Origin of the sequence: Larkinella arboricola (genome assembly GCF_003259745.1) — a bacterium.
GTDB lineage: Bacteria > Bacteroidota > Bacteroidia > Cytophagales > Spirosomataceae > Larkinella > Larkinella arboricola.
The window spans coordinates 1,614,801-1,672,471 of sequence record NZ_QLMC01000001.1 but is presented as its reverse complement, the minus strand read 5'-3'; the positions used below and the strand labels follow the sequence as shown (position 1 = coordinate 1,672,471).

The following is a 57,671-nucleotide window of genomic DNA, read 5'->3' as shown; positions in this document are numbered from 1 at the left end:
TTTCCAGCCTGCCGATCCACCGCCGTGACGGTAAACGTGGGCCAGATGCGGTGAATATCCTGATCGATGTAGGAGCCGTCCGTTGAAGCAAAGTATTTTTGTTCGTTGATAAAGAACAGGTTGGAGGTCACAAAACCGGCCCCGTTTTTCATGGCGGCATCGTTTACCTTCATCAGCAGATCGATCTTCTCCTGCACCGGCACCTCAAACGCATTTTTCTTCAGGGGCGTTTTCCAGCTTACTTCCCCAACGCCTTTCTGCGGGGCCAGATCAACGGGTTCTTTCTGAATTTTGGCGTTGGCTTTGGCGATGGCCACGGCGGTTTCGGCGCAGCGGGCGATGGCGTCGGGCCGAACATCGCTGGTGGCGGCAAAACCCCAGGTGCCATCGACAATCACCCGAATGCCCACCCCGTACGATTCGGCATTGGTGATGTTCTGCACTTTCATTTCCCGCGTAAACAGGAACTGCTGTAAATACCGCCCAATCCGCACATCGGCGTAGGTGGCTCCCTTACTTTTGGCGGCATTCAGGGCAACATCAGCCAGCTTCTTTTTCTGGGCCGCATCGGCACGGGGTTCCAGGAGTCGCCCCACCGGAACGGCTTCACCCAGTACGGGAACTGATGCGCCCATGAGTGCCCCCAAGCCCAGGCCAGAGAGCTGGATAAAATCCCTTCGTCTCATTTTGTTGATGGATTAGTAAAGTCGAAAGTTAGGAAAGCCTGTGAATTTGAAGGCTATTTTCTGCAAAAAACCAAAATCAGTTGCCCAAATAGCCTATTATAAACTTACTAAATTGCCTAAAAGTAGGCAGAAAGCCAAACAATCGTTGGTTTTCTGCCTACTAAAACTATCACCGTGAAACGTCTCTCTCCTCGTCCACTCAGCCTTTCCGGCCTGGGGAACGAGAACAAGGCGAGTTGGGGGTTACTTTGCAAGTTGGCCGATAATCAGAAGCTGGCTGGCATAGACGGCATTTTCGGTGTACCGTCGCGGATCGGTGATGGTCTTATTACGTTTCTGGAGAATGGCGGCTTTGTCCAGCGGTTCGGGCGAGACCGTCAGCGTAATGGTATGCAGCTGATTGGGTAACGTAGGCAGAAAGAAATAGTGCGAACGGTAATACGTCGCGTAACTGTCAAAGCGCGGGTAAAGCGCAGCGGGGGCGTCGTCGACGGTAACCGCATATTGTCCGCAACCGGGCCCGATGACATCGTAAAGCCCCGCAACGGTTCCTTTGAACTTCACCTGAATAGCGGCCCCCGGCTGGCTAGATTTCACCAGGTACGGAAAGCGGTTTTTCAACTGACGGGCCACGGTATCATCATCCGGGTTGAGTTCCAGCCAGTTGCCCTGTTTGGTCAGTGACTGAACGGAAATCATCTGCGCATCTTCCCAGTTGTCGGCCACAAACGGTTTGGGAACGGTATGCGCACCGGGCCGCCCAACGGTAGCGATCTGTTGCATGGCTTTGCTCAGCGCTTCGGTATACAGCCGGTGGCCGGTATCGGAATACGGGTGCGTTCGATCCGGCGCAAAAACCGTCTTGTCGGGATAGTCTTCTTTTTTACCCCCCCACACCAGTTTTCCCTGCCGGTCGAGCCGAATCACTTCCAGGCCCATGTGTACCGACGGAATGCCGTAATGGTTGGCAATCTGCTCCATCGCCCGCACGGAATTGGGCATCCGACGAGCCAGCAAAACCGGCGCCATCGGTGCGTTCAGGGTGTACACGAAACAAATGTCGGTTTTGCGGTTTTGTCGCCAGATTTGCCGCACGATTCCTTCCATTGCCTTGTGAATCTTTTCGGGCTGCTGACCACTGTCGTTTACCGCAAATTCGACAAACACCAGATCCGGTTTATGGACCAGTACGTGCTGCTGAAGCCGAAAAACGCCCAGATCAGAGCCGGTCCCGCCAATGGCCGCGTTGATGTGCGTCAGGGTTGCTTTGGGATATTGCTGCTGCAACCATCCTAGCGACTGCTCGCGCCAACCGTTTTTAGCCTCGGTAATGCTGCCGCCAAAGTACGCAATGGAAACCGGGCCGCCTTTTCGAAGTTTCTGAAAGAAATTGGGCAAACCGTCCCGAATCAGAAACTCCCGGCTTTCTGACAACGTATCGGTTTGGGCCTGAACAAACCCGGTCAGGCTACATAAAAAAAGCGAAAAAAAGACGATGAAATTGACGCGCATAAACAGGGTATATTGAAAAAAAGGTTATACCACCGGTTTTTTACTCCGTGGAATAACCTTTTCATAATTAATAACTTTAAAACGAATACAATGGATTAATAACCCGGATTCTGTTTCATGCCGGGGTTGGTGTTGGTTTCAAACTCGAGCGGAGGAATCGGCATGGCGTAATGTTCGTCGCGCCAGACAATCTTCCGGCCAGCCGCTACGGTTTTGAAAAACGCGGCTTCTTTTGGGCCCAGTTTCAACCGGCGGACATCTTCCCACCATTTGGCTTCACCAAAAAACTCGGCCCAGCGTTCGTACAAAATCGGATCGTTGGCCAGGTGATCATCGGCGGGGGCTTTCGTGCGGGCGCTCAGGCTGGGGTAGTCCACGGGCGAAGCCGCATTCGGATTATACCCATAAGCCCGTCTTTTCACTTTATTGACGTACTCGAGCGCCAGCGCCGGATCAGTCGCCTTCATCACTTCGGCATACATCAGATAAATATCAGCCAGCCGGATGAAGTAAAAATTAGCACCGGCTACGTTCTTGGTTTCTTCCAGTTTGCCATCGAGGTACTGGTTTTTCCGCAGCGGCCATCCGTAAAAATCATTGGCAGACAAGCCCGTTGCTGGATCAAGTGTGTACCATTTTCCGAATTCGGCCTGTGCCACCTTGTAAAACTTACCATACACCTTTACCGAGTCGATAAAGGGCTGCAAAGCCGCCACGTACAGCCGGGGGTCCGGGCCGTCGGCCTGTTTTCCGGCCTGTGCGCGCCGTTGCCGTTGTTGCGTCAGGTAATCGTCTTTCAGCTTCCAGGTGCCGTTTACGGACTCCATCGCCCGAAATGGCGGCACATCGGTGTACCCAAACCGCACCAGGTTCCGGTCGTGCATGAACTGGTTGCTATACCCCATCGCTTTGCGCTCATTATCAACGTTATCGATATAAAAAGGCGTATACAGCAATGAAACCGTTGAACCCGTATTCTGCGAGCGGGAACCGTTATTATGGGTCAATTCGGGAGACGCCCGGTTGCCCACTTCGTAGAACGATTCACTATTGTATTCAAATTTGGTGTCGCCGTTGAACATGTTTCTGTAATGATCGAACGTCACCAGCGACTTACCGCTGTTTTTGATGCAGTCTTCCAGGTAAATTTTGGCACTATCCGGTTTTTCGGCGAACAGATACGTCTTTGCCAAAGCCGCTTTGGCCGACCACTTGGTGGCACGGCGGTTGCTGTTCTGACCCTCCAGCAACTTCTCAGCCTTCTTAAAATCCTCAATCATAGCCTGATACGAGTCCCGCGTCGTCGCCCGCGGAACGGACATGGCTTTGAGTTCTTTCGGAACGGATCGAATGATGGGTACGCCCATGCCGTCCAGATTCGGCTGGCCGTACAGGGTCTGCAAATGCCAGAGGTAAAAACCGCGCAGGAACAGCGCCTGGCCTTCAATGTTGTCAATGGCCTGTTTTTCGGAAACCGGGGCGATGGCGCGGTATTGCTGAATGGCTTCGAGCGTGCTGTTGGCGAAGTAAATTCCTTTCTGAATATCCCGCCACTGCTGTTGCACTTTGTTTTCACCCAGCCTCGCCGTACCGATGCATATACCAATCCAGGATTCGTCACCCCGCCATTGCAGATCAACCGTATGGTCGAGGCAGAAAACGGAATAACCATGCCAGTAATGGCCCAGAAAACCCCACTCGTGCTGAACGCCGTAGACCGAAACAAGCATCAGATCGAGGTGAGATAGCGAGGTCGGAAAGTCGGCGGGAGAAATCGAGCCGGTGTCCTTTAAGTCCAGATAAGTTTCTTTGCAGCCGCTCAGGCAAAAAGTCGAGAGCGCTACGGTTATTGCTGCGAGTATTTTTTTCATCATCTTGAAGAATTAAGAATAAGGGCGATTAAAAACCAAGCTCCAGACCCGCCGAAAACAGCTTGGTTTGCGGGTACATAGTAATTCCGTATAGCCCGTGATTTTTTACATCATTCGAAAATTCCGGATCAAGACCGGTGAATTTTGTAAACGTAATCAGGTTCTGGCCGGTCACGTAAACCCGGATGCGGTTCATTTTAATCCGGTTGGCCAGGCTGGCCGGAACCGTATAACCAATTGCCAGATTTTTGATTTTCACGTATGACCCATCCTCAACATAATAAGAAGAATACCACGAATAATTTCGGCTGGGATCGAGAATAAACTTTTTCGGATTGGCAGGATCGGTCAAGCCTAACCGTGGTTGGTCCGTCAGGCCATTGCCGAGAAAATAAGACGCATTAAAAATGTCATACGTCGACTGATAATCCTGTTGAAAAGACCGCTCAAAAATCGACGAACCGTTAATCACATCGCGACCGGCAACACCGATAATCTGTGCCATCACATCAAAGCCTTTCCAGCCCAGTTGCAGGTTAAAACCGTATTGAAACTTCGGCCAGGGATTGCCAATGAATGTGCGGTCGTTGTCGTTAATCTTCCCATCGCCGTTCAAGTCTTTGTATTTAAAATCACCCGCTCCGGTATATTGATGGTTGTAATACGCTACCTGTCCGGGTTTGATATCACCGGCTGCCAGCGCCTTCTGTGTGGCTGTTCCGTTTAAGGCATCCATCTCGGACTGGCTTTGAATCAGTCCCTCGGTAATCAACCCATAAATCTGACCAATTGGCTGACCATTAACCGTTTTAAAGGGCGAGTTTCCGCTCATAAAATCCAGGCTACCGCTGTAGATATAAGCAGTTGGCAAACCCAGATCGACTACGTTATTCCGGTTGTGCGACACATTGCCGGATACATTATACGTAAAACCGCCTTTGGTATCCCGGAAAGTTGCGCTCAATTCCCACCCCTTATTCGAGATTTTCCCGATGTTTACCGGCATCGTACTGGTAGCAGAATTAAAGTTGGCAATACCGGACGAAAGCGGGGTTGGCAAGTTGTATAACATATTGCGCGTATCGCGGCTATAATAATCGGCCGAGAACGAAAGTTTATCCCGGAATAAGTTGACATCTAACCCCACATTAATGGTATGTATTTCTTCCCACTTGATTTTTTCATTCACTACTTTAGTGGAATTAAAACCGCCAATAATGTTGGTTTCATCAAAGCTGTGTTGCTGAACTAACTGGTACGAAGGCAGGTAGGCAAAGTTGCCAATGGCCGCATCATTACCCAGAATCCCCCAGCTCACACGCGGTTTCAGAAGCGTGATCACATTCCCGTTCAGGTTCTGAAAAAAAGCTTCTTCGTTGATTTTCCAACCAGCCGAAACCGACGGAAAAACACCCCAGCGGTTAGCCGGAGCAAACTTGGGTGAACCATCGCGACGCACGTTGGCCGTAAACAGGTATTTGTCGTTAAAAACGTAGTTAATCCGTCCGAACTGCGAGAGCAAACCGCCATACCCAAGCGAACCACCCGCCGTTTTATTCGGGTTGGTCGATAAGCCAAACGACTCGGCGACCTTCACCGGGAAACCCGATGCCGTTGCGTTCAGACCGGAGCTAAAGGAGTTCCGGATTTCGTACCCGGCCATCACCTTGACATCGTGTTTTCCGCCAAAAACCCGTCCATACGTCAACTGGCTGGACAACACGTAACTTTCGCTGTAGCTGGATGATTTCGAATAACTTTCGACCGTTGCGGTTCGTTTCAAGTCATTTCGTTCGGTAAAACTATCTTCGAAGCTAGCGCCTAAACCGGCTCCGGCGGTGGTCCGAAAGGTGAGTCCGTTGATGATTTCCCAATCAAAATAAAGGTTGGCATCCAGGCCGATACCACCGTTTTTCCGGTGCATATACGCCAGCGCGGCTACATCGTTATCGCCCGAAAACTCCACCTCGGATGGCACTCTGGCAAAGGTGCCATCCTCATTCCGAATGGCCATATACGGCAGTGTACGCCAGGGAATGTTCCGGGTAGCGGGGTTCTCCCGCACCTTGGATAAATACAACTGATGACCGAACGTAAACCGCTTGCTCAACTTGTAATCGGCATTGATTCGCAACGAATACCGTTCCCAGTAATTCTGTTTCTGAATCCCGTCTTCGCGTTCATACCCGCCAGACAGGTAATACTTGGCCTTGCTGGTTCCCCCACTCACCGACAGCATGTACGTTTGCTCCATGCCGTTCTGAAACAATTCATCGAACCAGTTGGTATTCGGCAAGTTCTGATTATTCCAAAGCCCGTAGTCCTGCCCGATGCCGCGCCGGGCGCGGATGTAATCCGGTGTCTGGAGCATTTCATACGTCCGCGCAATCTGCCGAACACCGGTATTCGAACTAAAATTGATGTTCGTTTTCTGATCGTATGAACCGCGCTTGGTTGTAATCAACACAACGCCACCCGCAGCTTGGGCCCCGTAAATGGCAGCCGCACTGGCATCTTTGATAATTTCAATTGACTCGACATCGCGCGGGTTGAACGACGTGGAGTTTCCGCGGGGTACACCGTCGATCACGAACAGCGGATTCAGACCGTTGATCGAGCCGACACCCCGAATAATGATCTGGGAGCCAGAACCGGGTCGGCCACTATCTTTATTGACCATAACCCCGGCAGCCCGGCCCTGCAAGGCTTCCACCACGGAGCGAACCGGCAAATTCTTGATTTCGTCCGCTTTAACAGATGAAATGGAACCGGTCAGATCCGATTTTTTCTGCGTACCGTAGCCCACCACCACGACCTCTGAGAGCGATTTAACGTCGGGCACCAAGCTCACACTGATCGTTGAATTCGACCCTACGGTTTTCTCCTGGGAAACATATCCTAAAAAACTGAATACCAGAACACTACCAGCCCCAACTACAGAAAGTTTGTAGTTTCCGTCCGCATCGGTGGTGGTACCATTGGCCGTTCCTTTTTCGGTTACATTGACCCCTGGCAGCCCCTGATCATTTTCATCTTTGATCTGTCCGCTAACCTGTATCCGAACGGCCTGAATACTCACCGGGCTGCTAATGCTCATTGGCGCGAGCGAAGCAAATGAGTTTTGCCTGGCCACTTGACCGGGTAAAGCCGGTAAGGAGACTTCGGTGCGATCGGCTTCTTTGCCGGGCAGAATGAGGTAAGTGTCCTTCTTCGTTTTCTCAAGCCGTAAACCGCTGTTTTTCAACAGTATATTTAATTTCTGAGAGAGGCCCGTATTACGGTTCATGAGCTGTTTATCAACCGTAATACCTTCCAGCGCTTTTTCATCGAAGACGATGTTGACGCGGTATTGGTTCTGTAATTCCAGCAACACATCCCGCAGCCGGACCTGCGACGGACGACTGGGTACTTCCTGCCGCGGAACCGTGTGGTAAGCTAGCGTCTGGCTGTGCGATACCGTGGGGTAAAGCGCCAGCAACGCCAGGCCAACGGTCCACGAAGCCATAAAATGTAGGGGTTGGTTCATACTAATTAAGGTTTAGGAAACTATTACAGGACAATTGAAAAGCAAACCGGTCTACTGATCCCGTGAAAGAACCAGCGTATCGTTCTGATGCTGAAGTCGTAAGTTGAGCAATCGGGTCATCATCTCGAGCAGGTCGTTGGCATTCTGCGCCGGGTAATTCCCCGACAACTGATGAGCGGCCAGCTCGGCATCCGGAATCAATACCGTAACCCCAAACTGTTCGTGAATCTGACGGACAATGTCGGCCAGCGGTGTTCGGTTAAAAACAAACCGGTGTTCTTTCCAGGCCGTATGTTCGGCAACGGCTTGTTGACGCTGTAAATTGAACGTGCCTTGTTTAGTAACGATCACTACGTCGCCGGGGCGGATTGCCAACGGTTTCTGCCGCTTGTCTTTCAGAGACCGTAGCTTTACTTTTCCCCGGTTCAGAACAACTTTGGAACCCCGGTTTCGGCTGTAAACAATGAATTCGGTTCCTAGCACTTCCACTTCCAGTTGATCGGGCGTGTGCACCAGAAAGCGTCGATTATCATGCGTATGAACCACCGAGAACTCCGCTTCACCCGCCAGCTTCACTTCCCGTGTATCCTTGAAAACCGCAAAGCGCGGAACCTTCAGCGTCGAGTTGGCATTGAGCGTCACCCGGCTGCTGTCCGGCAAATAGATGGTTTGAATCTGGCCATACGCTGTTGAATAAGTTCGGTATAAAAGCCGTTCCCGTTGCCACCAGCTGAGTAATACCACCAATCCGACGGAAGCAGCCGCCAGCCAGTAACTCAGAAACGGACGCCGGACAACAGGTGTCTCAAGAGTCTCGCCAGCGGTTTCTTCGGGGTTTCTACCTTGCTCCATCTGGGCCCTTAATCGTTGAAAATCGCTCATCACGTCCGGCAAAAACTGGGCATTTTCCTTCTCCCACTCGTGCAGGGCGCGGTAGAACGTTTCACGGTTGGCCTCCTCCCGCAGAAACTCAGCAACAAGCTGTTTCTGGAGGGGAGTAGCCCGCCCGGCAAAATACGCCCGCAATATGCTTTTGGAAATTTTAGACTCCATTGGGTCATTGTCTTCTGATGGGAAGACCCAAAATAAATCCTTTACCCTAATACCGTTTGCTTTATTTTTTTAGAAAACCGGGTAGTAACGTCTTTGGGAACCAGTGTTATTTTTTGAAGATTTTTTTTCAGAAAAATCTGATTTGCCATTAGGGTAGATTCCGGAATTTGGGTCTTAGTAGGTAGAAAGGGTAAAGCAAAACTCCCGCGTGAACACAGACCTTCTCCATACGGTTTCCTTTTCCGGCCCCCAGTTGGTGAAACCGTCCGATACGGATTTGCCGGACGAGCCCGTAGCGATGTCCAATGAGGAGCTTTTCATTCGAAAAGCATTCGAGCAGGACCCCAGCAAGGGGTGCGAATTGCTGTTTCGGGAGTATTACGGGCCGTTGTGCAGCCATGCCATCCGCTTCGTCTATTCACGGGAAGTAGCGCGTGACCTGGTCAGTGATGTTTTTTATACCTTCTGGCAAAAGGAGCTTCACCGGCACATCACGACCTCATACCGGGCCTACCTTTATACCACCGTCCGGCACCGCAGCCTGAACTATTTACAACGCGAGTTTTGCCATGAAGCCAATCTAACCAATCTGGAATCGGCGGAGTTGGATCAGGGAGCTTTTTCAACGGCTTCGCAAACCCCGGAAGACATCATGAATTACGATGAACTGCTCCATAAAGTGGAGGAAGTCATTTGCCGGATGTCGCCCCAGAACCAGAAAGTGTTTATGATGAACCGCTTCGAAGGAAAAAAATACCAGTTGATTGCCGAGGAACTTCAGATTACGCTCAAAACCGTGGAAGCCCACATGAGCAAGGCGCTGGCATCGTTGCGGAAGGCACTCCGACAGGACACCATTTGGGGAATGTTGCTAAGCTACTGGTTTTTATAACAGTCCCCTCGCCTTATTTTTTCTCGTGCCGGGCCACCATTTCATCAAATTCCTGGGCGACCGCCGAATCCATCACCGCCTTGTTTTTCCAGGCAATGGAGCCATAAACGCCCGCCTTGCTGTAATCAAACGGTTTGAAACCAATCTTTTGAACCACCTCGGTATTGGTTAACCGGAAATCATGGGCCGCCGGATTGGCAAAACCCGGATCGGCCACAATCGAGCGCTGATCCTTACCGGCCTGCTGCCACTCCTGCACGGTCAGTTTGCCAAATGCCGGCTCTTTCGTCCGGGCATCCCAGTAACAGTTCAGGTCCGATGTCAGGTTAAATTTATGCCAGTTACTACTCAGCAGTGTACCTTTATCGAAATACACAATGTTATTGGTAAACGAAAACGACCGGTGCGGTTCGACGCGCGTGCCCTGAAGCTGCGCCTTGATATTGTCGGCAAAAATGTTGTTGCGAATGATGTTTTCCCGGCCGTAGTGCTGGTGAAAACCCGAACTTTTGCAGGCATACACCAGATTATTTTCCATCACAATTCCCGTCGAACCTTCATCGGTATACAGCCCCCAGCCGCCGTAATCGAACGCGTAAATGTGGTGAATGACGTTGTTGGACACTACCGTACCCTCCGACATGCCGAGCGTATAGACCCCGCCCATATCGCTCAGAACACCCCAGCCCAGGTGGTGGATGTGGTTGTATTCGACCCGGTTGCGTTTGGACGGGCTAAATGCATAGCCCCACACCCATCCGACCGATACGCCGGAATACCGGAAATCGGCCACTTCGTTGTGCGTCAGAGCATTATCCCGACCGTTAAAAATGATCAGCGCCACGGCGCAGGGAAACACGTGCCCACCTGAATGCAGAATGTTGTTATCGACGGTAATGTGGTGCGTCAGTTCCGACGAATCGGGCCGGATGACGGTTTCGCCAATCTTGACCCCACTCGCCCCCAGATCGTGCAGGTAACACCGTTCGACCCGCCCGTTGGCGCAGGCCCGCCGGAACCAGATGGCACTGCCGCCGGTATGGGCAATTTCGCAGTTGATGAAGCTAATCTGGTCAGCAAAATCCAGTTGCACCGTGGCTTCGATGGAGGCAGCCGCCTGCTCGGGTTCCACGCCAGAAACCGGCATCCGGTACCCGGCCACCTGAAACGACAGGTTTTCAAACCGAACATTTCTGACCCGTTTTCCTTCTTTTTCGTCGCCCTTGACAATCACGAATTTCTCGTTAACTGGCGCAAAACACGTTGTTTTGGCGATGGTTTCGCCGGGTCGTGGGCGGTAATACAGCGTACCGGTGGGTTCGAGAAACCACTCGCCGGGCGCATCCAGCGCAGCTTTCAGGTTCTCGATTTCAAACAGCGAATGGCGGGTTATGGGGTTCCAGGGCTTCATCCCCCCGCCGGTCATGTAGATCGCCGTATCGGCCTGACTAACCGAAAGAATCGGTTTGCGGGTGTTGTCCCAATGGTGATAGAACGTCACAACGGCGCGGTTCAGCTCGGCTTCCGACAGGCTGGTCAGCCAGGGCAGTACTTCGAGCGGAACGGTAACTTTCTGAGCGGCCAGTTCGGGAGCTCGGCCCTTTCCTTTATGCAAGATCGTTTCGGTGACGGCTTTCGGCTGAAAAAAACCGTCGTTGGGCGTTTTAGCCCGCACAGCCCGCTGACCGTTGACGTACAATTGTTCAAATACCCAGCCAAACCGCCGAACTTCCGGCACCTCGGTTTTCCAGAGACTATCCGACACTTTCTCGAAGCCTTTCAGCCGAATGCCGCCGTAAAAAATCGGCATACTCCCCGCTTCACCTTTAAACACCAGCGGAGCCTTTTCCGAACCCGAATCCTCAGCCGTCAGCATCAGCGGTTCATCCAGCAGATACTCTCCTTTCCGCACCACAATTTCCACCGGTTTAACGGGCGGTTTCTGCCGTCGCAACAGCCGGGCGCGGTTGCGGGCAGCGGTCAGGGTGGCCAGCGGCTTCTGAAGCGTGCCGGGGTTCCGGTCGTTACCCGACGGAGCTACGTAAATCGTTTGGGCGAACGAGTCAATCAGCCACAGGCTGGCCAATAAAAAAAGAGGGACGGTTTTACGCATGGTTCAGGAGTAGACTAGGTTCAAAAGCGCCTTGAAGTGCTTTCTTACTATTCGTACACCATAAACTCACTATACGGCCTCGATATATTTCCATTTCGTCCCGGCTTGTTGTTCCTCCGAATCACCAGCGGCTCCAGCCGGATAACACTCAAGGTATTTCGCCAGTAAAACCAATGTCTGCTGAAACCGACAACCTGAGTAAACATCAGGTTGTCGGCTAGCTGAATTGATGGCGTTATTTCAGGAATTTTTCAGTTCGTAATGAAGCACAACAATGCCGCAGTCAAAAGCCGTCGATTTTACCAGTGTCAGCGGTTGTTTGCCGTTCAGTTCCCGGAAAATGGGCATTCCGGAACCAATCGCCGTCGGATTAATGAATAGATGATATTCGTCAATCAGACCCTGTTTGATGAGTGCCGATACGAACGTCGCCCCGCCATACACGATGATATCCTGACCGTCCTGCTTTTTCAGCGTGGTAATTTCGTCCGCAAGGTCGCCTTTTGCCAGAACGGTATGGTCCCATTCCGACTGGTCAAGCCCTTTGGTAAAAACGACTTTCTCTGTGCTGTTGAATTTATCGGCGCCCTCCAGTTCGGGGTGAGACGCCCAATGGGGGATGAAACCCTGAGCCAGTTTTCGCCCCAGTACGATGCAGTCAACCGGTTCGGTTAGTTGGGTTACATACTTTTTCAGTTCCTCATCCCAATCGTAAATCAGCCAGTCCATTTCGCCATTGGGTCCGGCTATGTATCCATCAACGGTCATCTGTACTTGAAGTTTTAGCTTTCTCATGGTCGCATTGTTTTTGACAAAAATAGCCGGTGTGCGTCTTCGGAATGGGTTATTTTTATGCCTTTGATGGGGGGTAATTGCGACAGTTCAGGGTATGATTTCAGCCTCCCGACGCACCTGTTCCCTTCAGACGGTTTTCAAAACCGGATGCGTTGATTTGCGAATGACCAGCGTGGTATCCAGCGTCTGGGTTTCGGGCACAAAAGCCGCGCCTTCTTCAATTTGCCGCAGCAGCAACCGGGCGGCCACCCGGCCAATTTCGTTTGTTGGCTGCACCACCGCCGTCATCGGGGGCGTCACAAAAGCACTGTGGGGCGCGTTGGAAAACCCCACCAGCGAAATATCATCCGGAATCGACAAACCATTTTCCTGAATGCAAACCAGGGCCCCAATGGCCGTGGGGTCATTGACGGCAAACAACGCATCGGGTCGATTGGGCCCATCCAGCAACTGCTGCGTACAGGCGCGGGCGCGGCCCTCAATAAAATCGCAGGGCATAATAATCGACTCATCGACCGGAAACTGGTGCGCTTTCAGCGCATCGATGTACCCATTCAGCCGGTTGCGGCTCATCGTCAGGTTTTCGGGGCCGGCCAGGTGGGCAATCCGCCGACAGCCCGTCTGGATCAGGTGTTCCACCGCCCGAAACGCCCCCCGGTAATCATCGACCAGCACTTTCGAACCGGGCAGTTCATCGACAATCCGGTTGAAAAATACCACCGGCAAGCCTTTCCGCTGGGCGGCCAGAATGTGCTCATACTCATTCGTTTCCCGCGTAATGGCCATAATTACGCCATCCACCCGGCTCGACAGCATGGCCTGTAAATTATGTTTCTCAATTTCCAGCGACTCGTTCGACTGCCCAATCATGACCTTGTATCCGGCGGCATTGGCCACCTCCTGCACCCCCAAAATGACGCTCGGGAAATAAGCGTGCACAAACTCCGGTACCAGTACGCCGATGATGTCGGTTTTATTTTTCCGCAGACTGGTGGCAATGGTGTTGGGTTGATAATCCAGTTCGTGCGCCAGATCCAGCACGGCTTTTTTTGTATCCGGATTGATATCCGGCGCATTCCGTAACGCCCGCGAAACGGTCGAGATAGAAACGTTCAGTTTGATGGCAATATCCCAGATGGTTGGTTGTTTACTTCGCATACGGTTTCGGGCTTCTTCACTTTCTTAAAGATAAACCTCCCGGAAGCTACTCACGCCGGTTTCACCGGTTTTTCTCCTGCCTACCGTTTCTTCTTTACTCTGGTCACTTCTGAATAGCGCACTGGACGCCAACGAATTTATAACTTTTCCTATTTTCTCCTGGGGCAGTCGGGTTTCAGCCATTCCAAACGGTGTTTCGAAGCAAAGGCTCTATTTTTCTTTTCCGGCAACGTTTCCGGAAACGTTTTTTCCAAAGCAAGACCACTCCCCATTTCCACCTCTCGAATTTATTCATATAAATTCAGAAATAATTCAACAAAAGACGGATTAGCAAGGCGGTTTTATTGAAATCAACTGTTCAGCCCTGACTCTAATGACCAGGCAGATAATTGAACTATCCTAACTCTTTACCATTATGAAAATAAATCTAAATAAGGTACGATGGCTACCCCTGCTGCTGCTCGCGTTTAGCCCCATCAGCCATCCACTGCTGGCCCGTAATCCGACGTTGCGGTTCAGCAAGCCGTCGGTCAAACCAATCGCCATTTCCATCAAAGGAACCGTGACTGCCGAAAATGGCGAAACATTGCCGGGTGTCACAGTGGCCGTCAAAGGAACCACGCTCGGCACCACAACCAGCGAATCCGGTCAGTTCAGCATCAGCGTTCCCGACGGCAATGCCGTTCTGGTATTCAGTTCGGTTGGTTACGAGAAGCAGGAAATGCCGGTCGGCAATCGCACCACCATTAATGTGTCGCTAAAAGCGGATACCAAAGCGCTCGGCGAGGTGGTGGTCGTTGGCTACGGTACCCAGCAGCGCCGGGAACTGACGGGATCCGTCGCTTCCGTGAAAGGCAAAGAGCTTGAAAATCTGCCCGTTCCCGGACCGATTGAAGCGTTGCAGGGCCGGGTCGCTGGGGTCGAAATTGTGCAGAATAGCGGATCACCAGGCGGTAGCCCAACCGTCAAAATCCGGGGCATTACGTCGCTCAACGCGGGCAACAGCCCACTTTATATTGTTGACGGTGTTCCGATTACGGGCAACATCAACGTCGTGAACCCCAACGACATCCAGTCGATGGAGGTGCTGAAAGACGCGTCGGCGTCGGCCATATACGGAGCGCGGGGTGCCAACGGCGTTATTATCATTACGACCAAACGCGGCAAAGCGGGCAAAACTTCCGTCAACTTCAGCGCCTACACCGGTTTTGCGGAAGTCCGCAAGCAGATTCCGATGCTCAATGCCGTGCAGGAGCGGGATTACATCCTGAATGCCGTGCAAAACGCGGGTGTGCCCGAAGTACGGCTGGGCCTGGATACCCTGTTCAACGGCGACACCCCGGTTTACGACACCAACTGGCAGAATGAACTGTTCCGGACCGCCCCGGTTTCCAATTACGAACTGTCGCTACGGGGTGGTAACGACAAAACGACCTACGCGGCTAGCCTGGGGCTGTACGACCAGAAAGGCGTCGTGATCAGCTCGGGTTACCGAACCTACCGCGGGCGGTTCAGCATCGACCATCAGGCGTCTTCCCGCTTCAAAACCGGGGCAAATATCCTGCTGTCTACGGCCAAGCGCGACCGTGTTCCGGAAGGCGACGACAACAATGCCGTGCTGACCAACGCGCTCCGGATGCTGCCGTTTTCACCGGTTTATAACCCCGATGGCTCCTACACTTTTGTCGATCAGATTCAACGCCCGAATCCGGTGGCGCTGGCGACGCAGAGCGTTTCGTTTGCAGTCGTGAACCGGCTGCTGGGCAATGTTTACGCCGACTATGAAATCCTGAAAAACCTGACATTCCGCTCGACGCTAAACATCGACTACTCGGGCACCCGCGACGAAAATTTCATTCCCAGCACCATCCAGGGCGGAGGAGCCCGGCCCGCAACGGCTTCCTATGCCGACGTGTCAAGCTGGATCAGCGAAAACACGCTCAACTATAACCGGTCGTTCGGTTCGCACAACCTGTCGGGCCTGTTGGGGTATAGTGTGCAGGAAACGCGCCTGTTCAACCTGTCGGCAGCTGCCAATCAGGGGGCAACCGACAACATTCCGACCCTGAACGCAGCGGCTACGGCAACGGGGGCATCGAGCAGCAAATCAGCCTGGGGGCTGGCTTCGTACTTTGCCCGTGTCAATTACAGTTACAACGACAAGTACCTGCTGGCTGCTACCCTGCGCCGGGACGGTTCTTCGCGGTTCGGGGCCGACAACAAGTGGGGCTGGTTTCCGGCGGTATCAGCAGGCTGGCGGCTTTCGCAGGAACCGTTCATGCAGGGCCTTCCGTTTATTAACGACCTGAAACTGAGGGCCAGCGTCGGCGTCGTCGGCAATCAGTCCATCAGTGATTACGGCGCGCAGGGCCTGTACAGTACCGGACGCAACTACATCGGCAAATCCGGTATTGCGCTCTCGGCAGTGCCCAACCCGTCGTTGAGTTGGGAATCGACCACGCAGTCGGATATCGGGCTTGACATTTCGTTTTTGAACGACCGCATTGCTTTCACCGCCGACGCGTATCTGAAAAAGACGAACGACCTGCTCCTGTCCGTCAATTTACCCACCACGTCGGGTTTCAGTTCTGCCTTGCAAAATGTGGGCAACACCCAAAACAAAGGACTTGAATTCAGCATTTTCAGCCAGAATCTTACCGGCTCGGGCGCGACGGGTGGTTTTAAATGGAGCACCAGCTTTAATCTTTCGTTCAACCGGAACAAGATCATTAAACTTTCCAATAACAACGCCGACATCATCCAGAGCAGCGCCGATGCCGTGTATTTCAGCGAACGGCCCGTTGGTATCGGTCGGGTGGGCGAACCCATCGGGGTTTTCTACGGCCTGCTCTACACCGGGCGGGTGTATGCGACCTCGGAAGAAGCGAAAGCCGCCAATCTGCGGGATGGCAGCAAAACCGGTCCGCTCTACGAAGCGGGTGACATGATTTACGTGGACCTGAACGGCGATGGCGTCATCAATGCTGACGACCGGACGCTCATTGGCAATGCCAACCCCAAGTTTACGGGCGGTTTGACCAATAACTTCTCGTTCAAAGGGTTCGATCTGTCGGTTTTCATGCAGTGGTCCTACGGCAACGACATTTACAACCAGACCCGGCAGTCATCAAACCGGAGTTTTGTCTATAATGCGGCTACGACCGAAGTGCTCCGGAGCTGGCGCAAACAGGGCGACATCACCGACGTACCGCGCGGCACCCCCAGCACCATCGCCCGCAACGGGGTTCCGTCTACCCGCTGGATTGAAGACGGTTCGTACCTGCGTATAAAAACCGCTACGCTCGGCTATACCGTTCCGCCGACCATCCTGAAACGCATCAAAGCGGAAAGCCTGCGGGTGTATGTTTCCGGCCAGAACCTGTTCACGTTCACGAAATACCTCGGTCTTGATCCCGAAGTCAATTTCCGGAGCAGTCTTCCGCTCCTGCAAGGCATCGACCTCGGTACTTACCCGCAGGTTCGCACCTTCACCTTTGGCTTAAACCTCGGCTTCTAACCTGACCTTGACCATGAAAAATTTTCTTAATACCCTATTGACCGTCATCCTGCTGAGTCTGGCCAGCGGGTGTACCGACGTACTCGACCAGGTACCGCCAAGCGCCCTGACGCAGGGGTCATTTTTTCAGAATGCCGCCGATGCCGAAGCAGCCATTATTGCCGCCTACGATGCCTTGCAGGGCGACGATACGCGCCGGGTGGTCTGGGGCGACGCCCGCGCCGATAACCTCAAAGTGCCCGTCGAAACGATTGGTGTGACGGACCCCGGTGTGCTTGATTTTCAAAACGACAACATCAGCAACAGCAGCGGTTTTGCCACTTGGGGCAGCTTTTATTCGGGCATCAACCGGGTGAACAACGTGCTGGCGCAGGTTCCCAACATCAAGAGTCCCACCATTGCCAGCATTCGCGACCGGATTATGGGAGAAGCCTATTTTTTGCGGGCGTTCAATTATTTCTTTCTGGTCCGGCTCTGGGGCGCCGTGCCGCTCGTGCTGGAACCGACCACGTCGCTGGACAAAGACTTGCATTTGCCAAGAACCCCCGCCGACAAGATTCAGGAGCAGATTCTGGCCGACCTGAAAGAAGCCGAAAAGCTCCTGCCGGTTACGTACGCATCGACCATCGAAACCCGGGGCCGGGCCACGAAGGGAGCCGCTCAGGCATTACTGAGCAAAGTCTACCTCTGGCGGAGTTCGTATAATCAGACCAATGAATGGCAATTAGCCGCCGATTATGCCGCCAACGTCATTGCCAACCCCACTTATTCGCTGGTATCCGGCGCGAATTACGGCACCCTTTTTACGGCCAAAAATACCACTGAATCCATCTTTGAACTCCAGTACAACAATGCCAATCAGGAAACCAACGGTCTTTCGGCCTACTTCATGCCCCGCAGCAGTAAAGTACAAACCGGTGGAAATCAGACGCTGATCCCGTCGCCGAAACTGGTAGAAGCCTTTGAACCGGGCGATTTGCGCAAGGCGGCTACCTTTTACCTGAGTAATCCGCAGACCGATCAGTTTCCGAACCTGCCCACGGTTGCCAAATACCAGGGAACCGTAATCGGCAACGCTCGTTTTAGCGACAGCAATTACATCTTCCTGCGGCTGGCGGACGTCATTCTGATGCAGGCTGAGGCCCTGGCGCAGTTGGGCAAAACCACCGAAGCCGCCCGGCTGGTGAACCAGATTCGCAACCGGGCCGGACTTGCCAATACAAGCGCAACCACCAAAGAAGCCCTCCTGCTGGCCATCGAACAGGAACGCTTTGTGGAACTGTGTTTTGAAGGCCACCGCTGGTATGACCTGCTCCGGACGGGTCGGGCCAAAGCCGTACTGGGGGTTGACAAAAAACCGTTGCTGCCGGTGCCGATCACCGAAATCATGCTCAACCCGAATCTTTTACCCCAAAATCCGGGCTATTGATTTTAAGCCAGCCGTTCATCGGTAGTCCGGCGGAGCGGCTGGCTTTTACCCTTAAACCGTCGAAACAATGCACGTAAAGCTAAAAAGGACCCTCCTCTATCTCGCGTTAATTCTGGCTGCTGCCACCCCGCTGCTGGCCCAGCAGGACTGGCGGGATATTAAAACCGGAACGGTTATTCCCGACGAAACCTACAGCGATCAGCCCTACATTGTTAAAACCAACGACGGAGCCTGGCTGTGTGTACTGACCACCGGCACCGGCCACGAAGGCGCTTCGGGCCAGCACATCATTACCCAGCGGAGTCTCGATCAGGGCAAAACCTGGATCGACAAACGCGACGTGGAACCCGGCGATGGTCCGGAAGCGTCGTATGCCGTGCTGCTCAAAGCGCCGTCGGGCCGGATTTTTGTTTTCTATAACCACAATACCGACAACATTCGGGCGGTGAAAGGCGACGATCCGCCGTATAAAGACGGTCTGGTAAAACGTGTTGATAGCCAGGGCTATTTTGTCTTTAAATATTCCGATGATCACGGTAAAACCTGGTCGGCCAACCGGATTACGATTCCGATCCGGAATTTCCAGATTGATAAGAAAAACCCGTATCAGGGCAAAATTCAATACTTCTGGAACGTGGGACGGGCGTTCGCGTATAAGCAATCCGCGTATGTGCCCGTTCACAAAGTGGGCGGTTTTGGCGACGGTTTTTTCACCTCCAGCGAAGGCGCTTTGCTGCAAAGTCCCGATTTGCTGACCGCAAAAGATCCCGCGAAAGCAAAATGGAATACCCTGCCCGATGGCGAAATCGGGCTGCGAACGCCCACCAAAGACGGTGGCCCCATTGCCGAAGAACAAAGTTTTACCATCCTGAGCGACGGTTCGTTTTATTGTGTCTACCGGACCATCGACGGGCATCCGGCGTATACCTATAGCCGCGACGCCGGGCATACCTGGGAGCCACCCCAATATCTGCGCTACGCCAACGGCCAGTTGGTCAAGCACCCCCGGGCGGCTAATTTTGTCTGGAAATGTGAAAACGGAAAATACCTTTACTGGTTTCATAACCACGGCGGACGGTTTATCCGGGAACACGCCCGACGCCGGAGCATCGCCTATGAGGACCGCAATCCGGCCTGGGTGATGGGCGGAGTGGAAGTTGATTCGCCCAAAGGGAAAATCATCAAATGGACCCAGCCCGAAGTTCTGCTGTACGACGAAGACCCGCTGATTCGGATGAGCTACCCCGATCTGGTGGAAGATAAAGGTGCCTATTACATTACGGAAACCCAGAAGGATATTGCCCGCGTCCATAAAATCGACGAAAAACTGCTGACGAATTTGTGGAATCAGTTTGACAACCGGAAGAAAACGGAAGATGGTCTGGTCACCAACTGGACGTACCAATCGGGAAATTTCCCGCAAACCGTCGCGGCTCCAACGCTGCCCGAATTTTACAAACGCGACACCAAAAAGCTGGAGCAACCGGGCGTGAACGTCCCCAACGGTTTTACGGTCGATCTGGCTTTCAACCTCGCCAATCTGTCCGAAAACCAGATTCTGCTCGACGCCCGCGACTCCACCGGTAAAGGCTGGTTTGTGCGAACGACGGACAAAAAAACCGTTGAACTCGCCATGAACGACGGGCGGACGCAGGCAACCTGGGCCTGTGATGAAGGATTACTCAAACCCAATCAGAACCACCATGTCAGCCTGATTGTCGATGGTGGACCGCACATCATCGCGTTTGTGGTTGATGGCGTTCTGAACGACGGGGGTGACACCCGGCAATTTGGCTGGGGCCGGTTCAATGCGTATTTGAAATCGGTGGCCGGGGCTTCGCAAATCCGCATTGGCGCATCGATTAGCGGACAGGTCAGCCAGTTGTCGATCTACAACCGTGCCCTGACGGTATCGGAAGCCGTCGGGAACTTCAACGCCCGGAAGAAAACGCCGTAAAGCGGCTCCCCATTTATTCTCTCCTGCGCACTCCCGAACTGGGAGTCAGGCATCGCTTTTTCAAAAATCAAACGAACGAAACTATTCTCATGAAATTAACACGCTCCATCGTGAACGCCAGCATTGCTACGGCCCAGGAAGTCATCGCCCATTTTGGTATGCAACTCCCTCCTTTCGCCCACTGGACAGTTGACCACTGGCGTCGGGCCGGTCCCGAATACAACGAAATCCGCGATTGTATGCTGGGTTGGGATGTCACCGATTTTGGCAGCAAAGATTTCCACAACATTGGCCGAACCCTGTTTACAGTTCGCAACGGGCGGACCAACCACCCGGATTACCCGAAACAATACGCCGAAAAGTGGCTGATCGACCCGGAAAACCAGCGCGCTCCGGCCCACTTCCACCTGTCGAAACGCGAAGACATTATCTGCCGGGCGGGCGGCAACGTGCTGGTGCAACTCACCAAAGCCGACGCAGCAGGAAACCCGTCGAACGAGACGTTTCTGACGCAGGTGGATGGCTGTACCCGGCGGCTGGGACCGGGCGAGATTGTGCGCTTACGACCGGGCGAAAGCCTGACCATTCATCCGCGCACCATTCACCAGTTCTGGGGCGAAGAAGGCACGGGCTGGCAGATCGACGGCGTTGGCTACACACTCAGCGCCGAGATTTCCAGCGTCTGCGATGATCTGAACGACAACGTTTTTCTAGTCGATTACGGCGTACGGTTTCCGGAAATCGAGGAGGACGAACCCCGAAAGTATTTCCTCTGCCATGAGTATCCAGCGGCTACCGCCGAACTTCTTACTGCATAAATTCCTATCGGTTGCTCAAACCGCGCTCCGGTAAACCCTTAAACTGAACCCATCATGCCCCGTCGTTTATCTGTTCTCCTGCTGGCGTTGTCAGGCCTGGCTTTTTCTGGTTCGGCGATTTCGCATTATTCCGATAACCAAACCGCAACGGGCCCGGTCCTGATGCTCGCGCTGGTGCTGCTGGCGCTGGGTTTTCACGGATTTGCCCAGCTCAAAGGATTTTCCTACACGGTCTGGATTCTGGCGGCTGTGACGGTGGCGATGTTTTACCCCGGTTATTTCTTCACCGTTGGCAATTTCGAACTGAAACGGCTGATTGTCCCTTTTGTGCAACTGACCATGTTCGGCATGGGATCGCACATGAGTTTCGATGATTTCAGGGGCGTCGTTAAAATGCCCAAAGGCGTACTCATCGGCATTTGCTGTCATTTCATGGTTATGCCGCTGGTGGGTTTCGGCCTGTCACACCTATTTGATTTTGAGCCCGAAATTGCCGGGGGCGTCATCCTGATCGGCTGCGTTTCCAGTGCGATGGCGTCCAATGTCATGTCGTATCTGTCGGGTGCCAACCTGGCGCTGGCCGTCACCATCGGTGCGTGTTCTACCCTGCTGTCGCCGTTTATTACGCCATTTCTGATGAAGTGGCTGGGCGGTCAGTACGTCGAAATCGACATTGCACACATGATGATCGACATCACCAACATGATTATCATCCCGGTCGTGGCCGGTTTCATTTTCAACCTCTTTTACTTCGGCAATGAAACCAAACGCGCCAAAACCATTCAGTTACTGGCTTTTGCCGGAGTTATTCTGGTGACGAATGTAATCATGATGTTCGTGACCAACGCCGACTTGACCGGTTTTCTGACGGCTTTGCTCACGTCCGCATTCTGGTTCTACCTGCTTCCCATGATCAGTGCGATTCTCCTGAAAAACGCCCGGAATATCTACCGGCCCATGATCGAAAGCGCGCTGTCGTTTGTCGCCATGCTTGGCATTGTCATCAATACCGTGATCATCACGGCATCGGGCCGCGACAATCTGCTGCAAGTGGGCGGTTTGCTGATTATCACTTGCCTTTTGCACAACGTCATCGGTCTGAGCGTCGGTTATTTCACGGCTTTTCTGTTCGGCTTACCCGAGCGTGACCGCCGGACCATCGCGTTTGAAGTGGGGATGCAAAACGGCGGAGTTGCCACCGGTCTGGCGCTGAAAATGGGCAAGGTAGCCACCCTCGGCCTGGCATCTGCCATCTTCGGCCCGTTGCAGAATGTGACCGGTTCGGCGCTGGCAAACTGGTTCCGGAAACGGCCCGTCGGCCCCCATGTCGGTGCCGACTCGTCCATTTTGCCTAAAACCGTAAATGAACTGGAAAAAGAAAGCCGGTAAGTTGCGTTCTACCCACAATAGCCTTCAGACTTGTTGGGATGTACTAGGGAATGAAGACGAGCGTAGCCACAACGCCGAGTAGCCAATTGCCGCCTGAAAGCGACCTTTGATCACAATCGTTTATCGGAGATTCTGGATATAACCACCCAGATGGTCGAAGCCACCTACGAAATGCAAGGCGACAACATTGTAATCAATGGCGAAGGCTGTCGTAATGCAGAGTAAATCAGAAACCAGTAGTATTCCAAAACCCTCTAAACTCCCTCTATGCAGCAACAAAAATCTCTGAAAAACGATCACTCTCAAGGCTGACAATATACCGTTGCAAAAGGCACTTACCGAGATCGAAAGCCGGACAAAAGTACGCTTTGCCTACAGCCGTAATATGATTCCGGTTAACGAAAAAATAAGTCCTCGGACTTATTCGTTCAGGAGTTCATTCAGTGCATATTCGGTCAACATCTCGTGATTGCCTTCGAAAATGGTTAAGGTCAGATTACCGGACCGTTTTTTCAAACAGATCGGCCGGTCGGCAATCGTTCCGAGTTTTCCCAGGGGTTGCCGCAATTCGAGCAGGTGTAGCTTTTCCTGATCCGATACATACCGGGAACGGTCCGAAACCGCCAGATCCGTCAGCAGCTTATTGTAAAAATTGATGGAATGCGTAATCGGCACACTGCCCTGTAGACCGTCGTAAATACCCGCATAAATGGAAAGCTGAGCGGTTTTTAAGCGTTTCACGGGCGTTTTCATGTACAGGGGCGACCTTCGACGGGCACTCTCCCGGTTCAGGGCCTCCCCGGAATCCGTGCAGGCGATGACGTCCGCAGCATACTTGTTCCTGAGAATGGTACTTTCCCGGTGCCAGGCTTCCAGGTCCGCAATAGACGCCCAGGCGGAGAATTTCCGAACCGGGTGCTTCGATTTCATGAACGTACTCAGGGTGGCATAACCGCCCCCGCTGACGCCAATCACGTAGATTTTGCTGGTATCAACCTGGGCGTGCTTCCGCGCAAACGCAATGGCATCATCAATGTCGGCCAGAGCCAGCTCGCTGCAACAGGCACTCGGCGATTTATTGGCCCCGCGAAAATCCGGATGAATGTAATTCAGATCGCGTTGCTGACAAAGAGCCGCGAGATCATCCTTTTGTGCATAATCCCCGCTCCAGGTGTGCAGCGAAATGATCAGGGGTTCCGGGCGCCCCGATCGGGTCTTGTAGAAATACGCTTTCTGAACCTGCCCATCCGCCGTAGACGGAATGCCGACCACTTCAAAGTCGGAAGGCCAGGTAACATTCCGGGTGTCGTCGAACCGGATATAGGGTTCTGCACTCTCCGGTTTTTGGGCGAACGAAGTGTGACAATAACCTAGCAGGAGGAAACTCGTGATGACTCGGCAGAAAACCTTCATACGGAAACAAAATGAATGGAAAACGTTGCGATCGGGTCAGCCTTGCACGGGCAGGAAACCGGTTTTTAACCCGTATGCAAGAAACACCAGTGCTGGTAAAATCCCAAGTTCTTACGGCCTCCAAAAGCCAATCCGCAGAAATATTATTACCCCGCGGGTAGTGGGCCAGCCGCGACGGCTTTTAACGTCACGGAGCGGGATTTACTGTACCCGATTCCCATCAGCGAAATCATCATCAATCCGGAGCTGAAGCAAAATCCGGGCTATTAAGTATCATTAACCCCTCCCCAATTGGTCATTGGGGAGGTTCCTTTAACCCGATATACGCATGGACTTTTTCCCAACCGCCGACAACGGTTTTCGTTGCTCCCTTTTACATCCGTTGCTCGCGCTCTTTTTCGGACTGACGGTTTTTGTTAGCCACGCACAGCCCCGGGTTGACAAAACGTTCTTCAACGGCCGGGATCTAACCGGCTGGTCGGCTGCGGACATGAAATACTGGTCGGTAAAAAACGGGGCCATTGTGGGCCACGCAACGCAGAAAGTCGAGAAGAACAAATTCCTGTGGTCGTCGGTCAAAGTAGCGGATTTTTACCTCAGTATCGACGTTAAACTCGAACCGGACGACTGCAATGCCGGGATTCAGTTTCGCTCCCGGAAAGCCGATGCATCCGGTCAGGCGCTGGGCTACCAGGCCGATATGGGCAAGGACGTCTGGGGGCGGCTGTACCACGAACATGGGCGGCAGAAACTGGACTGGTCGGACCGGGGCGAAAAAGCCGTCAAACGCGGTCAGTGGAATCACTACGAGATTCTGGCCGTCGGCGACCGGATCTGGACGGCCATCAACGGCAAACTGGCGGTGGCTATCAAAGACCCCGGCGGGGATGCGTCGGGCTACATTGCACTCCAGATTCACAGCGGAGAACCTCAAACCGTGATGTATAAGATCAACAAGCTGGTCCACAACCCCAAGGTAGAGCTGGCCGGTCTGACCGAAGCCCAGTTGAACAAACAGTTGAAACTACCGCTGGACAAACGCCAAGGCAATGCCATCCCGATATTCCGGTCGGGCGACATCATCGCGTTTGCGGGGGGAGCCAACATAGCCGCCATGCGCAAAGACGGTATTCTGGAAACGTTGCTGTACGCAGCCCACCCCACCACCCAACTCCGCATCTGGAATCTGGGATGGGATGGCGACACGGTTTTTGAACAATTCCGTGATGTTGGTTTTGGCAGCTGGAGCAAAAATCTGGACAGCTTGGGCGCTAACGTCGTATTTGCGCAATTTGGACAAATGGAGTCGCTGGGGGGTGAAAAGTCGCTCCCGAAATTCATCGACGAATACCGGCAACTGCTCGACAGCATTCGAAAACCAGATCGGCAGATCATTCTACTTTCGCCCGTTCCGTTTGAACCCAGGCTTTTATACCAGACCCGGCTGGAACAACCGGCAAACCCGCTGGCAACCGCGCCCGTCGAACAGTATGCCAATGCCATTAAACAACTGGCCGAAACCGAAGGCTACTTTTACATTGATCTGTTTCATCCCCTTCAGGCTTTAGCGGCAACCGTGATCCGAACGGACGATGGCAAACGCCTGAGCCGGTCGGGAACCCTGGAAATCGATGGGATAAAGTTATTCATGATTAGCCCGCTCACTCACGACGGTATTCACCTGAGTTTTACCGGCCAGGATCTGGTAGCAACCCTGATTATGAAAGCATTGAACCGCCCCGGACGGCTCCTCAACCCCTTGAACCCGTTGCGCCAGGAAGTCTTGACGAAAAACGAGCTGTGGTTCAACTACTGGCGGCCCAGCAACTGGGCCTTTCTGAACGGTGACCGAACAACGCAGCCCTTCAGCCACGACTGGCAGGATAAAACCCGCCGGATTTTTCCCGAAGAAATGAAAACCTTCGAACCGCTGATCCGAGAAGCCGAACAGCGCATTGTGGACGAACAGAAGAAGCTGGCACCGGTTCGATAAAGCGGCTTTTTTTATCCAAAGACCTATTTCCTACTCCCTGAATTTTGTATCTGATGACTCTTGTTCCTAAAACCGTTACGTTCCCGTTAGCCATCCTCCTTTTTGTCGGCCAAATCAACTGGGGTCTGGCTCAGAACATCAATCCGATGTCAGTTTCTCCGGCGGAAAGCGATAACTCGGTGGCCGCCGAACTCAAATCCTTCCAGCTTGCCGACGGCTATAAAATCGAGCTATTTGCGTCCGAAGAACTCGGTATTGCCGATCCCTGCGCCATGCGGTGGGATGAAAAAGGCCGCTTGTGGGTACTGACCATTCCCTCCTATCCGCAACTGGAACCCGGCAAAAAACCGTTTGACAAGCTGATCATCCTCGAAGACCGTAACCGCGATGGGAAGGCCGACACGTCGTACGTTTTTGCGGACAATCTGATGATGCCCCTCGGTTTTGAACTCGGTCACGGCGGGGTCTATCTGGGCGAACAAACCGAACTGGTTTTCCTGAAAGATACCGACGGCGATGGCAAAGCCGACACGCAGGAGGTGCTGATGTCGGGTTTTGGGACGCATGATTCCCACCAGACCATCAATTCGTTCCTCTGGAGTCCGGGCGGTGAGCTGTTCTTTTCGCAGGGCCACAGCATTTACAGCCGGGTCGAAACGGCCTGGGGTGTCCAGAAAGCCGACCGGGCGGCCATCTGGCGGTATCGGCCACTACGCCGTCAGCTCGACAATTTTCTGGACGGCTCCACAGCCAGTGTCAATCCGTGGGGTATGAACTTCGGCGAGTGGGGCGAAATGTTCCACAAAGCCAACGACCCCGAATTGTTTTATACGGTTCCGGGTCTGGTCAAAACCGCCCACCGCGCCCTCCTCCCTCCCATCGGTAAGCTGGTGATCAAAGGCTCCATCATCGAAATGATCCGCACCAAACACTTGCCAGACGATCTGAAAGGGGATTTCATTCTGGCCGGTTATTACAACAACAAGATCGAGCGCATGCGGATAACGGACGATTCGTCGGGGTATGTGGCCCGGCAACTCGATCCCATCCTGAGTTCAAGCAGCCGCAGTTTTCGTCCTATCGACATTAAAATCGGTCCCGACGGGGCGCTTTATGTCCTGGACTGGTACAACCCCATTATCGGCCACTACCAGGCTTCCATGCGCCACCCGGACCGGGATAAAATGCACGGACGCATCTGGCGCATCACGGCCACCGGTCGCCCGTTGGTTCAACCGCCGAAACTGGCCGGACAACCCGCTGCGGCTTTGCTGGACTACCTGAAATCTGACGAGCATTGGATACGGTATCAGGTGAAGCGGTTGCTGGCCGAAAAACCGCTCACGGAAGTTCGACCGGCTTTAGCCGAATGGGTTGAAAAACTAAACCGGAATGAGCCGAATTACGAGCATCATCTGATGGAAGCGCTCGGCGTTTTTGAAAGCCACGAACTGGTCTATGAAGATCTGCTTCAGCAGTTGGCAACCGGAAAAGAACCGGGCGCACGGGCCTATGCCGCCCACGTCGCCGGGCGCTGGGCCGACCGACTACCAAACCCGCTGGCCGTGCTGGAACCGTTGATTCAGGACGAAAACGCGCGGGTTCGGCTGGAAGCTCTGGTGGCCGTCAGCAACGTACCCAAACCGGAAGCGATGGCGCTGGCGACGCAGGTATTATACCGTCCGATGGACAAATTCCTGCGGTATGCACTTACCAAAACCGCTTATGCGTTGCAGGAAGCCTGGGAACCGGCGTTAAAAACCGGCAGGCTTACATTCAAAAAACCGTTGCATCAGGCCTGGCTCGTGAGCGTCTTGCCCCCTTCGTGGTACATACCGGAGCAATACCGGAAGCTGGCCGGTATTAATAACCTGCAACCGGAGGTTCGGCGGAATTTACTGCTTAGTCTGGCCACAATTGGCAAAACACCTGATATCGAGTTTGTGCTGAGCCAGCCTTCGGCTCAGGCCGATGCGAGGCTGCTCGAAAACCTGAGCAAACTGGAAGCCCAAACCGTAACGCCCTTAGCCGCCAGTTATCTCCAGAAAAGTCTTTCGTCAAAAACCGCCGACGTCACGATAGCTGCCATTCAGCTCGTAAAAGCATGGAAAATTCAATCCGCCACGCCAACCATTAACACGCTGACGATGAACAGTCAGCAAAATCCGCGCGTCCGGGCCGAGGGTTTGAAGGCGCTGGTTGAACTGAAAGGTCGCCCGGTTTTGCCTTTGCTGCAAAAGCTGGTTGCTACATCCGAAACCCCTACCATGATCCGACTGGCCGCCTTACAGGGCATGAGCGAACTGGATGTGACGCAAGCCGCCGTAGCGACGGTGAAAGAAATGCAGGGCGCTGGCCTGACCGCGAACACCATGCGGGATGTCATCACGCCACTTATCGATCAGCGGGGCGGGATTAAAGCACTAACGGCTCAACTGAGCAAAACTGCGCTTTCCAAACCGCAGGCCCGACTGGCACTGGAAGCCCTGGCGATCAAGGGCATCGACGCGCCCGAACTCAGCAACCGGCTGAATAAAATGGCCGAAGAACGAACGATCCTTTCCCGGCAATACAGTCCGGAATACGTCGAAAAGCTGGCCAAAGCCGTTCAGGAACGGGGCGATGCCAAACGCGGGGAATTGATCTACCGCGCAAATCCAAGCTGTGCAGCCTGCCACGCGCTCAACGGTCAGGGCGGCACCATCGGCCCGAACCTGTCGGCGGTGGGCCGGGGATTGTCGTCGCGGGAGTTGATTACGGAAGTACTGTGGCCGAACCAGAACATCAAGGAAGGCTACAACCGGGTGCAGGTCGAAACGAAAAAAGGCGAACTGATTCAGGGCATCAAGGTATTCGAAACGCCGGAAGTGGTGCATATCAAAACCACGGATTCACCCAAAACCCGGATCATTCCAAAGAAAGAGATGGCGAAACAAACCGAAACCGGTTCGCTGATGCCCACGGGGTTGCTGGATGCCTATTCGGAGGACGATGTACGGGATTTGATCCGGTATCTGAGCGAGTTGGGGAATAAATAAGACCTGTTAAGACAGGTCTTATTTATCATCGGGTGTCTGGGGAGGGCCTTGAACGGTTTAAACCGTTCATACTAGTACCTGGAATAGTGGTCTACGTAGATTTTACTGACCTTACCACCCTGAAAATGAACCTGAATCTGATCCATCTGGTCGGTGCCGGTTGAATATCCGAAATACCATTGTGGGGATTGACTCATACCCGCATCGTAACCCGTGGCGAGGTTCTTGGTCAGCAGCGAAATCCACTGAAATTTGTTCCGATAAGTACTGATAGTACTGATCTTGGATAGCTTTTGGTACAACGATGCAACAGAGTCGCCAATTCGCACGGACGAGCTTGCATTGCCTTTTTCGGGCCATTGACTCAGCTTCTTGCCATCGTTCAGATAAATGGCTTTAACCACCTGTGCTTCGGTGGTTATCTGCACGCCCGAACCCGTGCCCGGTTTCTCGTCGAGCAGAATGTACTGGTAGAGTGGAAGCCGTTTTTCAAGGATGCGAAGATCCGAAAAGATATTGCTGACGACATGAAGACCCGCAATGTCTTTGGCGGTTTGCAGAGCCTGGATTTTGGCATAGACCGAAGCCGCATCTTCGTTGATGGCAATGTCTAAATACATACCTGTCAGGATGCTGTCCCGGACAATTTTATACGGTTCGGGTTCCGGGCCTGTTGTTAGCGGGTTTTCCGGTGATTCGAATTGACAGCCAGCCAGGGTGAGTAATAAGAGCAGGAATCCAATAAGGTTTACTTTCATGGGTTAATTGGGGTTTGTATTCTATAGATCGGACCCGGCCTCTACGGATTAGGTTGTAACTGGCCGAAGGAAAATAGACGACAAACCCCGCCGGTCAGGCCATTGGAACACTGCCCTACCCGTCATAAATGGTGGCCGCAGTACTTACAGAAAACCGCATCGGCATCGTGCCCTTCCTGTCCGCACGAGGGGCAGGACTGGGCCGACACCTTCTGAAACTTCTGGGCAGCCTGCGAAATCTCGACCGTGACAATACCGGTAGGAACCGCAATGACCCCGTAGCCAATGATCATCACCAGCGAAGCCAGCGCCTTGCCCGCCGGGGTCTGCGGAGAGAGATCGCCGTAGCCGACGGTTGTTAGCGTCACAATGGCCCAGTAAATGCTGGTCGGGATGCTGTCGAAACCGTGTTCTTCGCCTTCAATGATGTACATGATGGAGCCGATGATGGTCACCAGTGTCAGAACCGTTAGAATGAACACGCTGATTTTTCGGCGGCTGGCCTTTAACGCCGTAACAATGATGGAAGCCTCCGACAGGTATTCGGAAAGCTTCAGGATTCGGAAAATTCGCAGTAAACGCAGAATCCGGATCGTGAACAGATACTGCGTACCCGGTATAAAAAGACTCAGGTAGGTCGGCAGAATAGCCAGAATATCGATTATGCCCAGAAAACTGGTTGCGTAATGTAATGGCCGTTTCACGCTCAATAACCGCAACAGATATTCGATGGTGAACAATACCGTAAATAGCCATTCCACCTGGATCAGCAGGGTGCCATACCGCGCCCGTACGTTCGCCATGCTCTCCAGCATCACCACGGTGACACTCACCAGAATACTCCCGATCAACGCAATATCAAACGCTTTCCCGGCGGGTGTATCTGATTCGAAAATAACCTCGTGTAAACGACTGCGCCACGGAGTACGCGGACGTTTGGTATCTGTTGACGGCATACGACTGTTCGTTTGTCAAAATGATTCGGATTTCCGAAAACACATACAACAATCGTACAAGTTAGGGATAAAAGGAATCGGGGCGGTTATTTCCTCTTTCTGATTCGCGGCAAAAGAAAAACCGTATCCGGACTGATCGAACGATCAATACGTGGCCCGCCCGCCCGAAATGTCGTAAATAAAACCGGTCGAAAAGCTGTTTTCCGGCGAGACAATGAACGTGGACATAGCGGCAACTTCGTCAGGTTCGCCCAGTCGCCCCATCGGAATTTTGGCGGTCATATACGCCAGTTGTTCGGGCGCGGTATCGGCATTCATGGCGGTTTTGATCACCGCCGGAGCCAGACCGTTGACGGTAATGCCGGCAGTAGCGTACTCTTTGGCAATGGCTTTGACCAGACCAATTACGCCTGCTTTGCTGGTCGAATACCCCACCATGCCCGGATTGCCTTCTTTGCCCGCAATGGAAGCAATCAGCAGAATCCGGCCGTAGCCGCGTTCGGCCATGTGAGAAACCGTGTATTTGGTCATCAAAAAACTGCCAAACAGATTAATCGCGAGGACTTTGGCAAAATCAGCGGTTTCGTACGCCGTGATGTTTGTACTGGTCGGCCCGACAATCCCCGCCGAATGAACCAGCACGTCGATTTTACCAAAATCCGCCACGGTTTGCGCCACCGCAGTTTTTACGGCTTCTTCCTCAGAAATATCTACGGTATACGTCCGAACGGGAATATTCAGGGCCGTCAGCTCCTGCTGCGTTTGTTCCAGTAAGGACGCATTCCGATCAAACAGCGCCAGCGACGCGCCTTCGGCGCCCAACCGCCCGGCAATGGATTTCCCCAACCCGTCGGCACCGCCGGTAATAATAGCGACCTGACCTTTAAACCGGTCAGGAAAATAAATGGTATTGCTCATATTTTACGTAGAGGAAACAGACAAGAGAGGACAGACCAAAGACAATAGACGCGAGAAGAAAGATGGCCTCACGGTTTCGCCTTCTCCTGTCAATTTGCCCTGTCTACCCTCTCCTGTCCATTATCTCCTGTCTCTTGTCTAATGTCTATTATCTCTTATCTATCTTGTCCCACTCACCCCCTCCGCTCAATTTTGCCAACCAGAAAAATATAGGAACAGGCTCCCACCAAGCCCAATGCCCCGATAAAGACCAGCGCCGGTTTAAAATCGCCGTCTTTCGCCAGATAGCCAATGACAATCGGAACAATGATTGACGCCAGGTTGCCCATAAAATTGAAAACGCCACCGGTCAGCCCAATCAGGTGTCTGGGTGCCAGTAAGGATACGAAAACCCAGGAGATTAAGGCCATTCCGGCACCGAAAAAGGAGAAAGCCATGAAGAAAATGATAAACGCTGTATCGTTGGTGTAGTTGGCTCCGACAATACTGACCGATAGAATCAGGCCAACGATGATCGGCATTTTGCGGGCGGCACTTACGCTCCAGCCCTTTTTCACCAGATTATCGGATAGAAAACCGGACAGCAGCACCCCGGCACAGGCGGCTAAAAACGGAATGGAAGCCAAGTAACCGGATTTGATAAAATCTAGCCCCCGGTATTTGACCAGATAGGTCGGAAACCAGGTCAGGAAAAACCAGAGCGTGGCGTTAACCGCGAATTGGGCCAGATAAACACCCCACAATGTCCGGCCACTGAGAACCAGTTTGAGGTTTGCCGCACTCCACACTTTAGCGGCTGTAGCTCCTCTTTTTTGCCCCCGGAACAAACCGCCCCCTTCTTCAATGTATTCCAGTTCGGCCTGATTGACACCCGGATGTTCCAACGGGTCGCGGTACAAAAAATACCAGATAACACCCCAGATTAACCCCACCAGACCGGTGATAAAAAACAACCCTTTCCAGCCCGCGTAATATTGAATGGTTACCAAAACCGGGGTTAGAAAGGCTAAACCAATGAACTGCCCCGACACATACATGGCCGTAGCGGCAGCCCGTTCATTGTCCGGAAACCAGCTGGTTACAATCCGGTTATTGATCGGATACGAAGGCGCTTCGAACGCGCCGGTTGCCAGCCGAAGCCCAAACAGACTGACAAAACCGCGCGCAAACCCCTGAAATACCGTAGCCAGCGACCAGGTAATCAGGCAGAAAGCGTATAACACACGGGGTCCAAACCGGTCAGCCACCAACCCGCCCGGCACCTGTAAGATCGCATACGTCCAGCCGAATGCCGAAAAAATGTAGCCCATTTCAACAGACGACAGTTGCAAATCCTTGCTGAGCGACGACGCAGCCACGGCCAGATTGCTCCGGTCGAGGTAGTTGATGACGACGTTGACGAACACAAGCGCCAGCATTCCGTAGCGTACCCGGCTTCGTGGGGCACTGACAACGACTTGTTCCATTTCAGTTTTCGGTTTAGGATTGTACGGTATTCGCTTTACACCGGATTACGGGCCCGGTGTAAAGCACGCAAACTATCTCGCCGTCCAGCCGCCGTCGACGGTCAGCATCGAGCCAACCATGTAGGTAGCGGCATCACTGGCCAGGAAAATGGCGGCTCCCTGAATTTCGCGCAGCTGGCCCCAGCGTCCCAGTGCCGTGGCTCCCACCACAAATTTCTTACCCTCATCGGTGTCGGCAATCGGCACGTTCATATCCGTCAGGAACGGTCCCGGACAAATGGCGTTGACGTTGATGTTGAATGGGGCCAGTTCCAGCGCCAGCGCCCGGGTCATCTGCACCACCGCGCCTTTGCTGGACGTGTAGGGCGTCCGGTTTGACAACCCCACGAGCCCCAGCGTACTGGCCAGATTGATGATGCTGCCCCGCCCGGCTTCTTTCATGAACGGCGTAACAGCCCGGCAGCAGAGCCACGTGCCGGTTACATTGACCTCCATCACTTTGTTGAAATCGGCCAGCGCCACCTCGTCAATCGGCCCCCGAATGTTGATTCCGGCGCTGTTGATCAGGATGTCAATTCGTCCGAACGCATCCAGGGCCGCTTTCGCCATCGTTTCGGTTTGTTTCTGATCCGTAATATCAGCGCTGAACGATAGCGCAGAAATGCCAAAATCCTTGCTGAGTTCCTCGGCGGCTCTGGCCCCCTCTTCCGCCGTTCGGTTGACCAACAACAGGTTAGCACCTGCCGAAGCAAGTCCGGCGGCCATCGCCAGCCCCAATCCTTTCGACCCGCCCGTGATGATGGCGGCTTTTCCGGTTAAATCAAATTGCTTAATTCCAGGTAGTATTTCTTTTGTCATTCCAGGGTTTACTTAAGTCCGAGCTTATTGCTGCTGTATGAAAGGCAGGAAACGATATTTTTCTCCTCAGCCGCCAGCCGATCTTCGGCCGGAAGCTGGGCAAACCGGGGCAGACCGGCTTTGTAGGAATGCTGTCTGACCATGCGCAATGTCCGGTCCATATCCGCTTTGGGAATACCGTCAAACGTGGCCCAGTAGGCTTCCTTCCGACACGGTATTTCGAGCGGATCGCGGGTAATCATCTCCAGGTTGAACGTCACGGCCGGATTGTGTTTTTTGCAAACCGCCACCATCTTTGGCAGATCAAGAATACCGTAACCAAGCGGCACTTCCGACAGCAGAAAACCGTCCGGGTATTCCTGAACGCCCATGTCTTTGACGTGTGTGCTGACGACGTAAGGGGCCAGCGTTTCCACCAGTTGCATGGGGTCTTCCAGCAGCGCAATGTTGTTGCCAAAGTCGATGGTTACGCCAATCCACTCGCTGTTGATCTGCTTTAGAATGCCCACCAGTTCGTTAGCCCGCCAGTCCTTGTGGTTTTCCACCGCCAGTTTGACCTTGTGCTTACGCAGCACGGGTTCGGCCAGTTGCAGGGAGGTCAGGGCGTTTTTTTTCAGCGTCTGCCATTCCTCCGGTGAATGGTAGGTTTCGTAGCGTCGACCCGTCGAGCAAACCGTTCGCAACACCGTGGCTCCGGCTTCTCTGGCGTTGATCACTTCCTGCTCAAAAGCCGCCACCTGCCCGGTATGTTTGGGTACGCCAATGGAGCCTTCCAGATACAAACCCGTCTTTTCCCGTTCCTCGCGCACTTTTCTGGCAAAATCCGCCGACCAGTCCTTCACAATGGTCTGCACCCCGCCCGCACCAATGGCCTTGCAGTGATCAATCAGTTCCAGCGCGTTCGTAAAACCGGGGTATTTCTGGCTTTCGGTCTTCGCATTCCAGCGACTGGCGTAGGAATGAACCACCACACCCATCGGTACACCCTTCAGAAAAGCAGGCATTTCCGGCAGCGAGAGCGCCAAAGCACCGACGGCGGACCGTTGTAAAAATTCTCGTCTGTCCATACAGGTATCGGGTTGGAATAGTTCTTGAACGGGTATGTTGCCTTTACTTTCCGTCGGGCGCTTTGGTTTCCAGCATATAGGCATTCAACTCTTTAGCCGTCCACGGCACCACCCGGCCCTGCGAGGTTACGCGCGTCATGCCCACGGTTCGGCGACCAATCGGGCCGGCATTGTTGCCCCACTCGTTGCGGATGTACGTCAAAATGGCGGTAATGGAAGTATCGTCCATCGTTGAATGCGACGGCATAACAGGCAGAATATCGGGCGCGTTATACACCTTTTTGGCAACCTCCACCGGCCCTTCCATACCGTGCAACAGAATGAGTACCAGCCGTTTTTCGTCGCCCAGCACCCAATCAGACCCCACCAGCGGTGGCCCAAACCGATTTAGTCCGCCCCCGTCGGTCCCGTGGCAGCCCGAGCAGGTATTCAGGTAGAGTTGCCGCCCCGACGCAAACAGTTTCTGTTCTTCGTCACTCAGCAAGCTTTTCTTCTGAGCGTTGGCCTTGACGGCTACATGACCGGGCCATTCGAACAGCGCGGACAGGGAGGCCAGTCGGGTTGGGTCAATGCCCAAATCGGTACGTGTTAAGATGGTAGGTGCCGACGCCAGTTGGATCGGCTTCTTGGTTGTGCCTCCCTGTATGGCCATGCTCGTCAGCACGGCTTTTTCCTGCCAGCCCAGCGATTCCCGGTTCAGCAACGTCAGCAGGGCGGTGAGTTCGGCGGGATTCCGTTTCCGGACGATGGACGTGGTGAGCATTTCCAGAAAAATCTCCTTCGACGGTTCGTGCGCCTGCCAATCCGGATTCTTGAGCAGGGTTTGCAGGAAAGCAAACTCCTGATTCTGAAGGCTGCTCAGGGCTGCATCCCGAATCAGCGCCATTCCTCCATACAGGTTGACAATACCGGCCAGCAACGGGTGCGCAGCCCTAGCATCCAGCGTTCCGGCGGTGAACGTGATCTGGAGGATCTGCTCAATCGGCGCGGTTTGCCAACTCTTCAGCAGTTGTGTTTCCAGCTGGGCCCGAACGGCTTTATCCGCTTTCGCCATCGGTTCCAGCAGCCGCAGGGCCGTTGTTTTGATAAGCGGGTTCTGATCCGACAACAAGCCGAAGAGAAGCGTTGCGTCGCTTAGTTTCAGACCATCCAGCGTCCAGAGCGCGTGAAACCGGCCCAATGGATTTTCCCCGTTCCGGGCCAGTTTGATTAGCGCCGGGCGCACGGTTTTGTCGTTTCGTTCCACCAACAGCCGCTGGGCCATGTCCCGGTGCCAGCCGTCGGAGTGCGACAGTTCCCGAATCAGGTCCTTGGAGGAAGCCTTCGACAGTTTAACCGGTTTGGTGGGCGTCCAGTTTTCGGGCACAATCCGCCAGATACGGCCCCGGTTGACCGGCAAGACCAGTCCGCGGTTGATGGTCTGTTCGCGCAGGTAGGGCGTTACATAAGCTTTGTGCTGAATCAGGCCCCGGTACATATCGGCCACGTACAGCGCCCCATCCGGTCCCGTGGTCTGGTGAACGGGCCGAAACCGTTCGTCGGTCGAAGCCAGAAATTCCCGACCGGGGTGCGGGTCCTGCGCCGACGCCATAATACCGTTTTTCTCCACCCGATTGCGTTTAATCAGATTTCCGGCCGGTTCGCAGACAAACACATTGCCGTAATATTCTTTGGGTAAGGCCGTTCCCCGATACACCAGGGGTGAACAGGCCGCCGTAAATTCCTGCAACCGCCCTTCTTTATCGAGCGTTCCGGGAATATAGCCCCGATTCACCGCGGGCGTTGGCCGAAGCGGATAGACGCGCCGGTCGAGGGTTAAACCGTGGTCGATGCCGGTGGTGGGTGTATGATTTTTGTTGCGGGTCAGGTAGTTGGGCGGCACCAGATCGGCGTGGAGCTGCGACCAGTTGTAGTTGTAATAAAGCCGCCCTTCGTCGTCGTGACTGATGCCCCACTGCCCGCGAAATTCGGTGCTGTCGCGCTCCCACTTTCCGTTGTTCAGCCGGTAGCGAAGCCGCGATTTGGCGTTGTAATACCAGTTGTCCATGCTGCGCCAGAGGCCATTGGGGGCGTGTTCGGGCAGCCCGTTTCCGGCGTATTGCGGATCAATCAGAGTTTTGGTATCGGCTTTTCCGTCACCGTCGCGGTCGCTGGTCATCCACAACTTGTTGTTTTCCACCACCAGCACTCCGCCCGGCACCAGCGCCAGGGCGCGGGGCAGCACCAAACTATCGAGGTAAACGCGGCTGGCGTCCATCTGCCCGTCGCCGTTGGTGTCTTCCAGTACCGAAATGCGGCCAATGGGCTGCTCTTCGCCGGTGCCGTCCATGTTGGGCATGAATCCGCGCATTTCGACCACCCACAGCCGACCGTCCTCATCGAACGTGATCACGACCGGGTCCTGCACCATCGGTTCGGAGGCAACGAGCTGAATTTTCAGCCCCGGTTCCAGTTGAAAGGTAGCCAGTTCTTCGGCGGGTGTCCGAACCGGCGAAGGGCCGTCTTCCCGCATTGTCACAAAGCCTAACAGGCCCAGAAGGCCAACTCCAAGCAAATAGATTAAGTTAACGCGCCGACGCATGAGAAATCGTTTGTCAGTATTACATAATAAAGATTCATTTATAAATTACTACTCATGCGAATTTCATAAAGCCGCCGTAATTGTTGCCTCACCTGATTTTGGAAATAGTGTCAACTGACGCTTGCGGTCTATTAAGCAGGAAGAAAAACGGTAATTCCGTCTCTAATCAGGGTTAAGTTCAGCGTACTCACTAAAGATCTATGAGTACCGGCGTTTGCCTGCATTTTATGCTTTCCCCGGCAACCAGTGTTTATTTCGGGGCCGGATTCCGTCCGGGTAAGCGCGGATCACCCGCTTCCGGATAACGTCGAAAGCCGCAATGGTGAAGGCCCCCATCGGCACGGTAGTCATGATTTTAAGGTCTTCGGCAAAGGTAGTGTCCTCGTCCAGGAACCGGAAAATCTGCGCGGGCGCGTTGTTTTGATACAGCCGGGTAAATACATCATCGGCGGGGTGACGGTGGTATTGCAGTACATTCAGCAGGACGCTGTCCATATACATTTTGAAACCCTGACGGAACCACGATTTCCGGCGTTTGGGTTTGCCATTCCGGACCAGATTCTGAACAATTTCGTGCAGATACCGCTGCGTTCGCTGGAACGTATAGCCGGTAGACGGTTTGGTGTAACCACCGGACGTGCCAATCCGGACGACATGCCTGCCGGCCCGCTCGGTGGTGGGTTCGTCGGACATCGGAATGACGCCGAACTCTTTTTCCTGAATGGTGTAGGTTCCGGTATCCAGAAACCGGTCGATATAGCCGCGCAAGGCCGTTTCGTACTCTTCGTCCGAAAGAAGCTGATCGTTAAAAATGGTGTATTCGACCAAAGCCGTCCGCTCATCGAACGGAAGGATGTAAACAAACCGGCAGTCGTTGTGCTGCTCCACCCGAAAATCCATCATACAGGGCCGGGTGGGGTCGAAACACGGCTTTTCCGTTGTAATGGTCCAGCCTTTGAAATGCTGTAAAAGGTTGTGGTTTTCGGGTTGATCAAGCTTTAGCGCGTGGGTACTGTCGAATACATAATCGGCCATATACGGCTCGTCGTCGGCAATGACGAAGCCACCCTGGGGCGTGTCTTTCACGCGGTTGACGGTGGCCTGCCGGATCTCGATGGACGGAAACTGGGCCAGATGGTGCTTGAGGTGATCGTAAAAATCAATTCCCCGCAGCATTTTGTACTGGTACGTACCGATGTCGAGCAGGCCCTGGTAGGTGGTTCCAAAAAACTCGACGGTATTCCACTTTCGGTACAGAATCGGTTCAAAAGGCCCCGGCTGCTCTTCCCAGAAACACCAGGTCCGGTCGTTACGGGATTTATTTTCCTTGTCAAGAATCAGAATGGAACGGTCACGAAGGGGCGACTGGCTCAGGTAGTAAGCCAGACTCAACCCGGCCATTCCGCCCCCGGCAATGATGAAGTCGTATCGTTTCATTCAGAACAAGAAAGGGAAAAAGCCGCAAACGAAAAAGGGAGGAACCGAAAAAGGACGTAAAATCCTCTTTTCTGTTCCTCCCTGTCTGTTTATCCCCTTTGCGGGTTACTTACACATTGACGTGCCGTTCGGCATGGTACGACGAACGCACCAGCGGACCTGATTCAACGTATTTCAGACCCCGCTTCAGCCCTTCTTCGCGGTACATGGCAAACTTTTCGGGATGAATCCACTCAATAACCTCGTGGTGCATCTTGGTCGGTTGCAGGTACTGGCCCAGCGTCAGAATGTCCAGACCGTTCTCCACCAGATCGTCCATGGCCTTCAGCACTTCGTCGGCGGTTTCGCCCAGACCAAGCATAATGCCCGATTTGGTGCGCTGACCAAATTCTTTCGTCCGGCGAATCTGCTCCAGGCTGCGTTCGTAGCGAGCCTGCGGACGCACCCGGCGGTAGAGCCGTTCGACGGTTTCCATATTGTGCGAAACCACTTCCTGACCGGCTTCGATCATCCGGGTCAGAGCCTCCCAGTTTCCTTTCGTATCCGGAATCAGCGTTTCAATGGTCGTGGTGGGCGATACTTCTTTTACAGCTTTTACGGTTTGGTACCAGATTTCGGCACCCCGGTCTTTGAGTTCATCGCGGTTTACCGACGTAATAACGGCGTGTTTAACCTTCATCAGCAGAATGGCTTCGGCCACCCGGCGGGGTTCGTCGGTATCGTATTCGTTCGGGCGGCCCGTTGCCACGGCGCAGAAGGTACAGCTCCGCGTGCAGACATTGCCCAGAATCATGAAAGTAGCCGTGCCTGCGCCCCAGCACTCGCCCATGTTCGGACAGTTACCGCTTTCGCAAATGGTGTGCAATTTATAGGTATCAACGAGCTTGCGAACCTTGGCGTATTCGGGGCCAATGGGCAGTTTTACCCGCAGCCAGTCGGGACGTTTTTTTCGCTGTTGTTCGGAGGGTATTACGGGAAGTTCGATCATAGCAAAACCTCAATCCAGTTTACTACACAATGGATTTTCGGGGAGTAAAGTTCGGGAAAAAGCCGGAAAGGAAAAAGGAAGCGGGAGAACGGCCCGAAAGGTCTTTTCAGAACGGTTTTTCTCCTGCTTCCTATTCGTTATTTTTTGTTCCCGAAGTACAGCGTAATGAATCCGGACGTATAAACGCTGCGGTTGTTGGCGTTATTCATAATGACGACCTCTTTTGGAAAGGCTTCCGCCAGAAATCCGATTTCCAGCCCCGTCATGTTGTTGCGGAACGCGCTCAGTTCAAATGAAACAGCGGCTTTGAAGTTCAGGCCCACGGTCAGTTTTGACTCGGAAAAGCCCTGAAAGAAACTGCCGGAACCCACAATCAGTTCGGGTTGCAGTGTCGGATCGAACGGGCGGGTATCGACCTGGCCCGGGCTGGTTGAATACTGAACGTAATACGGTTTGATGATACCGATGGAAGGCCCGACGGCCAGAATACCGTTGATGGCAACGCCTTCGTCGGCATTGCGCGTAAAGAGCGACACTTCCCGACCATACTGGGGCCGAACAACGAACAGATAATTCTGCTTGTTATACACATACCGTTGTCCGGAATAGGGCGTCTGCGACTGCACTTCCTTCGGGTGCTTTACGTTGACAATCTCCAGAGCCATATAGCGAAACTGCCGTTTGCCCTGAAACAGATTGGGCAGCACTTTCGAATGGCGAAAAACAAACCCGCCCAGAATCCCGGAGTTCGTATTCGTTGTGACGCCATAGGTGGTCACGGTTGAATATTTATCCTCGTCGGTATCGGTGTTCTGAGCCCGCGCGCTGCTCACCGACAGCACCAGACTCATTAAAAAAAATATCGGTAGAATTCGTGACACGGTCGTAGTAGAAACTTTTGTAAGGATAAAAATAACAGTTTACTTTGACACTAGGAAATTATCGGTTCCGACAATTCCAACTCGCTGCACGATTGAGTAACGGGCTGAGCTATTGGATGGTTGCGTGAATCAATATATATTTTTCCATTTCCATTCATTCACTAACAGGAATTTAGTTTCTGGTATCATGCCCACGGTTCATACGACGTATTTAGGCGACTTACGCACGGAAGCCACCCACCTGCAATCCGGCACGCGGATTCTGACCGACGCCCCCACCGACAATACCGGTAAGGGTGAAGCCTTCTCTCCTACTGATCTGGTAGCCACGGCCTTAGGCAGCTGCATCATTACCACCATGGGCATTGTGGCCCGGCGCGACGGGATTGAATTGCCCACCAGCGATCTGACCATCACCAAGGTAATGTCGAAAGACACGCCCCGCCGGATTGTCCGGATTGAAATTGATATTGTAATGGGATCATCGGATCACTTCACGGAAGAATACCGCGCCAAGATGGAAAACATCGCCCACACCTGCCCGGTAGCCATCAGCCTGCATCCGGATCTGGAGCAGGTAGTCCGGTTTGAGTGGAAAGAAGTAGAAAAAGTCAGCGCCTGATTCACGGCCTTCCTGGTGCAAAAGCCGGTTTTATCTCCTCGATGTTTTCTTTGCAGGAAGCACCAACCGGACTGTTAACCCCGCCGACGGTGATTTCGCTCCGGAATATTTTTTCGATGTTCCGGAGCGAAATGCGGTAGAAAAGCCGTGACACAGATGACTTGGCTCAGCCGTCTGAATCGGATGTCATCCGCGCCGTTTTTTCCGCATTACGTAAATGAACTGGCTGGATGAACCCGAGCCAGCGTGCGTCACCTGAAAGGAAACAACCTCCCATCCCTGTTTCCCAACAAAATTAACGGCCTGCATCACCGTCAGGAACCGCTCCGTTGGCTCTCCTTCTGCGTTGAGGCTACGTAGTTCGCTGTTCAGGCCCTCCCGAAAATCCGCCTGTCCGTAATCGACATAAATTCTGGCCTTACCACCTAAACCGGGGTATTCGCAAATCAACTGACAGTATTCAATATCCAGTTGATTAATATCGACGCGATTGACAATCAGCTGGGCAACGGTTTGGAAGGATAAGGTACAAAAGAAAATGAGTGCGGAAAGTCTTTTCATGGTGTCCGGATTTTCCTCCATAACGAAGGAAACCCAACAACCGTGATACCTTGATCAGCTCTTCTTTTGTTTACCGGCCAGTCCCTGTTTGCCCGCCAGTTCGGTGATAGCCACCACCAGCCGGTCGAGGTCCTTGGGCGTTGTGTATACGTGGGGCGTCACGCGCACGCCGTTGATGTCGCCCAGCGAAATCGGAGTCGTGTGCAGCTTGTAGGTGCCCAACAGTTGACTTTCCAGCTCGGGCCCCTTGATCCCGTCGATACCGACCACGGCCAGCGCACCCGCGAACTCGGGTTTCAGGGACGTGTATAACCGGACGCCGGGAACGTCTTTGACCTTCTCAGCCCAGTAATTTTTCAGGTAATGTAATCGCGCAAATTTCCGGGCCGCGCCGATACCGAGGTGAAAATCAACCGCCGTACCAATGGCCATTTCCGCAGCAAAAGAACGGGTTCCGAGCGATTCAAATTTCCGGATGTCGGCCCCGTCGGGGTCGGTATTGGAGAGCAGCGCCCAGACATTTTTAATCTTGTCCTTTTTAATATACATCATTCCGCTGCCAAAGGGCGCGCAAAGCCACTTGTGCAGGCTGGTGGCCCAGTAGTCGCAGCCCAGATCGGGCACTTTGTAATCGAGGTGTGCAAAGCTGTGGGCGCCGTCGCAGATGACTTCAATTCCCTTTTTGTGGGCGGCATCGGCAATTTTGCGAACCGGCATGATCTGGCCTGTCCAGTTGATGACGTGGGTGACGTGCACCACTTTAGTTTTGCTGGTAAACGCACTGGTAAACTGTTTCACCAGATCATCATCGTTCTCGGAAGGCAGTTTCAGATCGAGCCACACGAGTTTAATACCGTCGCGTTTCTCGCGCTGTTTCCAGGCGTTCATCATGTTTGGGTAATCCTGTTTGGAGAGGACCACCTCATCGCCCGGTTTTAACGTCAGACCGAAAATAATGGTATTGAGTCCTTCCGTGGCATTCCGGTTGATGGCAAGTTCGTCCGGCGAGGTACCCGCCAGATCGGCCAGCTTCGCCCGCAGCGACTCCCGGCCCTGATCCAGAATACGCCACATGTAGTAGCTGGGCGCTTCGTTGCTGTACTGATAGAACCGGATGTGCGCATCCTGCACCGATTTGGGCTGCGGACTAACGCCCCCGTTGTTCAGGTTCAGAATGTTAGGCGAAACGGTATATTCAGCTTTGATCCACGACCAGAAATCTTCGTCCTGCGCGATTTGCTGCGGACTGCCCGTGGTTTCCAGCCGTTGCAGCAGCGTGCGGTTGGTTTCGGTCATAAAGTCCGGTAAAACAAAGGGAGCAGCAGCGGCTGTGCTGAGCTGACGAAAGAAAGTACGACGACTGGTCATGGTTTGGGGAATATGGCGATCGGGGCACAAGGTACAAATAAAATCGGCACGCGCCTACTATAACCAAATAATCTAAAGGCAAAAAATGCAATAATAGAGCCTTTGTTTTGCGCCACAACCGTTCAGTAAAGCAAAAAGGAATAATCATCTACTTACGTACTTGTGGCAAAAGACACGGGGAAACTACGCATTTTTCAAAAAGCGTAGTTGTGCGCTAAAAGCCCCGGCCCGACCAGCCTAATTTTGTAGGGTCAAATCTGACATATCCACACCATTCCTATAATTCTAGTATCAACAAACGAATGAAAACGGCCTTGATTTTCAGTACGCTTTGCCTGGCCCTGGCGATTACCTTACGGGCTTCGAATCACAAGAAGATCACACTCAAACAGACCCTGGAACAGCAGATTGCCGCCTACGCTTTGTATCCGGAAATCTTACAACAAGTCGATCACGAAGATTTTGTTGTCATTAAATTCCGGGTCGATGCCCAGCAACGGCTAGCTGACCTGCGCATCTCCGACGGTGACAACAAAACATTGAACGCAACCCTGATCAAGCAATTGATGGGCAAGAAAGTGTTCCTGACGGAACCGAACGCCAACGAAAATCAGGAGTATCAGGCGAAGGTTCGCTTCCGGCTGGTTTGACGTATTATCAACCTATCCTCTACCAGAACGGGTTCGGCCCCGGAGTTTTCCGGGGCCGAACCCGTTTTTTATGGCTGACCAACAGCTTACGGCTTTGATCGCAAACTAAGTTTCTACAGAACAAAAAAGCCGCCCCGATCAGACCGGGGCGGCTTTTTCTATGCTAGTTCGTAACAAATTCTTACTGCGGATTTTTGATAAAGGCAATGTAGTCAGCCAGTACTTTACCGCATTCGTCCAGATACAAATCCTTTTTCGGAGCTTTGGGATCTTTCGGATCTTTAGCCGGTACGGAAGAGTCATTGGTTGCTACGGGTTCACCAGCCGCCTGAGTAATCGACTTCCGGCGTTTTTCCGCTTCGTCACGCTCTTTTTTCCGTTTGGCCTCCTGAAGCGATACCACGGTTTTTTCCTTGGCCCGTTTCAGTTCCGCAAAGTCGGCCATCAATTGCTTCATTTCCGTATCCGATTTCAGACGTTGTTCGTACCGATCCCGGAGTTTGGCGATCAGCTTGTCGTCTACGTTCCGGGTAGCGTCAAACCGCGCTGAGGGAATCTGATCCCAGGGCAGGGCGCTGGGTTGTGAGCTTTCGCCATACTCCTCTGCACTGAAAGCCGACGGTAATTCAATATCCGGCGTTACCCCTTTGTGCTGGGTGCTGCTACCGTTGATCCGATAGAATTTAGCAATCGTCATTTTTACCTGACCCACTTTTTCCGACTCTTTCAGCCAGGTATTCAGGTCGACCATTGTTTGCACGGTGCCTTTACCGTACGTCTGGCTACCGATGATGATACCGCGTTTGTAATCCTGAATGGCCGCTGCGAAAATCTCCGAAGCCGAGGCACTAAAGCGGTTTACCAGCACGGCCAGCGGGCCATCATACAACACCGACGGATCGGGGTCCGTCTGCACTTCAATATCACCCGTGGCTTCCTTCACCTGCACTACCGGCCCCCGCGAGATAAACAGACCGGTCAGCGTAATGGCTTCGGTCAGTGAACCACCGCCATTGTCGCGCAAGTCGACAACAACACCGTCCACTTTCTCGGTTTTCAACTCGTTAAGAAACCGTTGAACATCGCCGGTTGTGCTGGCGAAACCTTCTTCCCGCTTGCGGGCGCCCTCAAAGTCGCGATAGAACACCGGAATTGTAATAACCCCGAGCTTGAATTTCTTATTGTTCTGCGAAATCTCAATGACTTCCTTCTTGGCGCGCTGTTCTTCCAGTTTGATTTTTTCGCGCACCAGACGGATTTCTTTCGGCGGAGCACCGGCAACGGCATCCATCGACTTGATTTGCAACCGGACGGTTGTGCCTTTGGGGCCTTTGATCAGCTTAACGGCATCATCCACTTGATAGCCGACAATGTTCACCATATGGCCTTCGCCCTGAGCAACGCCCAGAATCTTATCGCCTTTTGTCAGCAGCTTGCTTTTGAAAGCCGGGCCACCGGGAACAATGTCCGAAATCTTGATGTAGTCGCCATCTTCCTGCAACAGAGCCCCGATTCCTTCCAGCGACGCGCTCATCTCCTGGTTGAAACGGTCGGCCGAGCGGGGCGACATATAGTTAGTGTGCGGATCGAGCGATTCGGCAAACGCGTTCAGGTAAATCTGGAACACGTCTTCGGCTTTAATCCGGCTCATGTAGCGGTCGAGGTTTTTATACCGCGACTTCATGCTGTTGACCACCGACGTATCGGCTTTACCGGTCAGTTTCAGTTCGAGCGACTGGTTTTTCAGCAGCTTACGCCACAGATCGTTTTGTTCTTCGATGCTTTTGGGCCAGCTGGCTTTTTCGCGATCGGTGTTAAAGGTTTCGTCGACCGTGAAATCAAACGGCTTTACGAAATTCTCCTGCACAAACTTGTTGCGCTCCTGATACCGTTTCCGGAAAACATTGTAGATATCATAAGCGGCTGTGAGCTCACCGTTGATCAGCTGGTCGTCAATGTTATTACGGTATTTTTCAAACGAACTGATATCGGACGCCAGGAAATAGGCTTTGTTGCCATCCAGTTCCTTCAGGTAGTTTTCGAAAACTACCGACGACAGCGAATCGTTTAATTTCACCTTGCGGTAGTGGTGCGTCGTCAGCAGGCGGGCCACCAACTGTTCGACGTGTTCCTGCGAAACCGAAGGCTTTAAGTCATCAGCATTTGAAGGCGACAGCGGTACGGCCGACATCCCGGCATGTGGACCCGGCTGAAGGCTCAGCATCAGCACTGGTACTAATGTAATGAGGTACTTTCTCATACTTCCCTTTCTATGATTAATGTAGCACCAACTCTTACTCTTTACGACTGGCGGGTAAAATGGTTTTATAATTCGACGGCTGAAGTGATTTTATGGTCAAAAACCGTCAGCAGCACCAACAATCTAACCTTTTTACCCCTTAAACCATTCACCAATGTACCGATTTAACAATTTTTAACCATCCAGCCTTCTGCTATTACTTCTTCACAATATCCAGCAATTCAATATCGAAAACCAGCGTGGAGTTTGGCCCAATCTGCGGACCGGCTCCCTGCGAACCATACGCCAGCGTCGACGGAATAAACAGTTTCCACTTGGAGCCAACCGGCATCAACTGAAGCGCTTCGCTCCAGCCCTGAATAACCTGATTAACCGGAATTTCGAGCGGCTGTCCGCGTTCAACCGAACTGTCAAAGACCGTTCCGTCGATCAGCCGCCCGGTATAATGTGCCTTAACAGTGTCGGTAGCTGCGGGTTTAGGGCCGGTACCGGCTTTCACAATTTCGTACTGCAAGCCGCTGGCGGTTGTCATGATGCCGGGCTTCTTTTTATTTTCTTCGAGATACTGCTCCCCTACTTTCTTATTGGCTTCAGCTTTGACCGATCGTTCGCGCTGGAAAAATTCGCCGATGATGCGGTTGGCCTGTTCAGGCTCGATCTGCGTAGTAGAGGATTGCAGCGCATCCTGTAAGGCTTTTGTCAGGGCTTTCAGGTTGGCATTCCCCAGATTTTGCTGTTTTAACCCAAGGCCAACATTCACACCAATGCTGTAGCTAACGGAATCGATGGCGTTGTTGAGTTTAATTGGGGCAGAAGTTCCTGCGGCAGCGGTAGCCGGGGCTTTGGGTTTAGGCTTGGCGGCCGGTTTTTTCGTTTGAGCCATTGCCTGACCCGTTACCAGTACAGCCGAAAAAAGACCGGCTAACGTCCATTGTTTAATCGTCATGTGTAAGATACAAAAGTTGTATTCAAAAAGTACTTATGCTGAAAACGTAAAGTTGCGGGTCAAAAGTTTGGCAATAGCGGGATTTTATAAAACAAATAATTGATGAGTGGTGATGGGTAAGGGTTGACGGCCAGTTCAATCCGGCGTTTCGTTATCAGACGCGAAAGTAACCGGATCCGGATGGCTCACAACTCACTAAAGTAAAAAACAATTGCTAGTATCTCAACCGAGCGTGAGCAAATATCGTTATTTTTTTGATTCACAAATGATTCACGGGTTAAAAGCCGTCTATTACACCGAATCAAAACGAATCCGTCCCATTCTTAGAAAAATCTAAACTCCGGCGAGGATTTTCCGTGATAACGTCTGTTTTAGTGAAATTTAGTGCGTAACTTTGCACCCAAATTCTTAGAACCATCATAAAACGATTCTTCCACTCATATGGTATCAGTTAGACCCGACGAGGTTTCGGCCATTCTCCGGGAACAGCTATCGAACTCCAGAACCACCGCCGAACTCGAGGAAGTCGGTACGGTCCTGCAAATCGGTGACGGAGTAGCCCGCATTTACGGACTGTCAAAAGTACAGGCCGGTGAATTGCTGGTGTTTGAAAACGGCTTGCAGGCCCTGGCTCTTAACCTCGAAGAAGACAACGTCGGAACGGTATTGCTGGGTGACTACAGCGAGATAAAAGAAGGCGACACGGTAAAACGCACGAATCAGATTGCTTACATCAACGTTGGTGAAGGCATCCTGGGTCGCGTTGTGAACACGCTGGGCCAGCCGATCGACGGTTTAGGTCCGATCGCGGGCGAAACGTACGCGATGCCGCTGGAGCGGAAAGCACCGGGCGTAATCTACCGCCAGCCGGTAACTGAACCGCTGCAAACCGGTATTAAATCCATCGACGCCATGATCCCCATCGGACGGGGTCAGCGCGAGTTGATCATTGGCGACCGCCAGACGGGTAAAACCGCCGTAGCGATCGATACAATCATTAACCAGAAAGAATTTTACGATAAAGGCCAGCCCGTTTACTGTATCTACGTAGCCTGCGGTCAGAAAGCATCAACCATCAAACAGGTGGAAGCGACGCTGCGCCGGGCAGGTGCCATGGATTACACGGTCATCGTAGCGGCACCAGCGGCCGATCCGTCGCCGATGCAGTTCTACGCACCGTTTACGGGAGCCGCCATCGGTGAATACTTCCGCGATACGGGTCGTCCGGCCCTGGTTGTTTATGACGATTTGTCGAAACAAGCCGTAGCCTACCGCGAAGTATCGCTGCTGCTGCGTCGTCCGCCGGGCCGCGAAGCCTATCCGGGAGACGTATTCTACCTGCACAGCCGTCTGCTGGAGCGGGCCGCCAAAATCATCAGCAACGACGAAATTGCGGCCACAATGAACGACCTGCCGCCTTCGCTGCAAGGCAAGGTGAAAGGAGGAGGTTCGCTGACGGCTCTGCCGCTCATCGAAACGCAGGCTGGTGACGTATCCGCCTACATTCCGACGAACGTAATTTCGATTACCGACGGCCAGATCTTCCTGGAAACCAACCTCTTCAACTCCGGTATCCGTCCGGCCATCAACGTAGGTATCTCGGTATCGCGCGTGGGTGGTAACGCCCAGATCAAGTCGATGAAGAAGGTGGCCGGTACGCTGAAACTGGATCAGGCACAGTTCCGTGAACTGGAAGCCTTCGCCAAGTTCGGTTCGGATCTGGATGCTTCGACGAAACTGACCATCGAACGGGGCCGCCGGAACCAGGAAATTCTGAAGCAGCCGCAGTATTCGCCGGTTCAGGTGGAACAGCAGGTGGCTATCATCCTGGCATCGACCAACGGTTTCCTCGATAAGGTACCGGTTAACAAGGTAAAAGAATTTGAAAACGAATTCGCACTGCAAATGAGTACGCAACACCAGGCTACCCTCGATCAGCTTCGGGCTGGTAAACTGGATGACAACATCATTGCGGTTGTGAAAAAAGTGGCCACGGAATTAGCCGGTCGGTACGCATAACGTTTAGAATCTGGACATTCAGGAGGTACGGTATTGGGAAATGGGGAATGCAGGGTTCCTAATCAGGCCCTTCCTTCCCCGCTTCCCGAATCCATCTCTCCATAACCAAAAACATGGCCTCATTAAAAGAAGTACGAAGCCGGATAACTTCTATCATCTCAACGCAGCAGATCACTAAAGCCATGAAAATGGTGGCTGCGGCTAAATTACGCCGGGCACAGGACAACATCATACAGATGCGTCCGTACGCCCAGAAGCTCAATGAGATGCTCAGCACCGTTTCCGCCGGTGCCGAACTCGCAGCCGAAAGCCCTTACAATCAGGTTCGTCCGGTCGAACGGGTACTGCTGATCGTCGTCACGTCGGATCGCGGGCTGGCGGGTGCATTCAACACCAACGTCGTTAAGGAAGCCATGTCGCTGATTAATCAGCGGTATGCGGCCCAGGCCCGTCGGGGGAATGTTGAAATTCTGGCAATCGGTAAAAAGGGAGCAGAAGCGTTCCAGCGCCGGGGTTTCAAGGTCAATACCAATTACACAGATACGTTTCTGTCACTGAGCTTTGCCAAAGTTCGGTCGGCGGCCGAAGAAGTTATGAACGCTTTTACGGCCGGTCAGTACGATCAGGTCGAAGTGGTTTATAACGAATTCAAAAATGTGGCGACGCAGATCATCCGGTCAGAGCAGTTTCTGCCTATCGTTGCTGCGCCAACCCATTCGGATACGAAAGCGTCCAATGTCAATTATATTTTTGAGCCTTCGGAAGAAGAAATCATTACCGAACTGATTCCGAAAACGCTGAAAATCCAGTTGTACAAAGCCGTGCTGGAGTCTAATGCATCCGAACACGGCGCACGGATGACGGCGATGGATAAAGCTACTGATAACGCCGGTGAACTGCTGAAAGAACTGAAGCTGGTTTACAACCGGACGCGTCAGGCAGCCATTACCAAAGAAATTCTCGAAATTGTTGGCGGAGCTGAAGCACTCGCACAAAAATAAAACGTTTCCTTTACTTGCTGAAAACCGCCACCTTCGAAGGTGGCGGTTTTTTGTTTTACTAGCTTCAAACCCGATTCGGCTTACTGCCTGACTGGAATTTTGAACGGTACTCAGCGGCTTTTCAGGTCTGGTCCTTTTTTTCATTTTTTTTTATGATCTTGAAACGATTTTAAAAAATTAAATGTACTAACATTAAATGTCACTACATTATTAACCAAAAATAGCAACACAATTATGGCAACTACTGCTCAGGAAACCAAAGTTTGGACGATTGACCCTACTCACTCCGAAATTCAATTCAAAGTACGTCACCTGATGGTGTCTAACGTAACCGGCAAATTCAACTCGTTTGAAGGACAAGTGGAAACGGCTGGCGACGATTTTTCAAACGCATCGGTTTCTTTCTCCGCTGATATCGACAGCATTACGACAGGAAACGAACAACGGGATGGCCACCTGAAGTCGGCAGATTTCTTCGACGCAGCCAACCACCCGAAACTGACATTCCAATCGACGGATGTAAAGAAAATCAGCGATGATGAATACGAAATCAAAGGAGATCTGACCATTCGCGGTACGACCAAGCCGGTTACGCTGAAAGCAGAATACGGCGGACAGATGGGCGATTTCTACGGCAACACAAAAGCAGGTTTCGAACTGACCGGTACCATCAAACGGAAAGAATTTGGCTTATCGTGGGATGCCGTCACCGAAGCCGGTGGTGTAGTGGTCAGCGATGATGTAAAGCTGCTTCTAAACGTTCAGGTGGCTCGTCAATAACCCCCAATCTTTTTAACATTTTTTAACCACCAGTCCCCTAAGGCTGGTGGTTTTTTATTGCCATCACACCAACAAATCATCATCGAATAAATCGCTATATATCAACTACTTACGGTCAAAATAAGTAGAAACGGATACCTATATATCTTCCGTAAGAAAACGAACTAAGTTTGTAAGAAATTAGTTATTTAACTGAGCAAATACTAATAAGAAAATATCCAGCGTTAACAAGTAGTTCGCTCAATTTTTCGAACTCATACGATAGTAACCCAGTCCACTTTCAACATTAAACAACCTATGAATATCAAGAGCATAATTGCCAGTCTTTTCATGGTGGGTCTGTTAGCAAGTTGTGCGCCATCCATTAACGTCAAACATGACTACGACCCGAAAGTAAACGTTCGTCAGTTTAGTACCTTCCGGGTAGAAGCCGACCAACGTCGTAACGCTGACCCGATTGCGGGCAGCAACCTGAACCAGCGCCGGATTGCGGATGCCATTGAAAAATCGATGCAGGCGAAAGGGTACAAACCCGTTGTAGGGGGCGAAGCTGATCTGGTGATTCGTTTCTTCTCTGACTCGAAAGACCGTCAGCAAGTGCAGTCAAACAACACCTGGTCGCCGTACTGGATGTGGTATAACCCCGGTTATAACAACGTCTATACGCGCCAGTATGAAGAAAACCGGGTGGTGATTAATGTATATGATGCCCGCACGAATGACATCATCTGGCAGGGCTGGGCAACCGGTCAATTGAACCAAAGCAAGAAAGACCGCAACCGTGATGTGGCCTACCGGACTACGGTTGACAGTATCATGAAACAGCTTCCCGAAAGCGCCGGTTCTGACTACAGCTCAGTCAAAGAAAAATAAGCAGATCGCACAAGCCAACGCTTGAACCGATTTGATCAAAGCCGCCTGCTTCCAACGAAGCGGGCGGCTTTTTGATGTTAGGGGGTTTGCGAAAGCCAGCCGGTCAGCCCGGTCGCGTGGCGCACCAACTGGTATGAACCAAAGACACCCAGCACTTCAACGACGGTTCCGGCCGACAGGGTTTCGATCACGGCGGCTCTCGTACCGGCGGCTTCCAGCAAATCCATACCGGTTGGCAACGGAGCCCGGCGCAACGCCCGACGCGCGGGTTCGACAACCCCGCTCGAAACGTATCCCTTGGTTCCATCCGGCAATTCAACCCGCAGCCAGGTGGCAGTTCCGCCTGCAATAGCAAACGCCGAAGACCGTGGTAGGGTCCGTAAAATGGGGGCATCGCCGTCGGGCGACTGTCGGATCACCGCCCGGGTGGCCGAAATTCGGACGGAATCGCCCAGGGTTTCAGTCGCTACCAGCGTCTGGCGGGCCGGACCCGTTCCGCGCCGGACAAAGGGCAGGGGATCAACGGCCCCGGAATTAAATGAGTAAATGCCAAAATGCAGGTGCGGAGCCGTTGTGCGGGCGTTGCCGGTATTACCGATAAAGCCCACGGTATCACCCACCGACACCCGCCGTCCCTGTTGAACCGCCTGAGAATCGAGGTGGGCGTAATAAAGCGTCTGATTTCGCCGGGAATCGGACAGATATACCACGTTTCCGCCCAGATTATTCGTTCCGACGCCGGAAATATAGCCGTCGGAAGCGGCCAGCGCGGGCGTTCCCCGGGGCGCAAAAATGTCGATGCCTTCATGCCGCCGACGGCCCGCATCGCGCGAGGCTCCGAAATAACTGCTGATCTGGCGGCTGTCGCGCCCCTGCACCGGAAAGCCCAGAATGGGTTCGCGCGTAATGGAAATAGTGTACCGGCCACTGCGTAACAGTTCGGGCTGAATCCGGATCAGGTGTGTCCGGGTGCGGAGCACTTCAAACGTCAGTTGGTTGGTATCGGCTTTGGCTGACGTGAGCCGGTTGGGATTCCGGTTGGCTTCATTCAGTTCAAAAATATCGATGAAAAGCTGTACGGGTTCCTGCCCCTCCACATCCACTTTGACAATGAATTTATCGCCCCGCTGCCCGTTCAGACGGTATCCGAGCGCAAAAGGCCGGTTGGCCGCGAAATAACCGCTTTCCCGATACGGCGCGTTAATCATCACCGAATCTTTCAGGGCCCGGTCAGCGGTGTTCAGCCAGTCGGTTCCCAGGGCCGTGCGTTCCAGCCGGGCGTCCCGAAGCGACTTGGCATACTGTTCATGCGGTGAAGCAGGCCGGAATAACTTTGTTGGCCCAACACTGGTACAGGCACTCAATACGCCCGCCAGAAGGATGAAAAGAAGACGGTTGAGGAATACGATGCGGTTCATTGGCAGGTAGTCGTTTGAGTACTAAACGACTACCCAAGCCGCAAGGTTTTGGCAACTGATGTACGCTGGAAATTCCGGAAGAGATGAGAGAACGTCTTATTTTCCCATCCAGATTTTAAAATCGCTAACTTTCTCGCGGCTCACAATGGCTTCTTTTTCAAAAACGGGTTTGAGTGTCAGCGAAAGCCGGTTTCCGAAATAGGGCTGGATTTGCTCAACGGTGTTGTGCGTCACAATAACACCCCGGTTGATACGGAAGAACATCGACGGGTCCAGGGCATCCTCCAGTTCGTCGAGCGTGTAGTCGATCAGGTATTTCTGGTTGTTCCAGGTTTTAAAAAAGCTAAACCGTTCGTCGGTAAAGAAGAAGGCAATGTCCTGCACTTCTACCGACAGAAGCCGCTGCCCCAGACGAACCAGAAACCGTCGGCGGTATTCTTTCGGCTGCTGCAATTGCAGTTCGCGCAGTAATTTATCAAGGTTTATCGTCTGATTTGGCGGCTCATTGACTTCGGTCCGGCGCTGCTGCAAATCCCGGAATTTCTTCAGACTTCGCTGTAAATCATCCTTTTGAATGGGCTTGAGCAGATAGTCGATGCTGTTGACCTTGAAAGCCTGCAGGGCGTATTCATCGTACGAGGTTGTAAAAATAACGGTGCTGCTGACCTCAATCTGTTCAAAGATCTCAAAACTCTGTCCGTCGGCCAGTTCTATATCCATGAAAATCAGGTCAGGCGACGGGTTACTTTTCAACCAGTTTACGGTATCTTCAATACTAGCCGTTACGCCCGCGATCTGGAGCGAGGGGTCTACCTCCTGCACCAATTTCCGCAGCTTCCGCACCGCCAGATCTTCGTCTTCAACAATCAATACATTCATTGGAATATCTTTTCAGCAAATGCCAGCAAGTAATTTCATTTCCCGAAATTTCAGAAGAGAATAATGCCCGAATTGCTTTTTCCTGCGCGTGTATTGCGCAAAGGTGTGCAGGAATTGCAAACGGTATTCGCTCACTCTCCCCTATTTTCGGGCCCGTGACGTCATAAAATAAATCGGAACGCCCAACCCGGCAATCAACAGGCCCATGCCGGTATTGAACGTTTTTTCTTTCAACAGAATCAGGCAGATCGTTACCCCGGCGATGATATACAGCGCCGGAATTATCGGATACCCGAACGCTCTGTAGGGCCGTTCGGCGTCGGGTTCCTTACGCCGGAGCAGAAAAAGCCCACCGATGGTAACAATGTAAAACACCAGAGAAGCAAACGTACAATAGTCCAGTAAATCACCGTACTTCCCCGATAAGCACAGGGCCGACGCCCAGATGCACTGCAACCAGAGGGCTTTGCCCGGAACCGAATTTTTATTCAGATGGGCCGCCGTTTTCAGAAATAGACCGTCTTTGGCCATTGCGTAGTAAAGCCGGGCACCCGACAGAATCAGACCGTTGTTGCAGCCAAACGTCGACACCATGATCAGGACGGCCATAATCGCAACGGCCACATCGCCGAATATGAGGGAAACAGCCGCCGTCGCCACCCGATCGTACTCGGCAAACTGAATGCCACGGCCCAGCACATCCGGTGCCGTCGGCGACCCTTGCAGGGGCAGTAACGACAGGTAAGCAATGTTAGCCAGGGCGTAAATGGTCGTTACCAGCAGGGTGCCGGTAAAAAGACTCAGCGGAATATTCCGGCGCGGGTCGCGGATTTCACCGGCAATAAACGTTACGTTGTTCCACGAATCGGCCGAAAAAAGCGACCCAATCATCGACACGCCCAGGGCCAGCAGCAGGGCCATTCCGGTGATCGGAAAAACCGTTCCGTCGGCAGCGGTCTGCGTAGCCGCCCACGCATTCTGAAAATTGACCGAGAGCGTCCCGGTATTCGACCCGACCACAATACCGACGACGATCAGCCCCAGCAAGGCCACCAGCTTGGCCGAAGTAAACACGTTCTGAATCAGCTTGCCGCTCTGAATCCCCTGACTGTTGATCCAGGTCAGAAGCACGATGCTCCCAATCGCAAACAGCGACGATGCCTTGATGGGAAAGGATGCAATGCTGAACAGAATATTTTCCGGATTCAAAGCCGGTACAAAAACCGCCGTAAACTTGGTAAAGGCCACCGCCACGGCGGCAATGGTTCCGGTCTGAATCACCGCAAATACCGTCCAGCCGTAGACGAACCCCAGCAACGAACCGTACGCCCGCTGAATGTACACAAACTGCCCGCCCGCCTTGGGCATCATACCCGCCAGCTCGCCGTAGCTCAGGGCCGCCGTCACGGTAATAACCCCCGTCAATACCCAGAGCAACAGCAACCAACCCGCCGACCCGACGTTGCGGGACATATCGGCGCTGACAATAAAAATCCCGGAGCCAATCATGGAACCCGACACCAGCAGGGTTGCATCCAGAAAGCCCAGGGAGCGTTTCAGTTCGGTTTTTTCTTCGGTTAAGAGTTCGGTGGAATCAGCCATGAGCAGAATAAATCGTGAGCAGATGAAAGCGGAAGATAAAGAAAATTCTTACGCTTCGGTAAAACCGCCCCTAAAAACCAATCTCTTTTAGTCGACGGTAATCTCATCGGCCACGATCCAGGCAGACTGTCCGGCCTTGGGCATTCCGGCGGGCACCTTGCCCACATTGCGGGCAATGATCCGCACATACCGACCGCGTACCGGTTCGAAGGTGAGCGTCTGGCGAATGATGGCCTGTTTGCCCCGCTCGGTCGGGTTCATCGACACGGTTTTAACGGTTCGAAAGGCTTGTCCGTCGTCCGAAACCGCCACTTCCACCGCTCTGGGAAGTAAAATACTACCAGCCGTTGCCCTCACCAGGCCAATCGTCACGGTCTGGATGGACTGCGGTTCTGTCAGGTCAATCGTAGCGTTCAGATCGGCGGTTTTCACTCCGGCAACACCCTGCATTTCCTGCAAATAGCCAACCGTGGTCCCGTATTGTCCGTCGATCAGGATGGCCGGGTCGGCGTCGCGGGGCTTCATAGTCGGCGTGGCCAGCCGGATGGTTTTGCCGGTCGCTTTGGAAACTGCAACGTTCCACCGCTGTACAGCCCCAATCACCTGACCGTTTTTGACCGTAACGGCTTTAAGAGAAGTCGGTTTATCCAGCCGCAGCGGACGGTCGTAACGGACGGATTGGCTGCCGGGCTCCGAACCGTCTGTCGTATAGCGAATCTCGGCGGCTTTTTCGTTGGTAAACAAGGCAAGCTGTACATGCCCATCCGACTGCGGCATTGATTCGATCCGAACGGCGTAATAAGCCCGGGAATAAGTTGTCTGAAGGTAATCCAGCCGACGAAACAAATCTGGAAGGCGTTGGGTAAAATCCGGCCAGCTCTTTTGCGTAGCGGGTGTCCAGGCAATTTCGGCCACCGCAGCGGCCCGCGGCCAGACCATGTACTCAACCTGACCGGGCGTTTTGAGGTATTCCGTCCAGACATTGGCCTGAATGCCCATCATATGCTTTTGAACACGGTCGGGCAACTCTGCCGGAGTCGGGTTGTAGGAGTACGTTTCTTCCAACGGTGTCAACCGCCCAAACGCCAGCGGCTCCTGCGCCCGATCACCCTGATAATGATCCAGGTACACAAAATTCTCGGGCGTCATAATCACATCATGGCCCAGCCGGGCCGCCCGAATACCGCCTTCAACACCCCGCCAGCTCATCACCGTGGCACTTGGTGAAACCTGAATCGGCGGTGCGTTACCATCCATGATCTCGTCCCAGCCAATCATTTTACGACCTTTTGACGTGATGAATTTGTCGATGCGGGCGGTAAAATAGCTTTGTAACTGATTTTCGTTTTTCAGTTTCAGTTTTTTGATCAGTTGCTGGCAATACGGGCTTCTCTTCCAGGCTACTTTCGGGCATTCATCCCCGCCGATGTGAATATAGGGGCCGGGAAACAGGTCCATCACTTCGCTCAGAATGTCCTGCAAAAAGGTAAAAGTCTTTTCGTACGGGCAGAAAACATCAGTAAAAATCCCCCATTTGGTGGCGGTTTCGTAGGGGCCGTCAGAACAGCCGTACTCCGGATAAGCCGCCAGAGCCGCCAGCGCGTGACCCGGCATTTCAATCT

41 protein-coding genes and 1 pseudogene (2 of these 42 cut by a window edge) are annotated in these 57,671 nt (G+C 53.0%); 15 read left to right on the top strand and 27 right to left on the bottom strand.

Features of this window, described 5'->3' with window-relative positions; genetic code table 11:
* The 5 genes from LX87_RS06580 to LX87_RS06560 form a co-directional block, all read right to left on the bottom strand.
* Positions 1 to 686 carry the beginning of a TldD/PmbA family protein gene (locus LX87_RS06580; protein WP_111627326.1) on the bottom strand. The gene continues 958 nt to the left of window position 1, outside the view, so only the first 686 of its 1,644 coding nucleotides appear in the window; its start codon is at positions 684 to 686; its stop codon lies off the left edge, out of view.
* Between the two features lie 243 nt (positions 687 to 929).
* Positions 930 to 2,198 carry an SGNH/GDSL hydrolase family protein gene (locus LX87_RS06575; protein ID WP_111627325.1) on the bottom strand — a complete coding sequence of 423 codons (1,269 nt, stop codon included), beginning with the start codon at positions 2,196 to 2,198 and terminating at the stop codon, positions 930 to 932.
* A 95-nt stretch (positions 2,199 to 2,293) separates the two neighbouring features.
* A complete protein-coding gene (locus tag LX87_RS06570; protein ID WP_211325274.1) occupies positions 2,294 to 4,072 on the bottom strand; it encodes a RagB/SusD family nutrient uptake outer membrane protein in 1,779 nt (592 codons plus the stop codon).
* A 25-nt stretch (positions 4,073 to 4,097) separates the two neighbouring features.
* The gene (locus LX87_RS06565) at positions 4,098 to 7,595 is read right to left on the bottom strand and encodes a SusC/RagA family TonB-linked outer membrane protein (RefSeq protein ID WP_229310564.1); all 3,498 of its coding nucleotides are present in this window, start codon (positions 7,593 to 7,595) and stop codon (positions 4,098 to 4,100) included.
* A gap of 51 nt (positions 7,596 to 7,646) precedes the next feature.
* Positions 7,647 to 8,648, bottom strand: coding sequence for a FecR family protein (locus LX87_RS06560; protein ID WP_111627324.1), 1,002 nt, complete (start codon positions 8,646 to 8,648; stop codon positions 7,647 to 7,649).
* A gap of 208 nt (positions 8,649 to 8,856) precedes the next feature.
* Between LX87_RS06560 and LX87_RS06555 the strand changes: the two genes are divergently transcribed.
* Complete coding sequence (locus LX87_RS06555) at positions 8,857 to 9,540, top strand: RNA polymerase sigma-70 factor (protein WP_229310563.1); 684 nt, start codon at positions 8,857 to 8,859, stop codon at positions 9,538 to 9,540.
* Positions 9,541 to 9,553: 13 nt separating this feature from the next.
* On the opposite strand, the gene LX87_RS06550 is transcribed toward LX87_RS06555, so the two are convergent.
* From LX87_RS06550 to LX87_RS06540, 3 genes are all read right to left on the bottom strand, one after another.
* Positions 9,554 to 11,653: a right-handed parallel beta-helix repeat-containing protein gene (locus LX87_RS06550; protein WP_111627323.1), complete on the bottom strand. Its 2,100-nt coding sequence runs from the start codon at positions 11,651 to 11,653 to the stop codon at positions 9,554 to 9,556.
* A 240-nt stretch (positions 11,654 to 11,893) separates the two neighbouring features.
* Positions 11,894 to 12,448, bottom strand: a complete 555-nt coding sequence (locus LX87_RS06545) for a dihydrofolate reductase family protein (RefSeq protein WP_111627322.1) — start codon at positions 12,446 to 12,448, stop codon at positions 11,894 to 11,896.
* 126 nt (positions 12,449 to 12,574) lie between these two features.
* On the bottom strand, positions 12,575 to 13,606 hold the full coding sequence (locus LX87_RS06540; RefSeq protein ID WP_111627321.1) for a LacI family DNA-binding transcriptional regulator: 1,032 nt from the start codon (positions 13,604 to 13,606) through the stop codon (positions 12,575 to 12,577).
* Positions 13,607 to 14,021: 415 nt separating this feature from the next.
* Between LX87_RS06540 and LX87_RS06535 the strand changes: the two genes are divergently transcribed.
* From LX87_RS06535 to LX87_RS06515, 5 genes are all read left to right on the top strand, one after another.
* Positions 14,022 to 17,123 carry a SusC/RagA family TonB-linked outer membrane protein gene (locus tag LX87_RS06535; RefSeq protein WP_111627320.1) on the top strand — a complete coding sequence of 1,034 codons (3,102 nt, stop codon included), beginning with the start codon at positions 14,022 to 14,024 and terminating at the stop codon, positions 17,121 to 17,123.
* 13 nt (positions 17,124 to 17,136) lie between these two features.
* Entirely contained in the window at positions 17,137 to 18,552 is a 1,416-nt protein-coding gene (locus tag LX87_RS06530) for a RagB/SusD family nutrient uptake outer membrane protein (RefSeq protein WP_111627319.1), read from the top strand.
* Positions 18,553 to 18,619: 67 nt separating this feature from the next.
* Positions 18,620 to 20,509, top strand: coding sequence for an exo-alpha-sialidase (locus LX87_RS06525; protein WP_111627318.1), 1,890 nt, complete (start codon positions 18,620 to 18,622; stop codon positions 20,507 to 20,509).
* Between the two features lie 89 nt (positions 20,510 to 20,598).
* On the top strand, positions 20,599 to 21,327 hold the full coding sequence (locus tag LX87_RS06520; protein ID WP_111627317.1) for a D-lyxose/D-mannose family sugar isomerase: 729 nt from the start codon (positions 20,599 to 20,601) through the stop codon (positions 21,325 to 21,327).
* A 54-nt stretch (positions 21,328 to 21,381) separates the two neighbouring features.
* On the top strand, positions 21,382 to 22,716 hold the full coding sequence (locus LX87_RS06515) for a bile acid:sodium symporter family protein (RefSeq protein WP_111627316.1): 1,335 nt from the start codon (positions 21,382 to 21,384) through the stop codon (positions 22,714 to 22,716).
* A 420-nt stretch (positions 22,717 to 23,136) separates the two neighbouring features.
* Here LX87_RS06515 and LX87_RS06510 read toward each other — a convergent pair whose 3' ends face one another.
* Entirely contained in the window at positions 23,137 to 24,129 is a 993-nt protein-coding gene (locus tag LX87_RS06510; protein ID WP_111627315.1) for an alpha/beta hydrolase family protein, read from the bottom strand.
* Between the two features lie 192 nt (positions 24,130 to 24,321).
* Here LX87_RS06510 and LX87_RS29475 point away from each other — a divergent pair.
* The 3 genes and pseudogenes from LX87_RS29475 to LX87_RS06495 all read left to right on the top strand — a co-directional run.
* Positions 24,322 to 24,399 (top strand): annotated as a pseudogene (locus LX87_RS29475) (hypothetical protein); the annotation flags it as partial.
* Between the two features lie 58 nt (positions 24,400 to 24,457).
* A complete protein-coding gene (locus LX87_RS06500) occupies positions 24,458 to 26,122 on the top strand; it encodes a 3-keto-alpha-glucoside-1,2-lyase-like domain-containing protein (RefSeq protein ID WP_111627314.1) in 1,665 nt (554 codons plus the stop codon).
* Between the two features lie 53 nt (positions 26,123 to 26,175).
* Positions 26,176 to 29,160: a PVC-type heme-binding CxxCH protein gene (locus LX87_RS06495; RefSeq protein ID WP_111627313.1), complete on the top strand. Its 2,985-nt coding sequence runs from the start codon at positions 26,176 to 26,178 to the stop codon at positions 29,158 to 29,160.
* A 71-nt stretch (positions 29,161 to 29,231) separates the two neighbouring features.
* On the opposite strand, the gene LX87_RS06490 is transcribed toward LX87_RS06495, so the two are convergent.
* From LX87_RS06490 to LX87_RS06445, 10 genes are all read right to left on the bottom strand, one after another.
* Complete coding sequence (locus LX87_RS06490; protein ID WP_111627312.1) at positions 29,232 to 29,918, bottom strand: hypothetical protein; 687 nt, start codon at positions 29,916 to 29,918, stop codon at positions 29,232 to 29,234.
* Positions 29,919 to 30,040: 122 nt separating this feature from the next.
* Complete coding sequence (locus LX87_RS06485; protein ID WP_111627311.1) at positions 30,041 to 30,874, bottom strand: ion transporter; 834 nt, start codon at positions 30,872 to 30,874, stop codon at positions 30,041 to 30,043.
* 144 nt (positions 30,875 to 31,018) lie between these two features.
* Entirely contained in the window at positions 31,019 to 31,792 is a 774-nt protein-coding gene (locus LX87_RS06480) for an SDR family NAD(P)-dependent oxidoreductase (protein ID WP_111627310.1), read from the bottom strand.
* A gap of 173 nt (positions 31,793 to 31,965) precedes the next feature.
* The gene (locus tag LX87_RS06475) at positions 31,966 to 33,258 is read right to left on the bottom strand and encodes an MFS transporter (RefSeq protein ID WP_111627309.1); all 1,293 of its coding nucleotides are present in this window, start codon (positions 33,256 to 33,258) and stop codon (positions 31,966 to 31,968) included.
* A 72-nt stretch (positions 33,259 to 33,330) separates the two neighbouring features.
* Positions 33,331 to 34,116 carry an SDR family NAD(P)-dependent oxidoreductase gene (locus tag LX87_RS06470; RefSeq protein WP_111627308.1) on the bottom strand — a complete coding sequence of 262 codons (786 nt, stop codon included), beginning with the start codon at positions 34,114 to 34,116 and terminating at the stop codon, positions 33,331 to 33,333.
* An 8-nt stretch (positions 34,117 to 34,124) separates the two neighbouring features.
* Positions 34,125 to 35,183 carry a sugar phosphate isomerase/epimerase family protein gene (locus LX87_RS06465; RefSeq protein ID WP_111627307.1) on the bottom strand — a complete coding sequence of 353 codons (1,059 nt, stop codon included), beginning with the start codon at positions 35,181 to 35,183 and terminating at the stop codon, positions 34,125 to 34,127.
* Positions 35,184 to 35,226: 43 nt separating this feature from the next.
* A complete protein-coding gene (locus LX87_RS06460; RefSeq protein WP_111627306.1) occupies positions 35,227 to 37,764 on the bottom strand; it encodes a DUF7133 domain-containing protein in 2,538 nt (845 codons plus the stop codon).
* Between the two features lie 225 nt (positions 37,765 to 37,989).
* Positions 37,990 to 39,201: a lycopene cyclase family protein gene (locus tag LX87_RS06455; protein WP_111627305.1), complete on the bottom strand. Its 1,212-nt coding sequence runs from the start codon at positions 39,199 to 39,201 to the stop codon at positions 37,990 to 37,992.
* Between the two features lie 109 nt (positions 39,202 to 39,310).
* Positions 39,311 to 40,189: a lipoyl synthase gene (lipA, locus tag LX87_RS06450; protein ID WP_111627304.1), complete on the bottom strand. Its 879-nt coding sequence runs from the start codon at positions 40,187 to 40,189 to the stop codon at positions 39,311 to 39,313.
* Positions 40,190 to 40,326: 137 nt separating this feature from the next.
* Positions 40,327 to 41,070: a hypothetical protein gene (locus LX87_RS06445; protein WP_229310562.1), complete on the bottom strand. Its 744-nt coding sequence runs from the start codon at positions 41,068 to 41,070 to the stop codon at positions 40,327 to 40,329.
* Between the two features lie 187 nt (positions 41,071 to 41,257).
* On the opposite strand from LX87_RS06445, the gene LX87_RS06440 reads away from it, so the two are divergent.
* Complete coding sequence (locus tag LX87_RS06440; RefSeq protein ID WP_111627302.1) at positions 41,258 to 41,692, top strand: OsmC family protein; 435 nt, start codon at positions 41,258 to 41,260, stop codon at positions 41,690 to 41,692.
* A gap of 186 nt (positions 41,693 to 41,878) precedes the next feature.
* Here LX87_RS06440 and LX87_RS06435 read toward each other — a convergent pair whose 3' ends face one another.
* Both LX87_RS06435 and LX87_RS06430 read right to left on the bottom strand, forming a co-directional pair.
* A complete protein-coding gene (locus LX87_RS06435; RefSeq protein ID WP_146624435.1) occupies positions 41,879 to 42,253 on the bottom strand; it encodes a hypothetical protein in 375 nt (124 codons plus the stop codon).
* Positions 42,254 to 42,307: 54 nt separating this feature from the next.
* The gene (locus LX87_RS06430) at positions 42,308 to 43,621 is read right to left on the bottom strand and encodes an aminotransferase class V-fold PLP-dependent enzyme (protein WP_111627300.1); all 1,314 of its coding nucleotides are present in this window, start codon (positions 43,619 to 43,621) and stop codon (positions 42,308 to 42,310) included.
* 302 nt (positions 43,622 to 43,923) lie between these two features.
* On the opposite strand from LX87_RS06430, the gene LX87_RS06425 reads away from it, so the two are divergent.
* A complete protein-coding gene (locus LX87_RS06425; protein ID WP_111627299.1) occupies positions 43,924 to 44,271 on the top strand; it encodes a hypothetical protein in 348 nt (115 codons plus the stop codon).
* 181 nt (positions 44,272 to 44,452) lie between these two features.
* Here the strand turns inward: LX87_RS06425 and LX87_RS06420 are convergent, their stop codons facing one another.
* Positions 44,453 to 46,531 (bottom strand): carboxy terminal-processing peptidase, encoded by a 2,079-nt coding sequence (locus LX87_RS06420; RefSeq protein ID WP_111627298.1) that lies wholly within the window; start codon positions 46,529 to 46,531, stop codon positions 44,453 to 44,455.
* A gap of 196 nt (positions 46,532 to 46,727) precedes the next feature.
* Positions 46,728 to 47,477 (bottom strand): BamJ family beta-barrel-assembly machinery protein, encoded by a 750-nt coding sequence (bamJ, locus tag LX87_RS06415; RefSeq protein WP_111627297.1) that lies wholly within the window; start codon positions 47,475 to 47,477, stop codon positions 46,728 to 46,730.
* A 441-nt stretch (positions 47,478 to 47,918) separates the two neighbouring features.
* Here bamJ and atpA point away from each other — a divergent pair, with 441 nt between their 5' ends.
* The 4 genes from atpA (at position 47,919) to LX87_RS06395 (ending at position 52,150) form a co-directional block, all read left to right on the top strand.
* Complete coding sequence (atpA, locus tag LX87_RS06410; RefSeq protein WP_111627296.1) at positions 47,919 to 49,496, top strand: F0F1 ATP synthase subunit alpha; 1,578 nt, start codon at positions 47,919 to 47,921, stop codon at positions 49,494 to 49,496.
* Between the two features lie 113 nt (positions 49,497 to 49,609).
* Positions 49,610 to 50,497, top strand: coding sequence for an ATP synthase F1 subunit gamma (atpG, locus tag LX87_RS06405; protein WP_111627295.1), 888 nt, complete (start codon positions 49,610 to 49,612; stop codon positions 50,495 to 50,497).
* A 234-nt stretch (positions 50,498 to 50,731) separates the two neighbouring features.
* A complete protein-coding gene (locus LX87_RS06400; protein WP_111627294.1) occupies positions 50,732 to 51,277 on the top strand; it encodes a YceI family protein in 546 nt (181 codons plus the stop codon).
* Between the two features lie 297 nt (positions 51,278 to 51,574).
* Positions 51,575 to 52,150, top strand: coding sequence for a DUF4136 domain-containing protein (locus tag LX87_RS06395; protein ID WP_111627293.1), 576 nt, complete (start codon positions 51,575 to 51,577; stop codon positions 52,148 to 52,150).
* Between the two features lie 77 nt (positions 52,151 to 52,227).
* On the opposite strand, the gene LX87_RS06390 is transcribed toward LX87_RS06395, so the two are convergent.
* The 4 genes from LX87_RS06390 to LX87_RS06375 all read right to left on the bottom strand — a co-directional run.
* Positions 52,228 to 53,568: a peptidoglycan DD-metalloendopeptidase family protein gene (locus LX87_RS06390; RefSeq protein WP_111627292.1), complete on the bottom strand. Its 1,341-nt coding sequence runs from the start codon at positions 53,566 to 53,568 to the stop codon at positions 52,228 to 52,230.
* Between the two features lie 96 nt (positions 53,569 to 53,664).
* Positions 53,665 to 54,447 (bottom strand): LytR/AlgR family response regulator transcription factor, encoded by a 783-nt coding sequence (locus LX87_RS06385; protein ID WP_111627291.1) that lies wholly within the window; start codon positions 54,445 to 54,447, stop codon positions 53,665 to 53,667.
* Between the two features lie 141 nt (positions 54,448 to 54,588).
* Positions 54,589 to 56,049: an APC family permease gene (locus LX87_RS06380; protein ID WP_111627290.1), complete on the bottom strand. Its 1,461-nt coding sequence runs from the start codon at positions 56,047 to 56,049 to the stop codon at positions 54,589 to 54,591.
* An 87-nt stretch (positions 56,050 to 56,136) separates the two neighbouring features.
* Positions 56,137 to 57,671 carry the 3' portion of a beta-N-acetylhexosaminidase gene (locus LX87_RS06375; RefSeq protein WP_111627289.1) on the bottom strand. Its footprint extends 820 nt past the window's final position, so 1,535 of the gene's 2,355 nt are visible here — the last part of the coding sequence; the start codon falls outside the window, past its right edge — the gene reads right to left on this strand; its stop codon occupies positions 56,137 to 56,139.

Excerpts from the sequence above, each read along its gene's own strand:
- LX87_RS06575 (WP_111627325.1), bottom strand. The coding sequence starts at position 2,198 with ATGCGCGTCAATTTCATCGTCTTTTTTTCGCTTTTTTTATGTAGCCTG.
- LX87_RS06570 (WP_211325274.1), bottom strand. The coding sequence starts at position 4,072 with ATGATGAAAAAAATACTCGCAGCAATAACCGTAGCGCTCTCGACTTTT.
- LX87_RS06565 (WP_229310564.1), bottom strand. The coding sequence starts at position 7,595 with ATGAACCAACCCCTACATTTTATGGCTTCGTGGACCGTTGGCCTGGCG.
- LX87_RS06560 (WP_111627324.1), bottom strand. The coding sequence starts at position 8,648 with ATGGAGTCTAAAATTTCCAAAAGCATATTGCGGGCGTATTTTGCCGGG.
- LX87_RS06550 (WP_111627323.1), bottom strand. The coding sequence starts at position 11,653 with ATGCGTAAAACCGTCCCTCTTTTTTTATTGGCCAGCCTGTGGCTGATT.
- LX87_RS06545 (WP_111627322.1), bottom strand. The coding sequence starts at position 12,448 with ATGAGAAAGCTAAAACTTCAAGTACAGATGACCGTTGATGGATACATA.
- LX87_RS06540 (WP_111627321.1), bottom strand. The coding sequence starts at position 13,606 with ATGCGAAGTAAACAACCAACCATCTGGGATATTGCCATCAAACTGAAC.
- LX87_RS06535 (WP_111627320.1), top strand. The coding sequence starts at position 14,022 with ATGAAAATAAATCTAAATAAGGTACGATGGCTACCCCTGCTGCTGCTC.
- LX87_RS06530 (WP_111627319.1), top strand. The coding sequence starts at position 17,137 with ATGAAAAATTTTCTTAATACCCTATTGACCGTCATCCTGCTGAGTCTG.
- LX87_RS06525 (WP_111627318.1), top strand. The coding sequence starts at position 18,620 with ATGCACGTAAAGCTAAAAAGGACCCTCCTCTATCTCGCGTTAATTCTG.
- LX87_RS06520 (WP_111627317.1), top strand. The coding sequence starts at position 20,599 with ATGAAATTAACACGCTCCATCGTGAACGCCAGCATTGCTACGGCCCAG.
- LX87_RS06515 (WP_111627316.1), top strand. The coding sequence starts at position 21,382 with ATGCCCCGTCGTTTATCTGTTCTCCTGCTGGCGTTGTCAGGCCTGGCT.
- LX87_RS06510 (WP_111627315.1), bottom strand. The coding sequence starts at position 24,129 with ATGAAGGTTTTCTGCCGAGTCATCACGAGTTTCCTCCTGCTAGGTTAT.
- LX87_RS06500 (WP_111627314.1), top strand. The coding sequence starts at position 24,458 with ATGGACTTTTTCCCAACCGCCGACAACGGTTTTCGTTGCTCCCTTTTA.
- LX87_RS06495 (WP_111627313.1), top strand. The coding sequence starts at position 26,176 with ATGACTCTTGTTCCTAAAACCGTTACGTTCCCGTTAGCCATCCTCCTT.
- LX87_RS06490 (WP_111627312.1), bottom strand. The coding sequence starts at position 29,918 with ATGAAAGTAAACCTTATTGGATTCCTGCTCTTATTACTCACCCTGGCT.
- LX87_RS06485 (WP_111627311.1), bottom strand. The coding sequence starts at position 30,874 with ATGCCGTCAACAGATACCAAACGTCCGCGTACTCCGTGGCGCAGTCGT.
- LX87_RS06480 (WP_111627310.1), bottom strand. The coding sequence starts at position 31,792 with ATGAGCAATACCATTTATTTTCCTGACCGGTTTAAAGGTCAGGTCGCT.
- LX87_RS06475 (WP_111627309.1), bottom strand. The coding sequence starts at position 33,258 with ATGGAACAAGTCGTTGTCAGTGCCCCACGAAGCCGGGTACGCTACGGA.
- LX87_RS06470 (WP_111627308.1), bottom strand. The coding sequence starts at position 34,116 with ATGACAAAAGAAATACTACCTGGAATTAAGCAATTTGATTTAACCGGA.
- LX87_RS06465 (WP_111627307.1), bottom strand. The coding sequence starts at position 35,183 with ATGGACAGACGAGAATTTTTACAACGGTCCGCCGTCGGTGCTTTGGCG.
- LX87_RS06460 (WP_111627306.1), bottom strand. The coding sequence starts at position 37,764 with ATGCGTCGGCGCGTTAACTTAATCTATTTGCTTGGAGTTGGCCTTCTG.
- LX87_RS06455 (WP_111627305.1), bottom strand. The coding sequence starts at position 39,201 with ATGAAACGATACGACTTCATCATTGCCGGGGGCGGAATGGCCGGGTTG.
- lipA (WP_111627304.1), bottom strand. The coding sequence starts at position 40,189 with ATGATCGAACTTCCCGTAATACCCTCCGAACAACAGCGAAAAAAACGT.
- LX87_RS06440 (WP_111627302.1), top strand. The coding sequence starts at position 41,258 with ATGCCCACGGTTCATACGACGTATTTAGGCGACTTACGCACGGAAGCC.
- LX87_RS06435 (WP_146624435.1), bottom strand. The coding sequence starts at position 42,253 with ATGAAAAGACTTTCCGCACTCATTTTCTTTTGTACCTTATCCTTCCAA.
- LX87_RS06430 (WP_111627300.1), bottom strand. The coding sequence starts at position 43,621 with ATGACCAGTCGTCGTACTTTCTTTCGTCAGCTCAGCACAGCCGCTGCT.
- LX87_RS06425 (WP_111627299.1), top strand. The coding sequence starts at position 43,924 with ATGAAAACGGCCTTGATTTTCAGTACGCTTTGCCTGGCCCTGGCGATT.
- LX87_RS06420 (WP_111627298.1), bottom strand. The coding sequence starts at position 46,531 with ATGAGAAAGTACCTCATTACATTAGTACCAGTGCTGATGCTGAGCCTT.
- bamJ (WP_111627297.1), bottom strand. The coding sequence starts at position 47,477 with ATGACGATTAAACAATGGACGTTAGCCGGTCTTTTTTCGGCTGTACTG.
- atpA (WP_111627296.1), top strand. The coding sequence starts at position 47,919 with ATGGTATCAGTTAGACCCGACGAGGTTTCGGCCATTCTCCGGGAACAG.
- atpG (WP_111627295.1), top strand. The coding sequence starts at position 49,610 with ATGGCCTCATTAAAAGAAGTACGAAGCCGGATAACTTCTATCATCTCA.
- LX87_RS06400 (WP_111627294.1), top strand. The coding sequence starts at position 50,732 with ATGGCAACTACTGCTCAGGAAACCAAAGTTTGGACGATTGACCCTACT.
- LX87_RS06395 (WP_111627293.1), top strand. The coding sequence starts at position 51,575 with ATGAATATCAAGAGCATAATTGCCAGTCTTTTCATGGTGGGTCTGTTA.
- LX87_RS06390 (WP_111627292.1), bottom strand. The coding sequence starts at position 53,568 with ATGAACCGCATCGTATTCCTCAACCGTCTTCTTTTCATCCTTCTGGCG.
- LX87_RS06385 (WP_111627291.1), bottom strand. The coding sequence starts at position 54,447 with ATGAATGTATTGATTGTTGAAGACGAAGATCTGGCGGTGCGGAAGCTG.
- LX87_RS06380 (WP_111627290.1), bottom strand. The coding sequence starts at position 56,049 with ATGGCTGATTCCACCGAACTCTTAACCGAAGAAAAAACCGAACTGAAA.